The sequence below is a fragment of the Kitasatospora sp. NPDC058190 genome (genome assembly GCF_042883685.1).
In the GTDB taxonomy this organism is placed as follows: Bacteria; Actinomycetota; Actinomycetes; order Streptomycetales; family Streptomycetaceae; genus Kitasatospora.
Window position 1 is genome coordinate 1 of sequence record NZ_JBHVVI010000061.1, and the last position, 54,668, is coordinate 54,668.

Here is a 54,668-nt window from a genome sequence, read left to right on the forward strand (position 1 = left end):
GCCCCCGCCGGCGCCCGCGCCCGCCGCACCTGCGCCTGCCGCGCCCGCCCCCCAGGCGCCCCCGCCCGCCGTGGTGCCCAGCCCCGCGGCGCCGAGCCCGGCGCGCCCGAGTCCGCTGGGGCCGACCCCCTCGGCGCAGCCGGTGTTCCACGTCCGGCCGGCCCCGCCGCAGCCTGTCGCGCAGAACCACCACACCGCCCCGGCGACCACCACGATGTTGCTGGTCACCGTTCCCGCTGTGCTGGCGGCGGCGGCCCTGCGGCCGGGTCGTGGCAACCGGGGCGGCGGTCGCTCCGGGTCCTGACGGCGCCCGCCCGCAAGACCCCCGGGCGCGGGGCCCGCGACCCCGTGGTCGCCGCCGGGCCCGAGTCCCCGAGTATCCCGTTCACGTCACAAGCCAAGCCAGAGAAGGGAGTTCCCATGTCCGAGTGGGTGGCGCTGGTCATCGCCATGGCGGCGGCCTGTGCCGTCGTGGTGGCGGTGGTGCTGCTGAGGCACCGTCGGGTGGGCACCGAGAAGAAGGTCGACGAGACGCCCGACGTCATCGAGTACATCACGATGATGATCGGCGTGGTCTACGCGATCGTCCTCGGTCTCGCCATCGCGGGTGTCTGGGAGGCGCGCGGCGCCGCCCAGGACGACCTGTTCCGAGAGGCGCAGTCGCTGCGGGAGGTGAGCGACCGGGCGGTGGTCTACCCGGCCGAGTTCCGTGACCAGGTCCGGGCCGACGTGGACGGCTACGTCACGTACGTGGTCGACGTCGAGTGGGACTACATGGCCAAGCACGGTGAGATCACGGACAAGGGCACCGAGTTGCTGGAGAAGCTCCAGAACGACGTGGCCACCCGGTCGCCGGCCTCGGACCTGGAGTCCCAGGCCTACCAGCCGATCATGGACCGGATCAGCCAGGCCTCCGACGCCCGCAACCAGCGCGGCCAGAACGCCGGACCGGGCATGCCGGGCGTGGTCTGGTTCGGGCTGATCGGCGGCGCCGTGGTGACCATCGGCATGCTGTTCGCGCTGCAGATCCGGCGCACGCCGAGGGAGTTGATCCTCGCGGCCTGCTTCAGCGCGCTGATCGCCTTCCTGTTGTTCATGATCTGGGACTTCGACGATCCGTTCGCCAGAAGCGTCTCGGTCACCACGCAGCCGTTCGTGGACCTCTTCCCCTCGCTCAACCTCAAGAGCTGACCCAGGGTTCGGAAGCCCTCCGACCTCCGGAAATCCGGGCAGGTGATCATCGGATAACCTTGCCCGGATTGTCGGGGGTCGGCCCTCGGCCGAGGGATCGAGGGGAACCACAAGCAGTGTCCTATCCGCCGATGCCGGATCCCGGTGGCCAGTTCCCGTGGTCGCCGGACGCCGCTCCCGTCCCGCCGCCCCGCCCGGAGCGCGCCTGGTGGTGGCTGCCCGAGTCGGAGCGGCTGCGGCGGAAGAAGCAGCGCAAGGAGTGGGAGGCCTACCAGGCGTACCAGCGGCGCAATCGCAAGGACGAGGACGGCGGCAAGCGCACGCGCGACGACGACTGCCTGGACTGCTGCGGCGACGGCTGCTGCGACATCGCCGACCCCTGCCTGATCGCGCTCATCCCGGTGATGATGGCCTCCGGTGTCCGCTTCGCCCTCACCGGGGCGCGCGGGCGCCGTAAGGTCGACCCGTCCGCGCCGGCTCCGCGCGGATTCGCGGCCGGGGTGATGTACGGCGCGGTGCGCTACTACCGCACCGAGGTCAGCCCCCGGCGCCCGGCCTGCTGCCCGTACACGCCGTCCTGCTCGACCTACGCGGTGCAGGCGCTGCACCGGCACGGCGCGCTGCGCGGGGCCCGGCTGACGGTCGGGCGGCTGCTGCGCTGCCGCCCGGGCCGGGGCGGGGCGGACCCGGTGCCGCGCTGATCCTCCGGGCGCGGCGGGCAGCCCGCTGCTTCGAGTGGGGCGAGTGGCCCGCGTGGAATCCACGCGGGCCACTCGTGTTCTGACGGTATGTCAGCACGGGCCAGCGTCCATCGCGTTGGGTATGGTGCCGCGCCGGGGGTGGCCTGGCGATCGTGACGTCGGTCAGGTGGCGACCTCGTCAAGGGTGTCCACCCGCTGGACCGCCCCGGGCCGCGCGGGGCGGCGGACCGGTAGGTTGACCGGTACCGAGCAGGCCGCCGAACGGAGGAGCGCCATGGACAGCCAGGGCTGGGACGCCCGCTATGCCGCGAGCGAACTCGTGTGGGGCGCGGCGCCCAACCAGTGGGTGGTCCGCGAACTGACGGGGCACACCCCCGGTCACGCCCTGGACCTGGCCGCCGGCGAGGGCCGCAACGCCATCTGGCTGGCCGTCCAGGGCTGGGAGGTCACCGGCCTCGACTTCTCCGCCGTCGCCCTGGAGCGCGCCGAACGGCTCACCGCCGACCTGCCCGACGAGGTCGCCGACCGCCTCACCTGGCGCCACGGCGACGCCCGCACGTTTGACTCGCCCGCCGCCGGCTACGACCTCGTCCTGGTCGCCTATCTCCAGCTGCCCGCCGAGGACCGCCGGGCCGCGCTGCGCCGCGCCGCCGACGCGCTCGCCCCCGGCGGCACCCTGCTGGTCGTCGGACACGACCTGAGCAACCTCACCGAGGGCGTCGGGGGCCCGCAGGACCCGGCGGTGCTCTTCACCCCGGACGACGTCCTCGCCGACCTCGCCGAGTACGGCCTGCGCACCGTGCGCGCCGAGCGCGTCCACCGGACGGTCGGTACCGAGCCCGGCCACAAGGGCGGTGGTACGGGCGCCGGTTCGGGCGGCGGTTCGGGCGGCGGTACGGGCGTGGCGATCGACGCACTGGTGCGGCTGGAGCGGGGTGCCGAGTGACGATCACGACCTCCCGTCGCACGCTGCTCACCGGCCTGGCCGTGGCCGCCCCGCTGGTCCTGGCGGGCTGCTCCTCCGGCAAGAAGGACAAGGCCGACAGGACCGGCCCGGTGGCCAAGGCCAGTGACCCGGGCGGCGCGGCCTTCGTGATGATCATCCGGCACGGCGAGAAGCCGGACGGCAACCAGCCGGGCCTGGACGAGAACGGCAAGCACGACGGCAAGTCGCTCACCCAGCGCGGCTGGGACCGCGCCAAAGCGCTGCCCACCCTGTTCGCCCCGCCCGCGGCCGGCCTGCGCACCCCGGCCCGGATCTACGCCGCCACCGACCAGGGCCCGATGGCCGGGGCGCACCGGATGCGTCAGACCGTCACACCCCTGGCCGCCAAGCTCAGGCTGACCGTGGACACCACGTACGCCGAGTCCCAGGAGTCCGAGCTGGCCGGTGCCGCGCTCGCCGGGACCCAGCCGGTGCTGATCTGCTGGGAGCACTCCCGGATCCCCCGGATCGTCGAGGCGCTCGGCGCGTCCGGCAGCGGCGTGCCGGGCACCTGGCCGGACCGGTTCGACCTGGTCTGGGTGTTCTCCCGGCCGGCCGGTGGGGCCTGGACCTTCCAGGAGGTGCACCAGCACCTGCTGGACGGCGACGCCTGATCCAACGGGAACGGAGCGCGTCCGGAGGGGGCGGCCGTCCTTCCGGTTCGGGCCGCCTCGGAGCCGACCCTGGAGGGGTGCGCCGCCCGCCCGTCCGGTCCCTGTTCGCGGCTTTGCCGGACCTCCGGCGGCGGATCCCTCAGTGTGCGGAGCACCGCCGGAAGTGAGGCACGGGGGACTGCTGGGTAGGGGTCCTCGAAGTACGCCGTCCGATGATCATAGGTTTCCCTGCGGTGCGATAGATTCGCGGCACGGACGGCGGCAGGAACGAGGAGGGCACGATGACCGTTTCGCTGGCCAAGGGGCAGAAGATCAGCCTGGAGAAGCCGGGCGGTGGGCAGTTGAGCCTGGTCCGGATGGGCCTGGGCTGGAAGGCCGTGCAGCGCAAGGGCTTCCTGGCCAAGCTGCTCTCCGCCGGGCAGGAGATCGACCTGGACGCCTCGGCGGTGCTGTTCTCCCGGGGGCGGGCGCTGGACGTGGTCTTCTTCCAGCACCTCACCAGCAACGACGGCTCGGTCCGGCACAGCGGGGACAACCTGGTCGGCGGCGCCGGCGACGCGACCGACGACGAGTCGATCACGGTCGACCTCACCGGAATCGCGGCCGAGGTCGACCAGATCGTCTTCACCGTCAACTCCTTCACCGGGCAGACCTTCCAGGAGGTCGAGGCGGCCTTCTGCCGCCTGGTGGACGAGACGACCGGCGTCGAGCTGGCCCGCTACACGCTCACCGGCGGCGGCCCGTACACCGCGCAGATCATGGCCAAGGTGCAGCGCACGCCGGGCGGTTGGCAGATGATCGCGATCGGGCAGCCGGCCAACGGGCGGACCTTCCAGGACCTGATGCCGGAGCTGGCCAAGCACTTGTGAACCGGTCGGGTTCCAGCGCCCGGGCGCGTCCTGCGGGTCCGGTCGGCTCCGGCAAGGATCCGCAGGACACGCCCCGGGGGTGTCACTCGAGGTCCCGGCGCCGGAATCCGGCCAGGGCCAGGGCGATCAGCGCGGCCGCGACCAGGGTGAGCGCGGCGAGCGGCGTCCAGTCCATCGCGGCGGCCGGCAGCCGGGGCACCCGGCCGAACGGGGAGAGCCCGTCCAGGCCGGGGGGCAGCTTCAGCAGCGGGCCCAGGTAGCCGATCACGAACGCGTAGGCGGGGACGATCCAGGCCAGCGGCGTCGCCCGGGGCAGCCAGCCGTAGACGGCGGCGGCGAAACCCACCGTCACCCACAGGGCGGGCGCGAAGGCCAGCGCCGCGCCGGTCAGCCGCAGGAACACGCCCGCGTCGCCGGTGGACAGCGCACCGGCCAGGCCGAATCCGACGCCCGCGGCGAGCATCACGGCGGTGGAGCCCAGCAGGGCCGCCGCCAGGTGTCCGCCCAGCCAGCCAGAGCGCGACACCCCGGTGGCCAGCACCGGCACGGCCCGACCGGCGCTCTCCTCGGCGCGCGGGCGCAGCGTCGCGAGGACCGCGTAGACGCCGCCGACCACCGCGACGACCAGCATCGTCAGCGCGGCGAAGGAGTCGGCGAGCGTGTGGCCGCCGAGCCGGGCCAGCGCCTCCCGGATCTGGTCGACGTCCTTGAGCATCGAGTCGGCGTTGCCGAGCAGCGAGCCGTACATCGCGCCGAGCAGCAGCAGGGCGACCGCGAAGCCGCCGATCAGGCCGCGGTGCAGCCGCAGCGCCAGGCCGAGGGAGGTGCCGAGGAGCGGGCTGCCGGTGGCCGGGCCGGGGCGGGTGGCGCGCAGTCCGGCGCCGAAGTCGCGGCGGGTGCTCAGCAGGAACCCGGCCGCCGCGGTGGCGACGGTCAGCGCGAGCGCGGGCAACAGCGGCCACCAGCGGTCGTCGACGAAGGGATAGGTGCGCTGCAGCCAGCCGATCGGGGAGGCCCAGGAGAGCCCGTTCTCCGCGGCGTCCCCGGCAGCGCGCAGCGCGTAGGTGGCGCCGAGGACGGCGAGGGCCAGCCCGGAGGCGGTCCGGGGGTGCGCGGTGACCTGGACGGTGACGGCGGCCACCGCGGCGAACAGCAGCCCGCCGACGGCGGTCGCGGCGCCGTAGAGCAGAGCGCCGCCGGTGGTCAGACCGGGGATGCCGAGGCCGGGCAGGCCGACGGCGAGCAGCAGTGCGAGCGCGAGGTCGGCGACGGCGGCGGTGGCCAGCGCCGCCGCGAGCTGGGCGTGTCGGCCGACGGCGGCGGAGCGGACCAGTTCGGCGCGGCCGCTCTCCTCCTCGGCCCGGGTGTGCCGGGTGACGGTCAGGACGCTCATCAGGCCGGCGAGGACGGCCAGCAGACCGAGCAACCGGTGGCTGAGCATCGCGCCCCAGGTGTAGTCGGCCAGGTAGTGCGCCGGGCCGGACATGGCGAGCAGGGCCGGGTTGTCCGAGCCGTGCGCGATCGAGGCGCGGTCGGCGGCGGTCGGGTAGACGGTTTGGACGCTGTTGGCGGAGGCGATGACGAACAGCCCGAGGCCGAGCACCCAGGCGGGCAGTCGAGCCCGGTCGCGGCGCAGGGCGAAGCGCAGCAGGACGACGGTGCCGGTCAGGGTGGCGCCCTCCTCGGCGCGGCCCGGTTCGGTGCGGCGGGCGGTGGGCGCGGCGGTGGTGGTCACTGCACGGCCTCGCCGTCGGGGCGGTGCCCGTTGGCGGCCAGCTCGTCGCCGTAGTGGCGCAGCATCAACTCCTCCAGCGTGGGCGGGTGGCTGACCAGGCTGCGCAGCCCGGCCTCGCTCAGCTTCCGTACGGCGGCGTCGAGTCGGGCGCCGTCCACGGCGAAGTGGACGCGCAGTCCGTCGGTGCGCAGGGCGTGCACGCCGTCCAGGGCGTCCAGCCCGGTGACCGGGCGGCTGGTCTCGGCCTCGACGGTGGTGCGGGTGAGGTGGCGCAGTTCGTCGAGCGTGCCGGTCTGCACCACCCGGCCGTGCCGGATGATGCTGACCCGGTCGCCCAGCTTCTCCACCTCGTCCAGGATGTGGCTGGAGAGCAGGACGGTCCGGCCCTGCTCCTTGGCCTGGCGGACGACGTCCTGGAAGACCACCTCCATCAGAGGGTCCAGGCCCGAGGTCGGCTCGTCCAGCAGCAGGAGCTCGGCGTCGGAGGCCAGCGCGGCGACGATGGCGACCTTCTGCCGGTTGCCCTTGGAGTAGCTGCGGCCCTTCTTGGTCGGGTCGAGGGCGAAGCGCTCGATCAGCTCGTCCCGGCGGCGCCGGTCGAGCCGGCCGCGCAGCCGGGAGAGCAGGTCGATGGCCTGCCCGCCGGTGAGGTTGGGCCAGAGCTCGACGTCGCCGGGGACGTAGGCGAGGCGGCGGTGCAACTCGACGGCGTCGCTCCACGGATCCTTGCCGAGCAGCCGGGCGCTGCCGCTGTCCGCTCGCAGCAGGCCGAGCAGGACCCGGATGGTGGTGGACTTTCCGGCGCCGTTGGGTCCCAGGAAGCCGTGGACCTCGCCGGTCTCGACGGTCAGGTCGAGGCCGTCCAGCGCGGTGGTCCGGCCGAAGGCCTTGCGCAGGCCGGACAGGGTGATGGCCTTGGTCATGATGCTGAAGGTACCGTAGTTTCAGAAAAACGTGAATATTGGGAAGGCGTTAAAGTTCGACCAGGGGGACGGATGATCACTGGAAAGGGGGCGGCCGTGGAACGGCAGCCGGAGCAGGGGCGCGACGAGCGGGCCGTGCCGGACTTCGTCGAGCGCTTCGCGGCCGAGCTGGTGGTCGCGGGCATGGGCCGGATGCCCTCGCGGATCTTCTCCTGCCTGATGGCCGAGGAGAGCGGCGTGCTGACCTCCGCCGAGCTCTCCGAGCGGCTGCAGATCAGCCCGGCCGCAGTCTCAGGCGCGATGCGCTACCTCAGCCAGGTCGGCCTGGTCGCCAAGGAGCGCGAGCCGGGCTCGCGACGGGACCGTTACCGGGTGCTCAACGACGTCTGGTTCGAGTCGCTGACCCGGCGGGACGAGATCCTGCTGCGCTGGATCCGGGTGCTGAAGGAGGGTGAGGTGACCCTCGGCACGGGCACGGTGGCGGGGGAACGGCTGGCGGAGAGCGCGGCCTTCTTCGAGTTCATGATCGACGAGCTGCACGGCATGCTCGGCCGCTGGCGCGAGCACCGGGCGGGGCTGGCGGCGGAGGAGTAGGGGCGGCCTGGCGGGCCGGGAAACAGCTCAGCGGGAAGCGGCGCGGCGGGAAGCGGCTCGGCGGGAAACAGTGCGGCGAAACGGCGCGGCGGCAGGACGGCTGTTGGGCCGTCCTGCCGCCGGGGGTGCTCCGAGAGGCTGTGGCTCCTACTTGGTCGGGGTCGCCGAGGGCGAGAGCGAGGCACTCGGCGTGCTGCTCGGCCCGGCGGACGGGGTGGTGCTGGGGGTGCCGCTCGGCGTGGGCGCCGGGCAGCCGGGGGCGGTGGGGGAGCCGGACGGGGTGCCCGTCGGGGTGCCGGTCGGCGTACCCGTGGGGGTCGCCGTCGGGGAGGGGGTGCCGGTCGGCGTGGCGGTGCCGGTGGGCGTCGCGGTCGCCGTCGGGCTCGGGCAGGACGTGGGCGTGCCCGTCGGGGTGCCGGTCGGCGTACCCGTGGGGGTCGCCGTCGGGGACGGGGTGCCGGTCGGCGGCGTGGCCGAGGGGCTCGCGGAGGGCGACGGCGAGCCGGTGGGGGTCGGGGTGGTGGTCGGCTGCGGGGCCGTCGTCTGAGTGGGCGTCGGTGTCGGCGTCACCGCCGGCGTGGTCGGCTGCGGCCCGGGGGCGGGCGTGGTCGGCTGGGCGCTCGGAGTCGGGGTCGGGGTCGGGCTCGTGGTGCCGGAGCCGGTGGTCCCGGTGGTGCTGCCGCCCGTGCCGAACGGCGGGAGGTACGGCGTGGGCAGCGTGCCCGGCACGGTCGAGGTGCCGGGGAGGTCCGGGACGCTGGTCACCAGGCCGCTGCCGTAGTGGGCCATCCAGTTGCGGACCGTCCGCAGGTACTCCGTGGAGTTGTTGTAGCTGAGGATCGCCCGGTCGAGCTGGGCCGGGTCGGAGAGGTCGCGGCCGCCCGCGCACAGGTAGCGGGCTGCGGTCTCGGCGGCGTCGAAGATGTTGTTAGGGTCGGCCTTGCCCTTGCCGGTGGTGTCCACGCCCCAGGAGGCCCAGGTGGACGGGATGAACTGCATCGGGCCGACGGCGCGGTCCCAGCGCGGGTCGCCGTCGTAGCGGCCGCCGTCGGTGTCGGGTATCGCGGCGAAGCCGTTGCCGTCCAGCACCGGGCCGAGGATCGGGGTCAGGGTGGTGCCCGAGGCGTCCACCTGGCCGCCGTTGGCCTGGCCGGACTCGACCTGGCCGATCCCCGCCAGCAGCTGCCAGGGCAGGTGGCAGCCGGGCGTGCGCTGGGCGAGCGAGGCCTCCGCCTGCTTGTAGGCGGCGAAGACGGTGGCGGGCAGCGAGGCCCCGGCGGCCGCGAACGGACCGGCCGAGGGCAGGCCGGGCAGCGTGCCGGGGGGCTGGGGCAGTTGGACGGTGCCGCCGCCGTCGGCCGGGCGGCCGGCGCCGGGGGTGTCGACCGTGGGGCCGCCGAACGGCGAGGTCGGGGTGCCGGAAGCATCGGCGCCCTGCGCGGTGGTGCTGCCCTGCGCCGGGTTGGTGTCGGCGGCTGCGACCGGGGCGAGCCCGAGGCCCGACACCTGAGAGCCGGTCAGCGCGGCCAGTGCGGCGAGCGTCGCCGCCGTCCCCGTGACCCGCTTGCCGAGCCGTACCTTCTGCCCGCCCTGAGCGCTGCCGAACCTTGCCGCCATCAGTTGCCCCTCCCCATCGCCGTCCGGACCATCCCGGAACGGTTGAGCCCTCGTCATCGTGCCCGCCCGCCGCTCGGCGGCAGCCGCCGCCGCGACGATTAGTATCACGACGATCTGACAGGGACAGGATGGCCGGGAGGCGACCCGGCGCCCTCCGCGGGGCGAACGCGGCACTTCAGCGGGGGTCCGGCGAGTCCGAACCGCTGGTCCGGACGCCGCCGCACACCCGATCTGCCCTACTGCTAAGGGGAGTTGGCCGCGAGACCAACAGCTGGGGCCCGGCGCCCCGGCGCCCGGGGCGGCGGTTCGAAGTGCGGGGGTGGTGCGTGGGCGTCGCGTCGGGCTCCCCGGCGGCGCCCGTGGTCGACCGCTCTGACCTGCCAGGATGTCCGGCGCCGGCCCCGGGTGCCCCTAGCAGGGCGGGCCGGTCGACACCAGGGGGCCTCCCCAACTCGGCCCTGGAAGGATGACGTTCAGATGAAAGTGGGCATGCCAGGAAAACCCGTCCGGCATGCTGTGCCGCGTGACCATGTGGATGGAGGCCGAAACCGTGAGCGCGAACCTGCCGGAGACCGTCGCTGAAGGAACGGTTGTCCTGCCGGCACCCCCCAGGGTGGTGGACGACCTGGCCCGTGACCTGACCCAGGCCGCCGCCGCCGTCCGGGCGGTGTCACGGTCCGGCCGTTCCACCGGCGGGGACGTCGCGGTCGCCGCCTACACCGCGGTGGTGTGCACCGGCCGTTCGGCCGCCCGTGCGCTGGAGGAGGCGGCCGCCTGGTGCCGACAGGCCCCGGACGCCGAGGTCCACTCGCTGGCCTGGGCCCGGGTGCCGGGGCACCGGGAGGGCGTCCACGAGTACCGGGTCACCATGGCCGTCAGCTTCCCTGACGACGAGACCGGCGAGCACCCCGGCGACACCCATCACGCCTGCCGCTGAGTCCCGCGGCGTTCTGCGGGCGGCCGGAGGGCTGAGGCCCAGGTCTTGAGGTCGTATCATCGGCCCATGGGTGACGGGGGCATGAACGACATGGTCGACGGTGGCGCAGCGGCAGAATCGGCCTACGGCACCGCGGAGGGCGTCACTTCGACGGCCGAGACCGCCGCGGCCGACGGCGGTCCGCGCGAGCTGTCGCGGGCCGCCGCCGTCGGGGCCACCGTGCTGGCCGTCCTGTGTGGCTGCGCGGTGATGCTGGCCATGTTCCACTGGCTGGGCTGGAGCGTGCCCGGTGTGGGCTGGATCGTCGCCAAGGCCGGGATCAAGCTGGCCGTCGGCGGCTTCGCCGGGCTGGCGGTGGCCGCCGCCTGGATCCGGACCAAGCTGAGTTCACGTTCCGGCAGTTCCGGGACTTCCGGGAGTTGACCGATCGGCGGCTCAACCCGCCTGCGGCGACGGGCAGGTGAGATCGTGCTCGGGCGCCTTGCCGTCCAGCAGGTAGCGCTCGACCGTGTCGGTGACGCAGGGATCGGAACCCGGGTACTGGCCGTGGTTGCCGTTCCCCGTCACGGTGACCAGCTTCGATCCGCTCAGCGCGCGGTGGGCGCCGAGCGCCGCCTCGTAGTACGTCGCCGGGTCGTGCAGCGAGTTGAGCATCAGCACCGGGGGCAGATGGGCGCCGGTGACCTTGACCTTCGGTGCCGGGTCCGTCGGCCAGGCCGCGCAGACCGAGCTGAAGGCGAGCGTACGGGCGCCGAGCAGCGGGTAGCGGGCGGTGTTCTGCGCACCGCGCTCGATCCAGGTGTCCATGTCCTTGGTCCACGGGGTGTCGCCGCACGTCACCGAGAAGTACTCGGCGAGGAACTCCGGGCTGAGGTACTGGCCGAACAGCTGGCGGGCCGTCTGCTTGGCGGCCGGATCGGCGCCCGGCCAGTCGTCCAGGGCGGTCAGGGCCCGGGCGAGGGCCGGGAAGGCCTTGTCGCTGTAGATCGCGCTGATCGTGCCGTTGTCCAGCTGGTTGGGGCCGAGCGTCAACGACCCGTCGGTGATGGGCTGGTCGTGCAGGGCGGCGCGGCGCTGCTCCCAGTGCGCCTTGACCTCCTCCGGGGTCGAGCCCCAGTGGTACGTGGCGTCCCGGGCCGCCATCCAGGGCAGGAAGTCCTCCTCGAAGCGCCGTTGGAAGCTCATCGGCTGGCCCAGCTCGAACTGCTCCCAGGTGCCCTCGAAGCCGATGTTGCTGTCCAGCACCATCCGCTCGACCCGGTGGGGGAAGAGCGTGCCGTAGTAGGCGCCGATCATGGTGGCGTAGGAGGCGCCGTAGTAGCTGATCTGCGTCTCGCCGAGCAGGGAGCGGAACAGGTCCATGTCGTGGACGGTCTGCTCGGTGGTCAGGTAGGGCAGCAGATCGCCGCTGTGCTCCTCGCAACCGGCGACCAGCTTCCGCGAGTTGGCGATGACCCGGTCGATCGCCTCGGGGGACTGGTCCCGGTAGTCCCCGGCCAGGAACTCCTGGAACTCCTCCGGACTCTGACACTGGGCATGGGTGCTCCGGCCGACACCGCGCTGGTCGAAGCTGACGATGTCGTAGGCGGCGGCGACCGCGGGGGCGCCCTGGGCGAGGTCCATCGGCCGCAGCAGGCCCTGCCCGCCGGGGCCGCCCGCGGCCTCCATCAGCGTTCCCTTCCGCTTCGTCGGGTCGGCGACGCGGTGCCGGGAGACGGCGATGGTCAGGTCGGCCCCGACGCCGGGGTGGTGCCAGTCGCGCGGGACGGCCATGGTGGCGCAGTCGAGCGCCGGCTGCCCCTCGCAGGGCTGCCAGTTGAGGATCTGGTGGGCGTAGCGGGCGGGCGCGGGCTCGGCGTCGCCCGGGTTGCGGCCGGAGTCGGCGTCGGCGGTGGCGGGCAGGGCGAGCGAGGCCAGGACCGCGGTGGCGACGACGGCGGCCGCGCGACGGGTGCGGGATGCGGTGGTGTTCACGGGAACGATCCTGTCCCACACCGCTTCTGACGGGCGATGATGCTGGACACCATCTTTGGGGTGGTGCTGGGTACACCCGTCTTCCTGGAGGGACGTACCCAGCGGTCGACGCCTCGGCGGCCGGTTCCCGAACGGTCGGCGTCCGTGTCCGGCGTCCCGGTGTCCGGGGTCTCAGTAGCCGACGGTGAAGCGGGCGCGCCGGTGGGCCGGGTTCTCCGCCTCGTCGAGCAGCGCGATGGCGAGGTCCTCCATGGAGATGGCCGACTCGCCCTCGGCGTCGACCAGCAGCTCGTCCAGGCCGAGCCGGAAGCGGCCGGTGCGCACACCCGGTTCGAGCAGGGCGGCCGGGCTCAGGTACGTCCAGTCGACCTTTTCGTCCGCGCGGTAGAGGTCCAGCTGCTCGTTGCAGGCCAGGGCGATCGGCCGGATCTCGTCGGGGAAGCCGGGGGACTCCACCAGGAGGGTGCCGTCGCTGCCCGGGACGGTCAGGCTGCCCGCGCCGCCGACCGCGATCAGCCGCACGCCGGTACCGGCCAGGCCGTCCAGCAGGCCCCGGGTGGCGGCCATCAGCTCGTGCTCGCTGCCGGGCGCGGGGCGGGTGGCGGTGACCACCAGGTCCTGCCCGGCGGCGATCCGGGAGACGTCTCCCGGGTCGCGGGCGTCACCGACGGCGAGGGCGACGGTGGACGGCAGGCCGTGCGACTTGGCCGGGTCCCGTACGACGGCGGTGACCTCGTGGCCGCGGGCGAGTGCCTCGGCCACGACGCGGCTGCCGACGTTGCCGGTGGCGCCGAACACGGTGATACGCATGAAGGTTTCTCCTTGGATGGAACTACCGGGTTTTCGGGGGTGCGGGGTCAGGCCGTCTCGCGCACGGGCGGCGTGGTGGGCGCGGGCGTGGCCGTTCGGGGCCGCTGGGTCTGGGCGACGATCAGCGAGCCGAGCACGACCACCGCGCCGAGCGCCTGGAGCGGGCTCAGGTCCTGGTCGAGCGCCAGCCAGCCGGTCACGGTGGCGACCACCGGGCTGAGCAGGGAGAGGAAGGAGAGCGAGGTCGGTGGCAGGGCGCGCAGTCCGCGGAACCACATCGCGTAGGTGAGGGCCGCGCCGATCAGGCAGAGGTAGGCGTAGCCGAGCACGTTGTCGGTGGTGTAGTGGGTGGGCGGGGCGCCCTCGGTCAGCAGGGTCACCGGCACCAGCAGCAGGCCGCCGGCGGTGAGCTGCCAGCCGGTGGTGGCCAGCAGTGGGGCGGGGGAGACCCAGCGCTTGGAGAGGACGACGCCGAAGGCCATCACCACCGCGCCGCCGAGTGCGGCGAACACGCCGATCGCGTCCAGCCGGGCGTTGGCGCGCAGCACCAGCAGACTGACGCCCGCCACGCCGGCGATGCCGGACAGCACCGTACGCAGCGTGAGCCGGTCGCCGAGCAGCACGGCCGAGAGCGCGGCGGTGATCAGCGGTTGGACGGCGCCGACGGTGGCCGCGATGCCGCCGGGCAGGCGGTAGGCGGCGATGAACAGCAGGGCCTGGAAGCCGCCGATGTTGAGCGCGCCGAGGACCAGCGCGCGCCACCACCAGTCGCCCTTGGGCAGGGTGCGGGTGAGGGCGATCAACAGCAGTCCGGCGGGCAGGCAGCGGATGACGGCGGCCAGCAGCGGTCGGTGGGGCGGGAGCATTTCGGTGGTGACGAGGTAGGTCGTCCCCCAGATGGCGGGGGCCAGGGCCGTCACCAGCACGATGGCGAGGCGATTTCTTAGCACTAAGCCAATGTATCTCAGCGCTAAGGCATCTTCCATCGGAATCGACCGGTGACGTGGCTCACAGTTACCTCACCGCTAAGGAATTTCCTGGGCATCCCCTACCCTGAACCTGTGGCAGATCATGTGGACCGCGTAGTAGCGCAATGGGCCGCCGAGCGGCCTGAGCTGGACACCTCCCCGATGGAGGTGTTCGGCCGGCTCAAGCGCCTCTACCGCCTGGTGGATGCGGAGCTCAACCGCACCTTCGCCGAACACGGCCTGGACGCGGCCTCCTTCGACGTCCTCGCCACCCTCAAACGCAGCGGCCCGCCCTACCGCCTCACCCCCACCGGCCTGATGCAGTCCGCCATGGTCACCTCCGGCGCCATCACCCAGCGCCTGGACCGCCTGGAGGCCCGGGGTCTGGTCACCCGCACCCGCAGCGACCAGGACGGCCGTAGCCGCGACGTCGAACTCACCCCCGAGGGCCACGCCCTGATCGACCGCGCCCTGCCCGACCACGTCGCCAACGAGCACCGGATGCTGGCCGGCCTCGACGAGGCGCAGAAGGCCGCGCTCGTCGACGCGATGCGCGCCCTGCTCGCGGACCTCGGCGACAGCTCCGGCTGACCGCCGGATTAACCGCTTGCCGGCCCGGCCGCCCTCCCCTTGGATGGCGGCCATGGACGACCCGATCTGGCAGGCCCTGTCCACCGATTCCCGGCGCGCGGTGGACGAGCACCTCACCGCCTCGCGCCAGGTGTACGCGATCAAGGCGATCCGTGACGCGTCGCCGGATCCGGTGCCCGGCATCCCCGCCTGCATGGACGTGATCACGGTCCGGCGGGTGGAGCTCGGCCTGGACGGTCGCGGACCGACCCCGCGGGCAGACCCGGCGGACCCGGCCGGCCTGGCCGCCAAGGCCGAGGCGCTGCCGGAGCGCGTCGAGTCGATCCGCGCCGAGTGGGACGGCGACACCTTCGGCTGGTGCGTGGACCTGCGGGCGGTGACCGCCGGGCACCCGGGCGGCTACGTGCTCGCGACGATCCGTCACGGCGGCGACATCCGGATCTTCAACGGTGAGGTCCCGCCCTGGCCCGAGGAGGCCGAGGCGGAGTCCGTCGGCCGCGAGGTGGCCGCCCGGTTGGGCGTGCCGTTCCACTTCGCCCGGGAGGACGGGCCCGGGCTTCCGGCTACGGGTTGACCGCCACCGCCTTGAAGAAGGTGTAGTGCAACGTCCCGCCGGGCTCGGCCGCGCGGCGCAGGTCCGCGATGCCGTGGTCGAAGGCCTCCGGGGTGGTCAGCCCGGAGGCCAGCGCCTCCGCCCGGACGGCCTCGACCATCGCGACGAAGGTCCGCAGGGTGAAGCCCTCCACCAGCGCCGGGCGGCCGCCGTCCGCGTAGGCCGTACGGGGGCGGACCGTGACGTCCGCGAAGCCGGCGGCGGTGAGCAGCGGGTACAGCCGACGCCCGATCAGCGCGTCGCCGCCCGCCTCGGCCTGGAGCCGGACCAGGTGGTCGACGGTACGGCGGGCCGGCGCGCTCTCCGGGTGGAAGAGGGCCGAGCCGTGGTCGCCCTCGATCACGGTGATCGTCCCGCCCGGCCGGAGCACCCGGCGCAGCGCCGCCAGACCGGCGGCCGGGTCCGGCAGGTGCTCCAGCACGAAGCACAGGAAGACGTGGTCGAACGCGCCGTCGGCGAAGGGCAGTCGGTGCAGATCGCCGTGGTGCCAGGCGACCTGGGCGGTGGGCGCCTCGGCCGCCACCCGGGCCCGGGCCCGGGACAGCGAGTCCGCCGAGAGGTCCGCCGCCGTCAGCAGCACCCCGGGGCTCCCGGCCAGCAGGTGCACCGTCTGCGCCCCCACCCCGCAGCCCGCCTCCAGCACCCGGCTGCCCGCCGGGTAGGCCGTGCCCGCGTGGAGCAGCTCGGCGAGGGTGTCGGCCTGGTCGCCGAGGCGCTGCGCCTCGGTGTCGGAGTAGCCGTGGACGTAGGGGGTGTGGTGTGTGCTCGTTCGGGTGGTCATGGCTCCACCCTCACGCCAGTATGGACCGGTGAACAGGTCCAAAGATGAGGCGGTCGACAGGTCCAAAGAGCTCGGTGCCGACTTCCTCCAGCTCGACGCGGCCGACGCCCCGCCCGGCGGCCTCACCCAGTGGCTCGCACGTCGACTGCGCGAGGCTGTCGCCGACGGTCGCCTCCCGGCGGGCACCCGGCTCCCCGCCAGCCGAGTGCTGGCGGCCGAACTCGGCGTCTCCCGAGGGGTGGTGACCGACGCCTATCGTCGGCTCGCCGAGGCCGGGCAGGTCGCGGGGCGGGGGAGGGGCGGCACGGTGGTGGTCGCGGGCCCGGTCCCCGCCGCCGCACCGCCCCGACCCCGCCCCGCGCCCGTCATCTTCCGAGCGGACCCCGGCCCCGAGGTCTTCGACCACCTGCGCGGCGCCCCCGCCCGGATCGACCTGACCCCCGGCGTCCCGGACCTGGCCGCCTTCCCGCGCGGCGCCTGGCTGCGCGCCGAGCGGGCCGTCCTCGACGGTCTCGCCGCCCACCACCTCGGCTACGGCGACGTCCGGGGCGCGCCCGCCCTGCGCGAGGCCGTCGCCCACTGGCTCGCCCGCAACCGGGGCATCCGGGCCGACCCCGAGGAGGTGCTCGTCGTCGCCGGGACGGCCCAGGCCCTCGCCCTGCTCGGCCGCGCCCTCGGGCACCTGGGCATCACCGAGGCCGCGGTCGAGGACCCGGGATCGCTCGGCGCCCGCCAACAGCTCGCCCACTGGCTCGCCGCCACCCCGCCCGTGCCCGTCGACGCGCAGGGCATCCGGGTCGACGCGCTGCGCGCCACCGGCGCCCCGGCCGTCCTGCTCACCCCCGCCCACCAGTACCCGACCGGCGTCGTCCTCGGCGGCGACCGGCGCCGCGAACTCCTCGGCTGGGCGAGCGAGGGCGGGCTCGTCATCGAGGACGACTACGACGCCGAACACCGCTACGACCGCCCGCCCGTCCCCGCCCTCCGGGCCGCCCTGCCGGACCAGGTCTGCTACGCGGGCAGCATCTCCAAACTGCTCGCCCCCGCCCTGCGCACCGGCTGGCTGCTGGTGCCCCCGCGCCTGCGTGACGCCGTCCTGGACGCCAAACGCTTCGCCGACCTCGGAAGCCCGGTGCTGCCCCAGCTGGTGCTGGCGCGGCTGATGGAATCCGGTGAACTCGACCGCCACCTGCGGCTGTTGCGCCGCCGCCACCGCCGCCGCCGGGACGCCGTGATCGCCGCCATCCGCACCCACCTGCCCGGCGCCACGGTGCACGGTGCCGCCGCGGGCCTTCACCTGATGCTGACCCTGCCGGAGGAACTCGGCTGCAGTGACACCGAGTTGGCCGCGGCGGCGCTGGCGGCGGGTGTGAAGGTGCAGCCGCTGTCCTGGCATGCCCGGCTCCCCTACCCGCCGGGCCTGGTCCTCGGCTACGCGGCGGTTTCGCCGGGTGAGATCGACGAAGGGGTAGCGGTACTGGGGCAGTTGGTCCGGCGCGCGGGGTAGCCGGGCTTCCGTGGGGGTGGCGGCGGGTTCCGTGCCGTTGCCCCGAAGCCGTACCTGCCGTACCTGGGGCCGGGGACGGCCCGGCGTCAGTGCCTGGATTGTCCAGCCGATCGACCATGTGATCACCCTGTGTGCTGCCGGTGCGGGCAGTCACGGCGCTCCCCGGGCTGCCGGACAGTCGATCCCTGGGTACGCTGGCGAACCGTAGGCCGCTGCTCACCCTGGAGGCATGATGGCCCCGTTCCGGCGTGTTGCCCAGCTCGGGTCAGTGCTGCTGGTGCTGGGGGCCGCGCTCGGGCCGGTCCCGGCCGGGTCGACGACGCGTGGCGGCGGGCTCCCCACAGAGAGGGCCGCAACGGTGATCAGCCAGGACCAGGACTCCCGTCAGCTCGCCGGGCGCCGGATCGTACTCTCCTACCCGGGCTCGATGCCGCCACCCGGAGTGCTCCAGGCGATCCGGGAGGGTCGGGCCGCCGGGGTGATCCTGTTCCGCGACAATGTCACCTCGCAACTCGCTGAGGCGGTAGCCCAGTTGAAGCAGGCGGCGGCCGAGGCGCCACACCCGCGCCCGCTGCTGCTGATGACCGACCAGGAGGGCGGCAAGGTCCGCCGCCTGCCCGGCGCGCCCGAACTCTCGGCCCGTAGCGCCGGATCGGCCCCCGACCCGCTCGCCGCCGCCGTGGACTCGGGCACCGGCGCCGCCGCGACGCTCACCGGCGCCGGGCTGAACGTCAACCTCGCGCCGGTGCTCGACGTCTACGACACCCCGGACAACTTCATCGACCACTTCGAGCGCTCCTACAGCCAGGACCCGTACCGGGTGGGTGAGTTGGGCAGCGCCTTCCTCGCCGCCCAGCAGGGCCTCGGGGTCGCCGCGACCGCCAAGCACTTCCCCGGTCTCGGCTCCGCCGCCCAGGACGAGAACACCGACCTCCGCCCGGTCACCCTCCCCGTCCCGCTGTCCCAGCTCCGCACTCGCGGCGAGGCCCCGTACCAAGCCGCCATCGCGGCGGGCGTGCGTCTGGTGATGGCCTCCTGGGCGATCTACCCGGCCCTCGACCCCGACCGCCCGGCCGGCTTGTCACCCACCGTCATCCAGGGTGAACTTCGCGACCGCCTCGGCTTCGACGGTGTCACCATCACCGACGCCCTCGAAGCCGGCGCCCTCACCCCCTTCGGCGACACCGGCACCCGCGCCGTCACCGCCGCCTCGGCCGGCATGGACCTGCTGCTCTGCTCCGCCCGCGACCCGCAACAGGCCGAGGACGCCGCCGCCGCCCTCGCCGCCGCCCTCGATTCCGGTCGCCTCGACCGTGCGGCGTTCGCGGAGGCCGTCGCCCGCGTGGACGCCCTGAGGGACGCGCTGCGCTGATTCAGGGGTGACCCGTGCCCCGCCGCTCACCCGGGGTGGCGGCAGCGCCGCAGCAACGCCGGTCGACGGTGGCAGCGGGAGAGGCGAGGCCGCTACCGAACGGCGGAGCCGGACCATGGCCCGGTCCTGCTCCGCCGACAGTCGGGCATGCCCGGGCCGGTTACCGGTCGAGCAGGGTGCGCAGGTCGATGAGGCGGTAGCCGCGGGCCCGGGCGGCGTCGATGATGCGGGGGAGGGCCTCGGCGTCGAGGCAGGTGTCGGGGCCGCCTTCGTCGGTGGCGCCGACGTGGAGTTGGAGGACGGCGCCCGGGGTGAGGGCGGCGAGGGCTCGGTCGACGGCGCGGTCGGTGGTCATGCCGTGCCCGGGGCCGAGGTAGCCGTTGGTGTCGGCGGTGAATTCCAGGTCCGCGTAGCCGAGTCCGTTGACGGTCGCGACGGCCTGTGGGGTGGTCGCGCTGTACGGGAAGCGGAAGAACGGCAGCGGGTCGGCGTCGGCGTCGGCGGCGCGGCGGATGGCGGTGTCGGCGCGGCGCACCTCGGCACGGGCCTGGTCGGGGGTGAGGGTGGTGAAGTCGGGGTGGCTGTAGGAGTGGTTGCCGAGGCCGTGTCCTGCGGCGGCGATGGCGCGGACGGCGCCGGGGTGTCGGTCGGCGAAGTCGCCGGTGGGGAAGAAGACGGCCGGGGCGGCGCGGTCGCGCAGGACGGCGAGGACGGTGTCGAGCCCGGTTTCGTTCCAGGCGGCGTTGAAGGTGAGGGCGAGGACGCGCTCCTCGGTCGGGATCCGGCGGATCTCGGCGCCGAGCAGCGGCTCGGGGGCCGGGGCGAAGCCGAGGAGCGAGGCGAGGGCGGCCAGGGCCGCGACGGCGGTGCGGAGGCGGTTCACCCCGGGTTCAACGCGGCGACGTCCGGGATGGTGCGGATGTTCGTCCGTTCGGGCTGGAACGCGCCATCGAAGGTCTGATTTCGGCCTGGTCGATGGTTCGAAGGTGAAAGTGCACCTAGGTATTGGAATCTCATGGCAAAGTCTTGGTCATGGCACGGATGAAATATCACATGTGCCACATTGCATGTTCTCGATCCATTCCTCACACCCTCCGAAGGGGGAGTTCATGAACCGCATCAAGCGGATCGCGGCGGGCGCGGTCGGTGCCGCCGCGCTGCTCGCGACGCCCGTGCCGGCGCTCGCCGCCGTGCCGCAGGCCGCCGTGGCCACGGTCACGACCTGCGGCTGGTCCGGTCTGCAGGCCGGGTTGTCCACCAAGGTGTGCGCGGAGGTGGCCGGTGACAGCGTCGTGCTGTACGGGCAGATCGGGCTGGCCGGGCCGCCTTCGCCGGGGACGCCGTGGCCGCCGGCGCCGCAGGAGCTGGTCACCAGGCTGTCGGCCGAGGTCGTCGGCGGCGGCTCGCTCGGCGCGGTGTCCGGGCGCACCGTCTTCTCGACCAGCACGGTACGGGTGGACGGCATCAGTGCCACCGTGCCGTGCGGCTCGGTCGTGCACGCCTCCTTCGCCGTGGAGAAGAGCTTCCAGGGGCCGGCCCCGGTCGCCCTGGATCTGCCTGTAGTCTGCTGACGGCTCGTCACCCTGACAGCCGAGCCCGGGAGTTGGCAGCGTCCCGGGCTCGGCCCCGGCCTGCCGGGAATCCGGCGGCGGTGTGGGGGAGGTCACCTCCTGCTGTGATGACTTGAAGAAATCTTCATCTGTCGCGATGATGCCTACCGGCCGCGGCACGGACCCCGCCCGGTCGGACGACCACCGAGCCGGATCCGAGAGAGGGAGCGGACGATGCCGGTCCCGCTGTACCAGGCCAAGGCGGAGTTCTTCCGCACCCTCGGCCACCCGGTCCGGATCCGGGTGCTGGAGCTGCTCCAGGACGGCCCCCGGCCGGTGCGCGAGCTGTTGGCGGAGATCGAGGTCGAGCCGTCCAACCTCTCCCAGCAGCTCGCGGTGCTGCGCCGCACCCAGCTGGTCACGGCCACCCGCGAGGGCAACACGGTGGTGTACGCGCTCAGCACCCCGGACGTCGCCGACCTGCTGCGAGCGGCACGTCGGATCCTGACCGAGCTGATCACCGACCAGGGCGCGCTGCTGACCGAGCTGCGTGCGACCGGCGGCCGGTCACCTCGCTGAGTCCGCAGCCCGCGCCAGCGACCGCACCCGACCCGACCGGCCGACCCGAGGAGACCCGCGCCATGAGCGACAGTGCCAGTGACAGCACGAGTGAGGAGAAGCGCCGCCGCAAGGCGATGCTGATCCGCGCGGGCATCTACGTCTTCGCCACCCACCTGTTCGCGGGCTTCGTCCTGCTGCTGTTCGCGCTCGGCGACCGCAAGTAGGGGCGGTCGCGAGTAGCGGCCGTCACGAGGACCGCGGCGGGGCTCAGCGCGGCTGTGCGTCCGGCACCAGGTAGCGGACGCTGGTGCTGGTCCAGGCGTGCACGCCGGCGACCAGCTCCCGGGTGCCGTCCAGGTACCAGCGCCCCGCCGGGTGGCGGCGGCCCAGCTCGCGGCGCAGCTCCTCGTTCTCCTGCCGCAGCCGGGAGACCCGGGCGCGCACCGCGCGGACGGCGCGGCTGCGGGTGCAGCCGCGGACCCGTTGCAGCGTGAGGACGGTGTTGAAGGCGGCGGCGCTCTGGCGTTCCTCCCGCTCCAGTGAGTAGAGGTCGTTGATCAGCGTGGCCGCGTCGGCGGTGTTGGCGCGCAGGCGGTGCAGTGCGGGCTCCGCGTGCAGGGCGGCGGGGGCGTCGGCGCCGTGGACCCGTTCCAGTATGTTCATGAACGGGTAGGCACAGCTGCCGTGGCGGCGCAGCCGCATGGTGTCCGTGAGGCTCAGGCCGAGCGCGGGGACGGTGCCGCGGGAGCGGTGTTCGGCCTCGGCGGTGAAGGTGGCCAGGCAGGCCCGCCACTCGCGGGCGGCCCGGGCGCGCCAGGCGGGGGACATCGCCCTGGTCTGGCGATCCCAGAGTTCCCGCCAGGCGACGAGGAGGCGGTCGTCGGCGGTGTCGGCGGGGGCGCCGCCGTCGAGGGCGGTGATCAGCGGGTCGACCAGGGCGCGGGCCTGGGTGGGGCGGCGTCCGGGCGGGCCGTCGAAGCGGTCGTCCAGGATGGTGAACCAGCCGAGCATGTCGACCAGCAGGTCCAGCTCGCCGCCCCGGGCGGTCGGGAACGCGAGGCCGATCAGCTCGTGCAGCGCGTAGGTCCGGTAGCCGGGCAGTTCGGCCGGGGTGAGCAGGCCCTGGCGGACCGCCCAGTCGGCGTGCCGGTCGGCGGAGGCGCGCAGCTCGGCGGGCAGGCGGCGCCGGGCGGGAGCGGCCGGCGCGGCTGCGGCGGCCGTGAAGGGGCACCCGCCGGCCGCCGCCCGCTCGGCACCCGCCGCGTCGCCCGGCGAGGCCGCCGGAGCCGCCGGAGCACCTGCCGGAGCCGCCGGAGCACCCGCCGGACCCCCCGTAGCACCTGCCGGAACCGCCGAGCTCGGCGCCAGCCGCACCCGCAGCCCCTGCGCCTGGACCGTCGTCCACACCACCTCCCGGGCCCGCGCCCCCGGCACCGCGACCGGCCGCCAGCGGCGCAGGATCGCCGCAGCCGCGACGGTCAGCTCGGCCCAGGCGAAGGCCTCCCCGATGCACTTGTGCTTGCCCGCCCCGAACGGCAGGAAGGACGGCCGCCCGGCCCCGCCGCCGTCCTGCCAGCGCTCGGGCCGGAAGACGAGCGGCTCGGGGTGGCGGACCGGGTCGCGGTGCAGGGCGGTGAGGCTGTAGAGCAGTTCGGTGCCCGCCGGGATGCCGTACGGGCCGAGCTCGACCGGCACCTGGGCGGTGCGCATCAGGAAGGCGTTGGGCGCGTGCAGCCGCACCACCTCCTGGGTGACGCTGCGGGTGTAGCTGAGCCGGGCGAGCGCCTCCGGGGTGGGGGCGGTTCCGGCGGGCAGGTGCTCGTCGAGTTCGGCGAGGAGGCGGGCCTCGACTTCGGGGTGGCGCAGGAGTTCGTCCAGCAGCCAGGTCAGGGTGGTGGAGACGGTCTCCGTCCCGGCACCGAACATGGTGATCGCCTCGGAGCGGACGTCGGCCTCGGTGAGCGGACGGCCGGTGGCCGGGTCGGTGGCGGCCCGCAGCAGGGCGGGCAGGGTGCCCCGGTGCTCCACCCGAGCCTGCGAACCAGCAGGGCCCGAGCGGCCGTTGACGGCCTGGTCGACGACCCGGTTGAGCACCCGGACGGCGGCGTCGAAGCGCCGGTTGACGGGCAGCGGCAGCCGGGCGAGCGCCGGGTGCGGGTACAGGGACTGGACGATCTGGCCCTTCACCAGGTCCGGCAGCGCCCGGTGGAAGGCGAGGGTGGCGTCCTCGCCGAGCCGGGCGTCGAACAGTGTGCGGGTGACGATCTCCAGCGCCAGGTGGTTCATCTCCTTGGCCACGTCGAGGACTTGGCCGGGCCGCCAACGTCCGGCGCGCTCCTCGGCGACCTGGTGCATGACGGTCAGGTACTCGGCCATCCGGTCCGGACCGAAGGCGGGCTGGATGATCCGGCGGCGGTCGCGGTGGGCCTGGCCCTCGGACATCAGCAGGCCGTCGCCGAAGGCCGTCTTCAGGGTGTCCTGGACGGCGCCGCGCGGACAGTCGTAGGCGAGCGCGACCAGCAGGGTGTGGACCAGCCGGGCGTCGGTGACCACGCAGACGGTGCGCGGCCCGAGCCGGATGCGGACCACACCGCCGTAGCGGGACAGGGAGCCGAGGAAGCCGAGCGGGTCGCGCAGCAGGGCGGCGGCGTGGCCGAGGCCGGGGAGCGCGCCGGGGGCGAGCGGGGGGACGGCCGAGCGGGTCGTGGGGGTGGGGGGCGGCGCGGTTCTCGGCGGGGCGATCCGTTTCCGGGTCTCTGACAGCAGGGTGTCTGTCGGCAGGGCCATGACACTACCTCTCATCGGAGGGGACGGTGCGGCGGTACCGGGGGAAGGTACCGGCGGGCCGGCCGGGAACCGGGGGACCGGTGGACGCGAGCCCGCGTGCGCCACTGTGGGAGGGCGCACGTCATGGGAAACGCGCCGGTGCCATAGGCGTTGCGCCGAGCGCGGGTGGATCACTCCAACGGTCCATCGGTCGGAGGTCCGGATCTCGCTCCCGAGGATACGGCTGACCTGCGGGAACGACGACGGCCTCGCCGCCCGCCGAGGGGGGGTCTTTGGACCCTCGCCGCCCAGGCGTGCGAGGGCCACCATGGTATGCGGAGAAGGAGGGCCTGATGACCCGTCTGCGCCACCGGCCCGCCCCCGACTCCACTGACGCCACGACAGGGGACCGTGACCATGGACTGTGACGACGAGGTCATGCTGACCGTCCGGATCACCGCCGCCGAGCGGGCGCTGCTGCGGGACCTCGCGCGCGGCCACGGCGGCGACGTCTCCGAGGTGGCGGTCGACGGCCTGCTGGAGGTCGTCCCGGCGCTGCACGACGAGGCCTCCGTCCTGCCGCTGCTGCGGGTCCTCGCCCGGCCCGCGCCCTGCGCGCTGACCCTCTGGCTGCCCGCCCCGGTGGCGGAGCTGTTGCCGCTGCTGGGTGAGCGGCTCGCGCGCACCGGCGGGCCGGCGGCCGGACCGGCCAGCGCGGCGCTCTCCGCGGCCCTGCGGCTCTGGCTCGCCGGGGACCGCACCGTGCTCGCTGCCGGGTTGGCCCGGTTGCACGGCAGCCTCGGGGTCGCCGGGGTCACCGGGGCGCCGGCGGCGTCCCCGGCTCGGATCACGGTCGCGGCCTGACCGGTCCCCCCGCGTGACGGACCGTCGGACACCGGTCGGCACCGGCAGGTCCGGGGCGCGAACCTGCCCGGTCGGAGCTCTGGTCACCACTCGTCACCAGGTCCGGCATTCCGTCTCGGCCGCCCGGGTCGCCAGCTCCGGGACGCCGGCCGGGTGGCCGCCACCCCCGTGCCGGGGAGCGCGCATCCCCCGAACGCGCTCCCCGGCCTCTCCACGCCCTCGCCCGGTCGCCGCCTCAGGGTTTCGAACGCCGCGAAGGATTTCGCAAGAGGTTTCTGTTATTCCCGGCCGCCCCAGTCGCTCTCCGGAGTGTCGGAAGGTCCGGGCGTCCCTCACCACGGGGCGCGCGGGCCGTCGCACGAGGAAAGGAACGCGATGGGACACCGGAGCAGCGAACTCCGTCGGCGCAGGCGCCGCCGGCTCACCCGCAGGAGCACCCTGGTCGCCGTGGCGGTGGCGGCCGGACTGATCGCGGGCACACTGGGTCTGCGCAGCGCGCTGGAGCCGGCGGCCGTGCACAGCGCGGTCGCGGCGGCGGACGCCCCGGCGGACCGGGCCGACGCGGTCTCGGACGGTGGCGACGACGGTGCCCCCGGTCAGACCGGCACGGCCGAGGGCGCGACCAAGGCGCCCGCCCCGAAGCGGGACGAGAAGGCCGCCCCGCCCAAGGCGATACCCAAGGACCAGCCCGAACGCGGCCTGGTCTACGCGGGGTTGAGCCTGCCGACCAGTGACCGCTGCGGCAACATGCTGGAGGTCACCGGCAGCACCCAGTGCAGCCACGGCCCGGACGTGCCGCCCAAGGACGTGGACATCCACAAGGACGTCCAGCCGGTGGCCGCCCCGGTGGCCCAGGCGCCCGCGCTCACCCCGCCGACGAACGCCCAGCCGCCCGCCGCGGCCGACCTGTTGAAGGGCGGCGCGCCCGTCCTCGACGCGACCCAGAAGGCGCTGCTGAGCGACTCCGGCACCGCGGGCGCCCCGCAGGGCGCCCCCTCCCAGGCCCCGGCCGCCGGTTCGGGCCTGGTCTGCGAGGGTGACGGCAGCAGCGGCAACCGCGTCCAGGTGGTGTACGTGCACACCCCGGGCAACGACCGCTTCGCCCAGTACCTGTCCTCGTTCAAGAAGTGGGCCGCGGACGTCGACGTCATCTACAACGCCAGCGCCCAGGAGACCGGCGGCGTCCGGCACGTCCGCTTCGTCACCGAATCCGACTGCACCGCCTCGGTCTTGAACGTGCAGATCTCCGACTCCGAGATCCAGGACTTCAACGCGAGCAACAAGGCCCTCGCCGCGCAGGGGTTCAACCGCAAGGACCGCAAGTACATGATGTTCACCGATGCCAAGGTGTACTGCGGCATCGGCACCTTCGCCGGCGACGAGCGCCCCGGCCAGGACAACCTCAGCAACTTCGGCCCCTCGTACGGGCGGACCGACTCCGGCTGCTGGAGCGGCTCCACCGCCGCGCACGAACTCGGCCACAACCTGGGCGCGGTGAACAACAGCGCGCCCCACTCCAGCAAGGCCGGTCACTGTACGGACGAGTGGGACATCATGTGCTACTCGGACGCCCCCTACTACCCGAAGATGCAGATCGTCTGCCCGGACCGCGCCCATGACGACCGGCTCGACTGCGGCCACGACGACTACTACAACACCGACCCCGCGCCCGGCAGTTACCTGGCCACCCACTGGAACGTCGCCAACAACCGCTTCCTCATCGCGGGCAACGGCACCGGCCCGAACCCCACTCCCACGCCCACTCCCACGCCCACTCCGACGGCTACGGGATCGCCCACCCGCACGCCCTCGCCGTCCCCGACGCCCACCGGCAGCCCCACCGCCACACCGACCGGATCGCCGTCGCCGACCGCGACCCCGACCACCGGAGGTGGAAGCGCTCCTGAGGTGACGACCAGTCAGATCACCCAGAACTCGGTGATGCTGAGCTGGAACGCGGTCCCGGCCGCGGCCGGCTACGACGTCCAGCTGAACGGCCAGACCATCGGCACCGTCCGCTCGACCGTGGTCGGCGTGGTCCGACTGGCGCCCGGCACCTCCTACACCGTGGCCGTCGCCGTCCGGGACGCCGCCGGGGCGGTCTCCAAGCCCGGTCGCGCCGCCACCTTCCGCACCCTCGCCGACGCGGGCCACCCGCAGCCCGGCACCCACTACACCCTGGTCAACGGCCTCACCGGCCAGGCCGCCGACCTGTGGGGCAGCTCGATGAACGACGGCACCGTGGCCATCGCCTACCAGCGCACCGGCTACGCCAACCAGAAGTGGGCCTTCGAGGACGCCGGTGACGGCGCCGTGCGGATCAAGTCCGTCCGTTCCGACAAGTGCCTGCAGCTCGGCGGCACGGCCGTCGCCGGGCAGTACGTGGCGCAGCAGCCGTGCACCGACAACGCCGCGCAGAAGTGGCAACTGGGCGCCACCGACGGCGGTTTCACCGTCACCGCGGCCGGTTCCACCCTGGTGCTCGGGCTCAGCGACCGTTGGTACTACGGTGGTTGGCTGCTGGAGCTGCAGCAGCCGAACGGCCGGCCGTACCAGAGCTGGTCGCTGCTGAAGACCTCGTAAGCACGCTCGAACCCGCGCAACACGGGTGCGGCCGCCGTCACCACCCGACGGCGGCCGCATCCGGCATCCACGGCTCAAAGCACCACCGCTCAAAGAATCACCGCTCGAAGCGCCACTGCTCCAAGCGCCACTGCTCCAAGCGCCCTCACCCCATACCGCCCGAGGAATGCCCGCCATGCGAACCCGCCCGCTCCTCGCCGCCCTCGCCCTCTCCGTCGCGGCCGTCCTGCCCGCCGCCGCACCCGCCGCCGCCCACGGCGACTCCGTCCACCTGGACGTCACCGGCCAGCAGAACGGCCACGTCAGCACTGTCGCGACCTGGGAGAACGACCACGACCCGGTCACCGAGGAGTTCGCCGGCACGCTCTCGGCGACCGCCGACGACGGCCGCGCCGTAGGCCCCTGGCGCCTGGTCGCCGTCCAGGGCCGGCCGGGGACGTACACCACCCGCGAGCTGCTCCCGGCCGGGCACTGGCGGGTGACCGTCGACTGCGCGTTCCCCTCCCTCGGCCACAGTGAGCGCGAACTCGACGTCGAGGCGGCGGCGATCAGCGACCCGGCGCCGCTGGGCCTGAGGACCGAGGCCGCGCCGACCCCCGTGACGGCGGCGGCCGCCACCGGCACCCCCGCCCACGAGACCACCGACGACGCCACCACCTGGGCCGCCATCGGCACCGCCACCGCGGCCGTCCTGCTGGTCGCCGCCGGGTTCTGGCTCCGCCGCCGCGCGCGCGGCTGACCGCGGCGCGGCCTACTTCACGGCCTCGCCGGACTTCGTCCAGTTGTCGTGCAGGCGGTCCAGGTAGGACTGCGCCTGCGGGCCGATCTTGACGCCCCGGGCGAAGGCCAGCATGTTGCCCGCGCCGGCGTTGTAGCCGAGGGCGAGCAGCTCGTTCTTGTTCAACGGCGCGCTCGGCCGGGCGGGCAGCTGCCCGGAGAGGTCGTGCAGGTGCCAGGCGGCGGCCTGGATCGCCAGGTTGCGGTCGTCCGGCAGCTCCTCCCACTGGCGGGAGGCGAAGGGGCGGCCGGGCTTGGTGTCGTCGAAGGCGGCCCGGTGCATGTTGGCGATGCCGAAGGAGGCGTCGGGCTTGTTGCGCTGCCAGGCCCGTTCGAGGTCCGGGTCGTGCGGCTTGTACGACTCGTTGTAGAGGATCGCCATCAGCAGCTGCGGATCGACCCCGGCCTCCGCGGCGTACTGGCGCACCGGCGCCGCGTAGTCCGCCGGGTCGTAGCGGCCGGAGGGCTTGGACGGCGCGGCGGAGGGCGCCCCGGCGGACGGCGCACCGGACGGGATCGCGGCCGCCCCGCCCGCGGTGGCGGAGGCGGACGGCGAGGAGGACGCCGCGGTGTCGTGCCCGCCCCCGCGGACGATGCCCCACCCGGCCGCGACCAGGACGCCGATCACGAGCCAGCGCCCCCAGCGCGACCCCTTGTGCTCCTCACTCACCGCTTCCGGCCCCTCCCCGTCCGCCCGTATTCCCGTTCGATCGCTGTACAGTCGATCGTGCCCCGCGGCAGGCCTATTCGGCGGGCTTCTGGTCCCCGTCGAGGTTGCGCAGGAAGTCCTTCGCCTTCTCGACGCCGGTGTCGATCTGCCCGCTGTACTTGCCGTCCGTGTGGTCGTCGATCACGTCGCCGACCTTCTCCAGGCCCTGCCCGAGCACGTCGCTGTGCTCACGGGCGAGGTCGGTGGCCCTGCCCGCGAGGTTCTTCAGACTCTCAAACATGGTGACGCTCTGCTCCTCTGACGCGTTCCTGTTGGTGTGCCGACGTGGCGGGGATCATGGTCATCCTAACGACGGCCCACCGGGCGGTCCGCCGCTGCCGAGCGGCGGCGGGTGACTTTGCTGAAATGGGTTTGTATGCTCCAGCCCAACCTCTACAGATCTGTAGAAGTTGGGACCGCCGCAGGACGGAAGGCGTCCCGGCACGTGCGGTGGCGTGGTTGCGCCGCCGCAGCCGAAACGACCGAGGGAAGTGCGCATGGCCGGCCAGCGGGCGAGAACGCCGTACCAGGACGCGGGACCGCGCACCGAGGACCGTGCCGTGCCCGCCCAGCGCTCCCGTCCCGCCGGCGGCCGGGGGGTCGACCGGGCCCGGGACGTCCGCGCCCAGCGCGCCGGGGCCTCGCGCCGCAGGCAGCAGGCCCGTCGGCGCGGCGGACTGCTCGCGGCTCCGGCGGCGGTCGGGCTGCCGCTGCTCGGCGGGATCGCGGACGAGCTGGGCGGCCCCGGCGTCGGCATCCTCTTCACGGTCGGCGCGGTGCTCGGCACGGCCGCCGCGGCCGCGCTGTGCAGCCGGACCGGCCGGTGGTGGGTGGTCACCGCCACCCCGATCGTGGTGCTGCTCACGGCCGCGGGCGTCGAGTACCTGTCGAACCCCGACAAGTACCAGGGCAAGGGCCTCGGCACCGGCGCGGTGCGCTGGGTGGTCGGGGCGTTCCCGGTGATGGCGGAGGCGGTGGCCGCCGCGCTGCTGGTCATCGTGATCCGGACCGTGCTCGACCGCCGCCGACCCGGCGGGGCCGCAGCCCCGAGCGGAAGGAGCCGCCGTGGCTGAGCGCGGCAACCGACCCCGCCCCCGCGGCCGGACCCCGCGTCGCGGCGCCCCCTCGCTGGCCGTGGCCGGTCGCACCCTGGCCTGTACCGTGTCGGCCGCCGTGCTCGGCGCCAGCGGCTTCACCTGGTACGAGTACCGAAGCCTGGACGACGGCATGATCAAGTCCACCGCGCTGAGCGAGGCCAAGAAGAACGCGCCGCCGCACCTGGACAAGTCCGTCAACCTCCTGCTGATCGGCCTGGACAGCCGCAAGGACATGGACGGCAACGACCTTCCCAAGCAGTTCGTCGAGGACGAACTGCACGCGGGCTCCAGCGAGATCGGCGGCTACAACACCAACGCCCTGATCGTGCTGCACATCCCGGCCAACGGCGGCAAGGTCACCGCGCTGTCCGTCCCGCGCGACGACTACGTGCAGACCGCCGGCGCCGACGGCAAGATGCACAAGATCAAGGAGGCCTACGGCATCGCCAAGGAGGCCGCCGAGGCGAAACTCGCCGGCAAGGGCCTGTCCAAGGCGGAGCTGGAGCGGCAGAGCCGCGAGGCCGGGCGCTCGGCCACCATCCAGACCGTGCAGAGCTTCCTCGACGTCCCGATCGACCACTTCGCGGAAGTCAACCTGATCGGCTTCTACGACATCGCCAAGGCCGTCGAACCGATCCAGGTCTGCCTCAACCACCCGGTCGACGATCCGATCATCGCCCGCACCGCCACCCACGAGGGCGGCGGCACCGGCCTCAAGCTGCCCGCCGGGATCAGCTCGCTCAACGCCGCCCAGGCGCTGTCCTTCGTCCGTCAGCGTCACCACCTCACCAACGGCGACCTCGACCGCACCCACCGGCAGCAGGCGTTCATCTCCTCCGTCGAGTACCGGCTCAAGCAGCAGGGCGTGCTCAACGACTTCGGGCAGATGCAGAAGCTGTTCGGGGTGATCAAGAAGGACGTCGTCATCGACAACGAGTGGAACATCCTCGACTTCGCCCAGCAGGCGCCCAACCTCACCGGCGGCAACGTCGAGTTCAACACCCTGCCGATCGCCGGGTTCAAGACCATCGGCGGGCAGGAGGTCAACACCGTCAACCCGGACCTGATCAAGAAGATCGTCCGGCAGCTGTTCAACCGCGAACCGGCGCCCGCGGCTCTGGCCGCGGCCCCGAGCGAGGCCCCCGGCGAGACGGCCACCGCAACGCCCTCGCCCAGCGCCGCGCCCAAGTCCGTGGTCGACGTCAACGCGGCGGCCGGCGCGGGCGCGGCCTCCGCCGAGTCCAAGGCGCTGGTCGAACTCGGCTACCAGGCGGGCCGGATCGGGGACGCACCGGCGAGGACCCGGGCGACGACGGTGACGTACGGCAGCGGCGCCAAGGCCGACGCCCAGCAGATCGCGGCCCGCTACGGGGTCACCGCCGTCCCGTCCTCCGCCGTCGCGGTGGGGCACGTCGTGCTCACGCTCGCCGCCGGCCGGACGCCGACTCCCACCCCGGCGTCCCCCAGCGCGGGAGCCTCGGCCTCGGCGGAGGGCTCCACCGACCCGGCCGCGGGCCTGCCGATGCAGGGGCCGGCGGTGAAGGCGGGCGGGATTCCCTGCGTTGACTGAGTGTTGAGTCGCCGCTCAAGGGCGCGGGGCCTTCTCCCCGTGGACGGTGGTGTACTCGGCCGCCAGCCAGGGGCCGAGGTCGTCGATCAGCGTGCCGAGGGCGGCGCGGTCGGTCGTGGGGGTGCGGGCGATCACGGCGGCGAGGCGCAACTGGGCGGCGCGGTCGGGGTAGTAGCCGGCGAAGGCCTCGGCGGAGGCCGCCAGGTCGCTGGTCCATCCGCCCCAGCGGGGCATGACCAGGGTGAAGCCGGTACGGACGATCCGGCGGGAGACCGCGCGGCTGAGTGCCCTGAGCTCGGCGTCCGAGCCGGCGGCGGCCAGCCGTTCGCGCCAGCCGGGGAGGGCGAGCGCGAGGTCGCCGTTGGTCTCGCGGGCGAGCAGGGAGGTCGGACGGTAGCGGGGGAGCTGCCCGGCGAGGTCCGAGCCGAGCAGCGGGGTGCACAGGCAGGCGACGAACCAGCCCAGGTCGTGGCGCTCCAACTCGCTCAGCAGCGTGCCGGTGGAGAACAGGAGCACGCCGACGCCGTCGACCTGGGGGAAGGTGGCGTCCAGACCGGCTTCGAGCGCGTCGGCCTCGGCGCGGTCGGCGGGGGTGGGCGCGTGGTGCAGGGCGAGCAGCAGGTCGAGGTCGGAGACACCGGGGACCGCGGTGCCGCGCGGGATGCTGCCGTAGAGGTAGGCGCTGTGCAGCCGGGCCGGGTCGAAGGCGGCGGCGATCCGCTCCCGGGCGGTGTCGACCACCGCCGCGAACGCCGCGGGCACCCGCACCAGCGAGCCCTCCCGCGCGATGTACCCGTCCCCGTCCAGTCCCCTGCTGATCATGTCGGCACTCTGCCCGCCCGAAGTGCGGTTGGCCAGCGAATATCCCCGAAGTCGGGGCCAGGTCGAATTGTCAGTGGGGTGTGCAAGCATCCATCGCACACGAGCACGAGTGGGGACCGGTATGGGCACCTGGGACATCGGCTGCTTCGACAACGACACCGCGGCGGACTTCGCGGGCGGCCTCGACGATGCCGCGCCGCAGGAGCGGGCTGGACTCCTCCGGGTGGCGCTGGAGCGCGCCGCCCGGAATCCGGAGTACCTGGACGACGGCGAGGGCGTGGCGGCCGTGGCCGCCGCCGCGCTGGTCGCCGCCCAGTGCCCGGGCGGCGCAGCGGTGGACAGCGCCTACGGCCCGGACGAGCCGATACCCCCGCTGCCCGTCGAGCTGCGCCCGCTCGCGGTGGCGGCGCTCGACCGGGTGGTGGAGGAGGGGTCCGAGCTCGCGGAGCTGTGGGGCGAGGCGGGGAACGGCCCGGCGTGGCGGCGCGGGATACGCGCGCTGCGCGATGTCCTGGAGCCGGTTCCGGCGGTGCTGGACGTTCCGCTGTTCGAGCTCTGACGGGCACTCAGCGCCTGGCTGCCGCCCACCAGTAGCCGAGCGCGGCGAGGCTGGTCGCGGCGCCGAGCAGACAGACGGCCGGCCAGCCGCCGTGGTCGTAGCCGACGGTGGAGGCGATCGCGCCGGCCCCGCAGCCGGCGGAGTGGAGCAGCATGTAACCCGCGGTCAGGCGGCTCCGGGCCTCGGGGCGGACCTGGTAGAGGAGGTGTTGGTTGATCACGTGCACGGACTGCAGGCCGTAGTCGATCACGACCATCGCGGGCACCAGCCACCACACCGAGTACGGCAGCAGCGCGGCGGGGAGCCAGGCGACCAGCATGGCCGACAGGCCGAGGCCGGCTGTGCGTTCGGCGCGGCCGCGGTCGGCCTGGCGGCCCGCGTACCCGGCACCGAGGGCCCGTCGCGAACGGCGTCTTCGAACTCGCCCCGGCCGCCGACGGCAGCCCGTACCAGGAGTACGTGCTGACCGAGAAGGGCCGCGCGCTGTTCCCGGTGATCACCGCGCTGCGGCAGTGGGGCGACCAGTGGTTCTTCGCCGAGGGCGAGCCCCGGACCCGGCTGGTCGACCGCGCGTCGGGGGAGCCGGTCGCCCTGGTGGAGGTCCGGGCGGCGGACGGGCGGCTGCTCGGGCCTGAGGACGCGAAGGTGCTGCTGCCCTGAGACGTGCCGCTGCCACCGGCCGGGTTCGGACGGTGGCAGCGGGGTCAGGCGGGGTCAGGCGGGGTCAGGCGGGGTCAGGGAGTGGCGCCGGTCGTGGTGGGGGGCTTGGGCGCGGTGGCGGTCGACGTCGTGCCGGAACTCGTGGAGGTACCCGCCGAGGTCGTGCCGGAACCGGTCGTCGTGGTCCTGTTGCTGGGCGACTGCGGCGACTGGGTGAGCGCCGAAGGGGCGGTGGTCGCCGCCGTCGATGGGGCGGAGGTGTTCGTCGTCGCGGTCGTCTCCGACGGCTTGGCCGAACTGGTCGAAGCCGAAGCAGAGCCCGTCCCCGTCCCCGTCGACGCGCCGGAAGACGTGGCCCCGGAGGACGTGGCGCCCGAGGATGTCGCGCCCGACGACTTGGCGCCCGAGGATGTCGCTCCGGACGAGGTTGCTCCGGAGGACGTGGCGCCGGAGGACGTGGCGCCCGAAGACTTGGCGCCCGAGGATGTCGCTCCGGACGAGGTCGCTCCCGAGGGACTTCCCTTCGAGGTGGTCGCCGAGCCCGGTCCTGACGTGGCGCCGGAGGTCGAGGAGGTCGCCGTCGGTGTGCCCGGCTTCATCGTCCCTGGCGGCGGAACCCCCGGTGCCAGCGGCCCCTTCGGCGCCTCGACGTGCTTGTCCACCACCTCGATCCGCCCGGTCAGGCGGGCGAACCAGCCGCCCGTCTCGACGTTGACCAGGACGATCTCGGTCACCGCCTGCGGCGCCGGAACCACGACGATCAGGTTGGTCGGCTGGAAGCCCTGCCACGGGTGCCCGACGTACTTGGCGTCGGAGACCAGTACCGGCGGCTTCAACGGGTTGCCGCACGAGCAGCGCACCCTTGGCACGCCCTGGGCGTCCACCAGTACGGCGGTGCCGGCCTGGAGCGCCGACTGGTACTCGGTCACCGCGCCGCTCTTGTAGTTGTGGTTGGTCACCCGGGTGTCCACTCGCAGGTACGCCGAGGTCAGCGAGCGCAGGTAGGACGGGATCGCGGACTGGTCGATGCCCGCGGCGGAGGCCCAGGCCCGGCCGGTGTCGCCGGTGGAGACCATTCCGATCAGCCGCTCGGTGTCGCAGCTCGGCTTGGACATCGTCCCGGCGTAGAGCCCGTTCGAGGCCCCCTGGACGCTGTGCAGGGCGGCCGGGGACGTGCTGTGGCCGGCCTGCCCGGGCTGCTGCGCCTGCGAGGTCGCCGGGGCGGGTGCCGGTGGAGTCACCGGGGTGGTTTCCACCGATGGGGTGAACGGGTCAGGGCCCGGATCGGCCGGTGCCTGCAGTGCGACCTCGTTCGCGGTCGGCAGCGTCTCGGTCTTGCCGCCGCCGCCCTGGTTGTTGACGATCAGCACGGTGGCCACCACGGCCGCCGCCACCGTGGTGGCCGCCACCGCCAGGCCCCTGCCGGAGCGCCACCACGGCGTGTGCGGCCCGCGACCGCCACCGGCACCGCCGCTGCCGCCACCACCCGAAGGCGGCCCGGACGGCCCGGATGGCCCGGACGGTCCGGGCGGGCCCGAGGGCGGCGGGGGTACGGATGGCGGTCCGGCCAGTGGGCCGGACGGGGGACCGGACGGCGGGCCGAACGGGGGCTCGCTCGGCGGGCCGGAGGGAGGCGGTTGGGAACTCATCGAGGCTCCGTTTCGCAGGCGGCCGGCGAGAACGGCCGGCACGGGAAGCTCCTGCCAGTGGGTTCCCTTTCTCCCTCGGTACCCCGTTTGTCGCAACAGCAGGTTTGGCGGCCGTCGCCGAGCGTGCCCACCGGCGGTCGGTCAGGCTGGAACCCGACACCCCGGGGAGACCGGCACCCGTGGGAGTCGAGTCCCCGGGACCGGACCGGCCGGCTCAGCCAGAGGAGGCGGAATGCAGCAGCCCATCACCCGGGCCGCAGGCCCGCCCGGCGTCGTACGCGGATGGCTGGACGCGTTCGCCGTCGTGCTGGCTGGGCTGGTCGCGATGGCGGCGGTGGCCGCGCTCGGCCTCTGGCTGGCCGGTGCCGGGGACCTTCCCGAGGGCGGCTTCCCGCCCGTCCTCGCCGCGACGATGGCGCTCGCCGTCGGCGGATCCGTCCAACTCGACGGTGGCGCCGGCAGCTTCGCCGCCGTGGACGCCGGGGTCACCGCGATGCCGCTCACCGTCTCGCTGGTCGGCGCGGTCGCGATGGCCGAGGTGTTCCTGCGTCAACTGCGCTTCCGCGCGGTGGCCGGGGGCGGCGAACTGCTCGGCCGGATCGTCCGGACGGTGCTGCTCTGGGTGCTCGCCCTGGTGCTGATCACGGTCGTGGCCAAGCACACGTTCGTGGTCCCACTCGGCGGCAGTCTGGCGCAGACCATCGGCAGCGCGCTCGGACTCACCCCGGAGGTCGGCTTCCACGCGGACGGCCCGACCACCATCGGGATCGGGTCGGCCTGGCTGCTGCTGGTGCTCGCGGCCGCCTTCGCGGTGTCCCGGCGGGCGCCGCTGCCGGGTGCCCTGCTGCGCTACCAACTCGCCGTCCGCCCAACCGCGTTCGCACTCTGGATGGTGCTGCTGGCGTACGTGGTGATCGGCGCGGTGGCCGGGGTGATCACCGCGATCGCGCACGGCAACGCCCGGCAGACCCTGGCCGTGGTGCTGCTCGCCCTGCCCGACCTGGTCTGGCTGGCCTTCGGCCTCGGGCTGGGCGCCCAGTGGCACGGACGGCTGGAGGGCGCGGTCGGCCTGCCCATCCCCAAGGCGCTCAGCTCGGTGCTGCGCGCCCCGAACGGGCGAGAGGCGACCATCGACCTCGGCACCCTGGCCGACCACGACGCCCGCAGCTGGTGGCTGCTTCCGGTGGCCGCCCTCCTGCTGCTGGCCGCCGCCTTCCTCGCCGCCCAGCGCTCCCCGCGCACCGTCCGGCTCTGGCAGCACGCCGTCCGCTTCGCCCTGGCCACTGCCGTCACCGTACTGCTGGTCGGGCTGTGGACCAGGATCGACGCCGACTACGGGCTCTCCGTCCTGGGCGTCGGCCTCGGTCAGGGCGGCCTCGCCGATCTGCTCGGCACCGTGCTCGGCGGCAACAACCCGCTGACCGGATTCGGCAGCGGCAGCCTGAGGCTGCGCCCGGCGCTGTGGACGGCCGTCCCGCTGGCGGCGGGCTGGGGCCTGCTCACCGGCGCGCTCGGCGCGCTGCTCGCGGCCCGGGTCCGGCACCGCGGTGAACTGACGGAGGGCGGCGGCTGAGCCACTCCGCCGGGGGGTGCTGAGCCACCCGCGGAGAGATGCTGCGCCATGCGCCGCGAGGTGGTGACCCACCCGCCGACAGCTTCAGAGCGCCTGGGCGATCAGGATGACCGCGGCCGGGACGGCCTGGCCGAGGGCACCGCGCCACAGCTTCGGCTCCGAGACGAACAGGGTGATCCCGCCCGCCACCATGAACGCGCCGATGTAGAGGATCACCGGCCGCCCCGACCCCGCGTGGCCGGTGTGCAGCAGGACCAGGCCGGCGACCAGCCCGAGGGCCAGGAACAGGTTGTAGAAGCCGACGTTGAAGCGCCACAGCCGGACCTCCGGGGCGTCCGCGGTGCTGCCGGTGAGCAGGTAGCGCACCCGTGGGTGCCCGTACAGGTAGCTCTCCAGCGGCCACACCACCAGGTGGATCGCGGCGGCGAGCATGGCGAAGACCTGGCTCACGGCGTTCATGGTCGGCGGCTTCCTCTCGGTCGCGGTACGGCGTCAGGCTCGGTCCCAGGGCGGCGGGTGGACCACCGGCGCGGCCCAGGCGGGCGGTTCCGGCACCTGGACGATGCCCGGATCGACCGCCGGGACCACCTGGGTCGGCGGCCCGCCCGCGGCCCACGGGGCGGGGACGGTGGCCGCGCGCAGCTCGGCGACGAACTGCAGGCAGCTGGCGTACCGCTCGCCGGGCGCCTTGGCGAGCGCCCGGGCCACCGCGGCCTCGGCCGCCGCCGGCAGGTCCGGCCGGTGCTCGCGCAGCAGCGGCGGCGGGTCGTTGAGGTGGGCCCAGAGCAGCGCGAGGTCGCTCTCCCGGCGGAACGGCGGGGTGCCGACGAGCATCTCGAAGACCACGCAGGCGAGGGAGTACTGGTCGCAGCGCCCGTCCAGCGGCTTGCCGGAGATCTGCTCGGGCGCCGCGTAGTCCAGCGTCCCGACGATCTGGCCGATGCTGGTCAGCCCGCTGAGCGAGAGCGACTTCTTGGTGAGCCCGAAGTCCGCCAGGTACAGGTGCTCGGGGTGCTCGCTGTCCGTCCCGGCGGCGACCAGCACATTGCCCGGCTTGACGTCCCGGTGCACCAGGTCGTGGTCGTGGGCGGCGTCCAGCGCGGAGGCGATCTGCAGCGCCAGCCGGGCGGCGCGCTCGATCGGGAAGGGGCTGCCCCGGTCGATCAGGGCACGCAGGTCACCGCCGTTGACGTAGCGCATGGCGATGAAGAGGATGCCGTCGTGCTCTCCGGCCTCGAAGATCGGCACGATGTGGGGGTGGTCGATCGCCGCGGCCGCCTCCGACTCGTGCATGAACCGCTGCCGGAACACCTCGTTGCGGGCCAGCTCCGGGGCCAGCAGCTTGATCGCGACGGTCCGGCCCAGCCGCAGGTCCTTGGCCCGGTAGACCACGGCCATCCCGCCGCGCCCGATCTCGTCCTCCAGCTGGTAGCCCGCGACCTTCCGCCCGACCAGGCCCGCGGGCAGGCTGGGTGCGGAGGTCCGGTCGGCGGGGATCACGGCTCACCGGTCCGGGTGGGCGCGTACGGGCTGCGCACCGGCGCGATCGTCTGCCCGGGTGCGGGGCCGGGCGCGATCGTCTGCCCGGGCGCGGGGCCGGGCGCCGGCTGCGGCGCGGGCCGGTCGGTGGCCGCGTACGTCTGCAGCTGCAGCCCGTCGCAGTAGCACCAGCGGTCGTGCACCGGGTCGAACACCCAGATCGCCTCGCCGTCCGCCACCAGGCCGAGCCGCAGTCCGCGGGTCCGCTCCCGGAAGGACTCCAGGTCCTGGGTGCCCGCCGCGAGGTCCTCCAGCAGGGCCCGGTAGCGGGCCAGCGCCGTCTCGGCCTCGGCGAGCGCCGGGCGCGGGTCGGCGGTTCGCGCGGGCGGGCCCCCGACGGCGGGCGGCGGTTGCGGGAGGGTGACCAGCAGACGGGCGTCCACCCAGGTGGTCCAGCCGTTGGAGCAGAGCACCTGCGCCCAGTCGCCCTGGTTCGCGATCAGCCGCAACGGGAGCAGCGGGTCCAGCCGGGCGGAGGGCCGCGCCGGGTCCGGGGCTGCCCAGGTCGCCATCCCGTTCGGCGGGGCGACGTGGGTGGGGCTGAACGCGTACTCGTCCATGGGCGGCCGCATTTCCTCCGCCACGCGAGCCGGAGCCGGGGGCAGGGGCTGCGCGCGGCACTCGCACCACAGGTCGTTTCCACTCTACCGGCGGAGGCCGGGGCGGCTACTTGCGCATGATCGTCGGCTCGTGGCGCCGTAGCAGGGCGAGCACCACCAGCCCGTACACCGCCGCGAGGACGGGCAACGCGACCATGCTGACCACCCACCCGGCGCGCTCGTGGCGGAACATCGGGTCCGCGGTGATCGGGGTCGCGACGGTGAGCCGGCTCAGGTCGACCGTGCGGGCCATGGCCGACAGGCCCCACCGGGACGGCCACAGCAGGGCGAACTGCTCCAGGCCGGGCACGCCGTTCAGCCTGAGCATCAGGCCGCTGAAGACGATCTGGACGATGGCGAGGAGCACCAGCAGCGGCATCGTGGTCTCCTCCTTGCCGACGAGCGCGGAGACCACCAGACCGAGCGTCATCGCCGTGAACGCGAGCAGCGCGACCGCGATGATCAGCTCGGGCAGCTGGGGCATCAGAACACCGGTGGTCACCGGCGGCGGGGCGTTCGGCCGCGCCTGTGCGGAGAGCGTGACCCCGGCGAGGCCGACCACGGTCAGTACCGCGGCCTGAGCGACCGTGATCGCGCCGAGCACCACCACCTTCGAGGCCAGGTACGCCGACCTGGACAGCCCGACCACGCGTTCCCGCCGGTAGATCGCGCGTTCCTTGACCACCTCGCGCACCGAGTTGGCCGAGCCGGTGAGCACGCCGCCGAGGCAGAGCGTGAGCAGGCAGTTGATGGCGTTCTCATCGGTGAGTTGTGAACCGGCCATCACCCGGCACATCAGGCCGATGATGAACGGCAGCGCGATCATCACGGTGAGGAACAGCCGGTCGGCGGCGAGCACCGCGGCGTACCGGCGCACCAGGGTGCTCAGCTGGGAGAGCCAGCTCTGCGGTTTCTCGTGCCCGATGGCCGGAGCGGATGCCACGGTTGGGTGCGGCAGGTGCGCCGCTTCGGCCGTCACGTACCGCCGGTACTGCGGCGAGCCGCGGAAACGCTGCTGGCAGACACCCTCGGAGTCGCTCTCGAACGCCTCGAAGGCCTCCGGCCACTCCTCGTAGCCGAAGTACGCCAGCGCCTCGGTCGGCGGCCCGTAGTAGGCGGTCCGGCCGCCGGGGGCGAGCACCAGCAGGCGGTCGCACACGTTGAGGCTCAGCACGCTGTGCGTCACCACGACGACCGTACGGCCGTCATCGGCCAGTCCGCGCAGCATCTGCATCACCGAGCGCTCCATGCCCGGGTCCAGGCCGGAGGTCGGCTCGTCGAGGAAGAGCAGCGAGGGCTTGGTGAGCAGCTCCAGTGCGATGCTGACCCGCTTGCGCTGGCCGCCGGAGAGGCTGGCGATCACCTGCTCGTCCCGGTCGTCCAGGCCCAGTTCGTGGATCACCTCGGAAACCCGGGTCTCCCGCTCGTCCTTCGCGGTGTCGTCGGGGAAGCGCAGCTCGGCGGCGTAGGACAGGGCGCGGCGGACGGTCAGCTGGGTGTGCAGGATGTCGTCCTGCGGGACGAGACCGATCCTTCGGCGCAGCTCGGCGTAGTCGTGGTACAGGTCGCGCCCGTCGTACAGCACGGTGCCCTGGTCGGCGGGGCGCAGCCCGGTGAGCGCGTTGAGCAGGGTGGACTTGCCCGCGCCGCTCGGGCCGGCCACCGCGAGCAGCGCCTTCTCGGTGAGCGGGAAGCCGACGTCGTCCAGCAGCACCTTGTGGTCCGGGCCGACCCGTACGACCAGGTGCTGGACGTCGAGCGAGATGTCGCCGGTGTCGATGTACTCGACCAGTCGGCCGTCGATCAGGCAGAGCTCGCAGTGGCCGATGCCGACGATGTCGGCCGGGCCGACCGGGGCGTGGCTGACCGGATGGCCGTTGAGGTAGGTGCCGTTGTGGCTGTGCAGGTCGACGATCTCGTGGCCGCCGTCCGGCAGTTCGCGCAGCTCGGCGTGGTGCCGGGAGACCACCAGGTCGTCCAGCACCAGGCCGTTGTCGTCCGAGCGCCCGATCCGGACGGTGTGGCCGGGCAGTTGGAGGACGGCGCTCGGTCTGCGGAAGACGCCGGAGGACCGCGGGGTGAGCAGAACGGTGCGATCGGCCTGGGCGGGGCCGGGCAGCCCGGCGAAGGTCGCGGACGGGCCGGTGGCCGGATCGCCGAAGCGCAGCCGGGTGCCGGGGCCGACGTCCTCGCGGCTGATCCGCTGGCCCTGGTCGTAGGTGCCGTTGGTGCTGCCGATGTCCTCCAGCAGCCAGTGGTCCTCGGCGGTGCGCAGCACCGCGTGGTGCCAGGAGACCCGGGGGTCGTCCAGCACGATCTCGCTGGTCGGATCGCGGCCGAGGTGGTAGGCCCGGGTCGGGTCGATCAGCTGGGAGCCGCGGTCGGTGACCAGGACGAGGGGCGGCGCGGTGGGCGCGCCGGAGCGCTCTCCCATGGTGTGCATTCTATCGTCGGTGCCCGTGAGCGGCCTTTCCGGATGGCGGGATTGGACTGGACCACTGTCGTGGCGCAGCACTGTCGCGGCGTAGCGCCACCGTTCGGCGTGCCCGCACATCGGGCCCGGGGAACCCGTGGGCATCTGGCCGCGGTCGCGCCGGTCCCGGACCGTCCGAGCGGACCGCGCCGACGGCCGGGCGCCGCGCCTGGTCCTGGCCGGGCCCCGGAGACCGTCGCCCGGTCGGCCGTGCTCACCTGAACGAGGGAGCGCGGGTGGCCGGGAGTGGACTCACCCCAACGGGCCGTCGGCCGTCTCGTCGAGCCCCCACGGCAGGTCCCACGAACACGCCGAGGTCGCCCCCGAGGTGAGGCCCCACGGGTTCGGCACCTCCTCCTCGCCCTCGCCCTCCCCGCCCTGCAGCGGCAGCCGGTCGATCACCGTGACCAGCGCGGGCGGCAGCTGCGGCGCCAGCCCCCGGTGCACCCGGGAGAGGATGTCGCGCCGCACGTCCTCCGGCAGCAGCGGCCTGCTCATCCGCAACGGCCTTGGCGCGGGCTGGCGTTCGACCGCCGACAGCTGGTCCGACCAGGCCCGCCAGTAGTCCGCGTCGTCGGTCTCGCCGAGCTTGAGGTGGTGCAGATGCAGGCAGTACGCGGCCGTTCCGCTGCCCGAGCCGGCCGCGAACCGCCACCAGAACTCGGCGCCCTCCTCCTTGCCGGTGGCGTACAGCAGCGCGCCGAACACCTCCGCTCCCTCCGGCTGGATGCGGCGCGCGTTGACCAGCAGGTCCAGCCCCTGGGAGGCGCACGGCGCTCCCAGCACCAGGGCGACCACCAGGCCGAGTTCGAAAGCGGCTTGCTCGTGCTCCGAGGGCAGGTGGGCGGGGGCTGCCGTCAGCCGGGCCTGCCGGAGGGCGGCGATCCGCTCGGCGTTGGCACGTTCGACTCGGGGCACGCGGAAGACCGCGCGCCCCCCGCCGGCGGTGCACGCCCCACTCGGCGTCCGTTCCTCGCGGTCGGTGGTCACAGTTCGCCTCCCCGGTCCGGCAGTTCACGCACCCCGAGCCGGCGCGCCAGCCGCTCCCGGGCGTGCCGGAGGTTGGAGTGCACCGTCGCCACCGGCCGTCCCAGGTATGCGGCGATCACCTTGGCGTGCAGACCCAGCAGATAGCGCAGGATCACCACGTCCCGTTGCCGGTCGGGCAGTTCGAGGATCGCCGCGTACAGTCGGACCTCGTCCGCCTCGCTGTGCAGCAGCCCGTCGGCGACTCGCTTGAACGCCCCGATCACGGCCGCGAAGGTGACCGCCTCCACCTCCACCGGCTCCTCGGCGGCCACCCAGTCCGCGACGTGCCGGGTGGCCAACCGCCAGGCGTACGCCGCCGGTTCCTCGAACCGCAGCACCTGCGGCCAGCAGTGGGCCAGGTCGGCCTTGACCGCCTCGACCACCAGTACGGCGTCGGCCGGGCTGCCTATCCGGGTCAACGCGAGGGCGTGCCAAGCGGGTTGGTGCGTCTCGCAGAAGGCGGCATAGGTGAGGTCCAGGCGCAGGCCGAGTTCCGCCTCGGTCCCCCACTGGGCCCCGGTCCCGTCGGTGTGGTCCACCGCCGTCCCGCCCCGGTGTCCGTGTGCGGGGGCACCCCTGTCGATCGTCATCGAGCCTGCTTTCCGTGGCCGTCGGCTGCTCGCCGCGCCATCCGAGGGTCGGGCTGTCTGCGCCCATCCTCATTCCATCAGGCCTGTCACTCCAGGCTGCAAACCAAATACAGATTGTCATCTCATGGGATCTGTCGAGGGGTTGAGCCATGGCGGGCGACGATTGGCCCCCGGATACGGTGGGCAGCAATTCGGACGTTGTCCGCGATGCCGAGGGGGAGCGCGATGAGTCTCTACGACGGGGTCGACCTGCGGTTGAACGTGCCGCACTCGGCCCGGATGTACGACTACTACCTCGGTGGCTTCACCAACTTCGCCGCCGACCGGGAGGCCGCCGGCCACGTCCTGGCGATCGCGCCCTGGGTGCGCGACGCCGCCCGGGCCAACCGCTCCTTCGTCCACCGCTCGACCCGCGCCCTTGCCCTGGCCGGCATCGACCAGTTCCTCGACATCGGCACCGGCATCCCCACCTCACCCAACCTGCACGAGGTCGCCCAGAGCGTCGAACCGCGCGCCCGGGTCGTCTACGCCGACAACGACCCGATCGTGCTCACCCACGCCCAGGCCCTGCTGGCCGGCACCCCCGAGGGCCGCACCGCCTACATCGAGGCGGACGTCACCGACCCGGCCGGCCTGCTCGCCGCCCCGGGCCTGCGCGACACCATCGACTTCAGCCGCCCGGTCGCGCTCTCCCTCAACGCCCTGCTCCACTTCGTCCCCGACGCCCACGGCGCGTACGAGCTGGTCGAACACCTCAAGTCCGTCCTCGCCCCGGGCAGCGCCCTGGTGATGACCCACCTGACCGTGGAGTTCGCCCCCGAGGAGATGGGGCGGGTCGTCGGCATCTACCAGGCCGCCGGCACCGCCCTCCAGGCCCGCACCCGCGTCGAGTTCGCCCGCTTCTTCGACGGCTGGACCCTCCTGCCCCCGGGCATCGTCCCCGCTCCGCACTGGCGGCCCACGGCCGACGACCCGGCCGTCTCGGGCTCCGACGCGTCCGGGTACGCGGGGGTGGCGCTGCGGCCGACATCGGCATCGCCCGGACCCCGGCCGGCCGGCCGGTCCTGCTCGCCGTCCTGACCGCCAGGCCCTCCGACCAGGCCGCTCGAACGGACGAACCGCTGATCGCCGGGACGGCCGCACTGCTCGCCGCCGCGCTCGGCCGATCCCGCGGCGGCGCACGCTCGCCTGTCCGAGGGGCGGGCGGGTCGGCCCCGACACGGACAGGCTGCGCGGGGAAGCCATGGCTGGAGAAGGCGCCGGTGCCTGCCGTGCGCCCCTGACCTGAAGAAGGAGAACAGTCATGCGTCGTCGTATCGCCGCGGTCGGCCTGCTGGCCGCCGCCAGTGTGTTCGCGCTCGCCGTCCCCGCCCAGGCGGCGACGGGCGTCCTGGTGGTGAACGGTGTGCCGCGCGAGAACCCGCAGCGGGGCTGCTACGCGACCTCGTCGCCGGTGTCCATCCAGAACTTCACCACGTCCATGGTCCTGGTGCACGCCGCGGCGAACTGTCAGGGGCCGGTCACCGCCGAGGTGGACCCCGGTCGGTCCGCCTCGGCCTTCGGCGCGAGCTACTTCGTCTTCTGAGTCCCGTGAGCGTGAGTCCCGTGAGGGTGAGTCCCGCGATCGTGAGTACCGCGATCGTGAGTACCGCGATCGTGAGTACCGCGAGCGTCAGTCCTGTGAGCGCCGGGCCGTCGGCCGCTCCTTGAGGCTCCGTCCGGCCCCGCCGCGCGGGCGCGACCACCACCCCCACCCGCCTCACCCGTGCACCCCCGCCGCCCCGGCCCCAGACTGGTGGTGAACCGATGCTGCCCGCGAGGCTGGGAGAGGCATGCTGCTGGGACTCACCACCGCGTTGGTCGCCACCGTCTGCTTCGGCTTCGGGGCGGTGTTCCAGGCGCGCGGGGCGCGCTCGGCGCCGCGGGCGGACCGGGTGCGGGCGGGGCTGCTGGCCGCGCTGCTGCGGTCCTGGGAGTTCGTCGTCGGCACCCTGGTCGACATCCTCGGCTTCGCGCTGAGCATCGTCGCCCTGCGCAGCCTCCCGCTCTTCCTCGTCCAGGCGGTCACCAACGCCAGCCTGGCCGTCACCGCCCTGGCCGCCGTCTGGCTGCTGGGCGCCCGACTTCGCCCCGGCGATGTCGCGGGCATCCTCGCGGTGGTCATCGGCCTCACCCTGCTGGCCGTCGGTTCCGGCAGGGAGGGCCGCGAGTACGCCCCGGCGGCCTTCCACTGGGCGCTGCTGGCCACCACCGCCGCCATGCTGCCGGCCACCCTGGTTCTGGTCCGCCGGGCGGGCACCGCAGCGGCGGCCGGGCTCGGCCTGCTGGCGGGCGTGGGCTTCGGGATCACCAGCCTGGCCGTGCGCGTCCTGGACACCTCCGGCCCGGTCGGCCTGCTGACCGACCCGGCCGCCTACGCCCTGGTCGTCGGCGGCCTCGGCGGTTACCTCGCGTACGCCCTGGCCCTGCAGCGCGGCACCGTGACGGCCGCGACCGCCGCCGGGACGGTGGCCGAGACCTTCGGCCCGGCCCTGGTCGGGGTGCTCTCGCTGGGGGACGCCGCGCGTCCGGGCTTCGCCTGGTGCGCGCTGACGGGCTTCGCGGTGGCGGTCGGCGGAACGTTCCTGCTCTCCCGGTTCGGCGAACTGGAGGGCGAGTCGGCCGAATTGTCCATCCGGAGGACGGATGCCGAGGCGGAGCCCGCCGTCCCGCCCCGGTAGCCCGGACGGTTCTGCCGTGCGAAGGTGACTTACCGGACAAATCGGACGGCGAAAACGCCCACGGAGCGGCAGGTGCACGATGGCGGAGGAAGTCCAGTCCCGAGCCCGACGGTCGACCCCGACCGAGCGGCCCGTCGCGCTGATCACCGGGGCCTCCTCCGGCATCGGACTCGCCACCGCCACCCGTCTGGCCGACGCCGGATGGCAGACCCTGCTCTCCGGCACCGACCGCGCCCGCCTCGACGCGCTCGCCGAGCGCACCGGCGGGCGCGCCCTGCCCGAGGACCTCAGCAAGCCGGACGGCCCGGCCCGCCTCGCCGAGGCCGCGCTCGCCGAGACCGGCCGGGTGGACGCGCTGATCGCCAGCGCCGGCCTCGGCTGGCGCGGGCCCTTCGCCGAGACCCCCTCCGACACCCTGGACCGGATGATCGAGGTCAACCTCGCCGCCCCGCTGCGCCTGGTCCGGCTGCTGCTGCCCGGCATGCTGGAGCGCCGCCGCGGCCGGATCGTGCTGGTGGGCTCGATGGCCGGCCAGGTCGGCGTGCGCGAGGAATCGGGCTACGCCGCGACCAAGGGCGGGCTGGCGATGTTCGCCGAGAGCCTCTGGTACGAGCTGCGCGGCACCGGGGTCGGAGTGCGCCTGGTGCTGCCGGGCGCGGTGGACACCCCGTTCTTCGACCGGCGCGGCACTCCGTACCAGCGCGAGCGGCCGCGCCCCGTCTCGGCGGAGCGGGTCGCGGACACCGTGGTCGCCACCATCACCACCGGGCGCGACCGCCTCTACGTCCCGCACTGGCTCGGCTTCCCGGCCCGGATCCACGGCGTCGCGCCCGGCGTGTTCCGGCGGATGGCCTCCCGTTTCGGATGAGCTCCCGGGTGGCCGCGGCCCTCGCCACCGCGGCGGGCCTGGAGTTCCTGCACCTCGCCCCGGCGGCGGTCCGCCTCCCGGCGGTGCGCCGCACCCTGGCCCGGCGCACCGCCGGATACGGCACCGCCCCGGGCCATCTGGCCCTGACCTTCGACGACGGACCCGACCCGCGCAGCACCCCGTACGTCCTCGACGCGCTGGACGAACTCGGCGCCCGCGCCACCTTCTTCCTGCTCGGCGCGATGCTGGACCGCGCCCCCGCGCTCGGCCGCGAGCTGGTGCTGCGCGGCCACGAGGTCGCCGTGCACGGCTGGCACCACCGGTCACAGTGGTACCCGGCCCCGGCCCGCGACCTGCGCGAACTGCGCCGCGCCGCCGAAGCGGTGACCGACCTGTGCGGTGCCCGCCCGATCTGGTACCGCCCGCCGTACGGCGTGCTGACCGCCGGCCCGGCCCTGGCCGCCCGCCGCCTCGGCCTGCGCAGCGTGCTGTGGACGGCCTGGGGTCGCGACTGGACTGCCGAGGCCACCGGCGCCTCCGTGTACGCCACCGCCCGCCCCGGTCTCAGCGGCGGAGCGACCCTCCTGCTGCACGACTCCGACTGCACCTCCGCTCACGACTCCTGGCGTGCCACCCTCGCCGCCCTCCCGCTGATCGCCGCCCACTGTCGTGACCGAGCCCTCACCCTCGGCCCGCTGCGCGACCACGCCGTCCCGCCCCCCGCCTCCCTCCAGGGCTAGTCGGGACGATCGGCGAGCCGCGCACCACCGATTCGACCGCCCTGACCCGGCGCGATCGTCCCCGTCTCCGGCTACCCCAGTCCCACCCGCTCCAGCGCCGCCCCGAACCCCTTGCGCCACCCGTCCGCCGAGGCCCCGGCCGACGGCTGCGGCTGCGGCCTGCCCAGCGCCGCGAGCGCGTTGCGGACCACCTCGGCCGGACGGGCGGTGGCGACATCGGCGTGGCCGAGCTCCAGTTCGTGCTGGAGGTTGTCCCGCCCGTGTCCCTGCACCACGTCGAGCAGCAGCAGCCGCCGCCCGAGCGCCCGGGCCTCGCTGCAGGTGTCGCCGGAGCTGGTGACCACCAGGTCCGAGGCCGCCATCAGCGCGGGGACCCGGTCGGTGTAGCCGAAGGGGTGCAGCCGGGGCCGACTGCGGGCGGCGGCCCGCAGCCGCCGCTCCAGCTCCTGGTTGCGCCCGGCCACCGCGAGCACGTACGGCCCGGCGGCGGCGAGCGAGGCGGCGGTGCGGGCGATCGGCCCGAGCCCCCAGGAACCGGACATCAGCAGCACGCACTGGGCCTGCGGCGGCACGCCCAGTTCGGCCCGCGCCCCGGCCCGGTCAGGCGGCCGGTAGAACGACTGCCGCAGCGGCGCGGGCAGCACGGCGATGTCGGCGTCCGGCCGGTAGCGGCGCACCGCGCAGGCGGCGACCTCGGAGGTGACCAGGAAGAGGTCGGTGTCCTCCTGCACCCAGAGCCGGTGCGGCGTGACGTCCGTGCAGAACACGAAGTGCCGGAAGTCCCGGTGCGGCAGCCGGTTGACGGCCGAGGTGGCGGTGGCGAACACCGAGACCACCAGCTGCGGCCGTTGCGCCGCGATCAGCTCCCGCAGCGCCGGGACCAACCGGGCGCGGGCCGCCGCGTCGGCCAGCAGGGCGAGCCGCGCGCCCGGGCGCAGCGCCGAGAAGTGGAAGGCGTCGTAGACCCCGGGCAGGTCGAGCAGACGCCGGAAGACGGCTTCTCCGGCCGCGCCGGAGCGTTGCCCGAGCAGGGCCATCGCGTCCACCGTGCGGGTGGTCCAGCCGCGTTCCCGCAGGGTGTCCGCGCAGGCCTGGGCCATCACGTCGTGGCCCTGGCCGAGCGAGCCGGAGACCAGCAGGGCGTGCGGCATCGGGCGGCCCCGGTCAGCCGGCGGCGGACGCGGCGGCGGAGGTGCGGTACCAGTCGGCGTACCGGCGCACGCCGTCGGCGAAGTTGGTCCGCGGCGACCAGCCGAGCAGCCGCTTGGCCTGCGCGGAGGAGATCCGCCGCCCGGTGTAGTCGGCCTTGCGGCCGTCGATGTGCTCGATGGTGACCGGTCCCAGCAACCGGTCGACGGTGTCGGCGATGTCGCGCACCGAGACGGCGGTCGAGCCCTCCAGGGCGAAGGTCTGGTCCTCGGCGGCGGGGGAGAGGGCCCGGACGTGGGCGTCGGCGAGGTCCTCGACGTAGACGAAGTTGCGGCTCTGCCGGCCGTCCCCGGCGATGGTGATCGGCCGCCCGGACAGCGCAGCCTGGACGAACCGGGCGACGACCAGTTCGTCACGCATCCTCGGGCCGTACGGGATGCCGAAGCGCAGGATGGTGAAGTGCTGCTCGTACAGCTCGCGGTAACTGTGCACCAGCATCTCGGCAGCGAGCTTGGTGGCCACGTACAGGTGCCCGCTGTGCTCCAGCTCGATCGGCACGTGCTCGTCCAACTCCTGTTCCTCGCCGTCGAGTTGCCCGTCGGTGGGGGCGGCGCCGTAGACCCACACGGTGCTCGCCAGGACGGTGCGGCTCAGGCCGCTGCGCCGGGCGGCCTCCAGGACGGCCTCGGTGCCGTCGATGTTGACGCGCACGGCCCGGACCGGGTCGGCGTAGACCTGCTCGACGTCGGCCATCGCGGCGAGGTGGTAGACGACCTGGCTGCCGGCCAGCGCGGAGGTCAGGGCCGGCAGGTCGAGGACGTCGATCCGGGCGTGCTCGGCGTCGGGGTTGAGGTACTTGTCGGTGGTGTCCACGGCGAGGACCTCGTGGCCGGCCGCGATGAGATGGTCCACGACGTGTGAGCCGATGAACCCGCAGCCACCGGTGACGGCTATCCGCACGGTCTTGCTCCCTTCACTCCGGCTACCCGGCCATCCGCCGGTGCACCGCCGAGACGGCCTCGATCACCAGCTCCGCCTCGTCCCCGCTCATGTCGGAGTGCACCGGCAGGCAGACCTGCCGCGCGCAGACGTCCTCGGCCACCGGCAGCGGCCCGCCCCGGTAGGGGGCGAGCACCGGCTGCAGGTGCAGCGGAAGGTCGTACACCTCGCCGGACAGCCGCACGCCGTACTCCTCGGCCACCGCCCGCTTGAACGCGGCGCGGTCGACGCCGGGCGCCAGCAGCGCCACGTACTTGTAGTAGTTGCCGCGGCAGCCGGGCGGTTCGAGCACCGGCTCCAGCCCGTCCACGCCGGTCAGCGCCGCGTCGTAGCGGCGGGCGACGGCGCGGCGGGTCTCGATGAACTCCTTGAGCCGGCGCAGGTGCACCGCGCCGACGGCGGCGTGCAGCTCGCTCATCCGCCAGGAGTAGCCGAGCAGCACGTGGTGGTTGGTGGTGAAGGAGCCCTTGCCCTGGTCGCGGTAGATCCTGGCCTCGTCGCGCAGCTCCGGCGACTCGGTGAGGATCATGCCGCCCTCGCCGCTGGTGGTGACCTTGGTCGGGTAGAAGGAGAAGGCCCCGGCCAGGCCGAAGGTCCCGGCGGCGCGGCCGCCCAGGCTGCTGCCGTGGGCGTGTGCGGCGTCCTCGATCAGCGGGATCCCGTGCTGGTCGCACAACGCCCGCAGGGCGTCCACCTGCGGGGTGACCAGCCCGCCGATGTGGACGAGGACGACGGCCGCGGTATCCGGGGTGAGGGCGGCGGCCAGGGTCTCGGGGGAGAGCGCGAGGGTGGCCGGGTCGACGTCCGCGAAGACCGGGCGACCGCCCGCGTGGACCACCGCGCCGGCCGTGGCGTAGAAGGTGACGGCGGGGACGACCACGTCGCGGCCCCGGACGTCGACCGTGCGCAGGATCACCTCCAGCGCCGCGGTTCCGCTGCTCACCGCGACGGCGTGCGAGGCGCCGTGCTCGGCGGCGAAGGCCTGCTCGAAGCGCTCGGTCCACGGGCCGAGGGTGAGCGCACCGGTGGTGAGCATCTCGGTCACGGCGTCGGCGACGGCCGCGCGGTCGTTCTCGTCGAACACGATGCGGGCGGCTGGAACGCCCATGGGGCACCTCCGGCGGCGGGCTGGGGTCAGCACCGATCGGGATGGAACGGCCCGAACCGTACGGAAACGGTCGGGCCAGGCACATCACGCTACTTCGCCCGGGCGGCCCCGGCCCGTCGTCGCCGCCCGCCCGGGTGACCCCCGCCTGCTCCGGCCGCGGGCCACCGCCCTGCTCCCCGGCCGCCTCCGGGCGGGCCTGCGGATACTCCCGGCGCGAGGCGTGCGCTCCTCCGTACGGGGGAGGGCCGTACTGCGTCCGCAGTACGGAAACGGCCTGCGCAGGGACGACGACGGAGCAGGGGGCCGCGATCAAGGATTGGTCATGCTGCGGGCGGACCAGGTCCGCCCTCGTGAACCCGTCCCCCGGAACCCGAACCCGAATCCGAATCCGAAGGAGTCCGCTCTCCCGTGGCCACGTTCCTCTACCGCCTGGGCCGATGGGCCTTCGTCCGCCGCCGGCTGGTGGCCCTCCTGTGGGTTGCCGTGCTGGCGGTCTGCGGAGTCCTGGCGGCCAAGGCGCCCGCCGCACCCGACGACGGCTTCGCGATGCCCGGCACGGAAGCGCAGAAGGCCTTCGACCTGATGAACGAGCGCTTCCCCGGCGGCCACGCCGACGGAGCCTCGGCCCGCCTGGTGTTCGTCGCGCCCTCGGGCCAGAAGATCACCGCGCAGCCCAACCAGCAGGCCGTGGAGAAGACGGTCGCCGAGCTCGCCCACGCCGAGCAGGTCACCGGCGCGGTCGACCCGTTCAAGATGCAGGGCGCCGTCTCCAAGGACGGCACCACGGCGTACGCGACGGTCAGCTACTCCGCCAAGGCGGGCGAGCTGTCCAAGGGCGCCACCGACGCCCTCCAGCAGGCCGCCCAGCACGGCCGGGACGCCGGGCTCAAGGTCGAGATCGGCGGCAACGCGCTGATGGCCAAGCCCGAGGCGGGCGGCAGCAGTGAGGCGATCGGCATGGCGCTGTCCGCCGTCGTCCTGATGATCACCTTCGGCTCGCTGGTCGCCGCCGGCCTGCCGCTGCTCACCGCCGTGGTCGGCGTCGGCCTCGGGATGTCCCTGATCACCGCGCTCGGCAGCACGCTGGGCCTCTCCTCGACCACCGGCACGCTGGCGATGATGCTCGGCCTCGCGGTCGGCATCGACTACGCGGTCTTCATCGTCTCCCGCTACCGGGCCGAGCTCTCCGAGGGCCGTACGCCGCAGGAGGCGGCCGGCCGGGCCGTCGGCACCGCCGGCTCCGCGGTGGTCTTCGCCGGTCTCACCGTGGTGATCGCCCTCGCCGGGCTCTCCGTGGTCGGCATCCCGCTCCTCGCCAAGATGGGCATGGCCGCCGCCGGCACCGTCGTCGTCGCCGTGCTGGTCGCGCTCACCCTGGTGCCCGCGCTGCTCGGCTTCCTCGGCCGCAAGGTGCTGCCCCGCAAGGTCCGCAAGGCCGAGAAGGCCGGGGGCGGTGTCCAGCCGGCCGGGGCGAAGGAGAACGGTGGCGCCCGCTGGGCCCGCTTCGTGCTGCGTCGCCCGCTCGCGGTGCTGGTGCTCGGCGTGATCGGCCTCGGCGCGCTCGCCGCCCCCGCGCTCGACCTGCGGCTCGGCCTGCCCGGCGACGAGGCCAAGCCCACCTCCACCACCCAGCGCCGTGCCTACGACCTGCTGTCCGAGGGCTTCGGTCCCGGCTTCAACGGCCCGCTGACGGTCCTGGTGGACGTCAAGGGCACCGCGGACCCGAAGGCCGCCGCGGGTGAGGTCGCCAAGACCGTCTCCGGCCTGCCCGGCGTGGTCACGGTGACGCCGCCGATGTTCAACAAGGCGGGGGACACCGCCCTGCTGAACGCCATCCCGGCCACCGGCCCGGCCGAGGCCGCCACCAAGGACCTGGTCCACACCATCCGGGGCCACGCGGCCGGCCTGAAGGCCTCCACCGGGGCGACGGTCCTGGTCAGCGGTACGACGGCGATGAACATCGACGTCTCGCAGAAGCTCACCGACGCGCTGCTGCCCTACCTCGCCGTGGTCGTCGGCCTGGCCGTCCTGCTGCTGCTGGTGGTCTTCCGCTCCGTCCTCGTCCCGCTCAAGGCCGCGCTCGGCTTCCTGCTCTCGGTGGCCGCCGCGCTCGGCGCCGTGGTCGCGGTCTTCCAGTGGGGCTGGCTGGCCGACCTGATCGGCGTGGAGCAGACCGGCCCGGTGATGAGCATGATGCCGATCTTCATGATCGGTGTGGTCTTCGGCCTGGCCATGGACTACGAGGTGTTCCTGGTCACCCGGATCCGCGAGGCCTTCGTGCACGGGGAGCAGCCCGGTGAGGCCATCGTCACCGGTTTCCGGCACAACGCCCGGGTGGTCACCGCCGCCGCCTTCATCATGATCTCCGTCTTCGCGGGCTTCATCGGGATGAGCGAGCCGATGATCAAGATGATGGGCCTGGGGCTCGCCGCGGCCGTCGCCTTCGACGCCTTCGTGGTCCGGATGACCATCGTCCCGGCCGTCCTCGCCCTGCTCGGCCGCCATGCCTGGTGGCTGCCGCGCTGGCTCGACCGCCTGGTACCGGACGTCGACGTCGAGGGCAGCAAGCTGCACACCGTCGCCCCCGAACCGGCCCCGGTCCGCGAGTCGGTCACCGTCTAGGCCCGGCGGAACCGGGCATCGCCCGGCACGGTCCGGACCAGGCCCCGCCCCGCGGTGGGGCCCGGTCCGGTGGCGGTCGGCCCGGGCACCGGTTCGAGCCCCAACCGTTACCGTTGTTCTCTGAGGCCGCTGCCGGCGCGGCGGCCCCCACCGGCGCGCCGCGCCCCACCCGGGGTGCGGCGCGGCACGACCTGGCGGAACCCGGCGAGGGTGCGGCCAGGGCACCCCGACCCGGAGAGCCCGACCATGAGCGACACCTGGCAGCGCCTGCGCCGCGACCACCCCCGGCTGCTCGACGCCGTCGGCGGCACGGCCATGATCGCCATCACCGCCCTCGGTGCCACGGTCGACCAGACCACCGGGCACTTCGCCCCGGCGGACCCGGCCACCGGCGTCCTGGCGCTGATCGCCGCCACCGCCGTGTTCTTCCACCGCCGCCACCCGCGCGCGGTGGTCGTCGTCACGCTGCTGTGCACCATGCTGCTGACTCCGACCAGCCCCCGGCTCACCCCGATGCTGGCCACCCCCCTCCTGCTCGCGCTCTACTTCCTCGCCGTCCACACCGACCGCGCCACCGCCCTGCGCGCCTCGATCGTCACCGCCGTCCTGCTCACCGGGATGTCCCTGCTGGCCGGCCCCGGCGGCCCGATCGGCGAACGGATCGGCGTCCTCGCCTGGGCCCTGCTGCCCGGCGCCCTCGGCGACTCCATCCGCAACCGCCGCGCCCAGCTCGCCGAGATCGAGCAGCGCGCCGAACGCGCCGAGCGCACCCGCGAGGAGGAGGCCCGCCGTCGGGTCGCCGACGAGCGGATCCGGATCGCCCGCGACCTGCACGACGTCGTTGCCCACCACATCGCCCTCGCCAACGCCCAGGCCGGCATCGCCGTCCACCTCATGGACACCCACCCCGTCCAGGCCCGCGAGGTGCTCAGCCACATCACCGACGCCACCGGCTCCGCCCTCCAGGAGCTGCGCGCCACTGTCGGCCTGCTGCGCCGCGCCGAGGAGCCGGCCCCGCTGGAACCCACCCCCGGGCTGGACCGGCTGCCCGAGCTGATCAGCACCTTCGAGCGGGCCGGCCTGCCGGTCCGGCTCGCCGTCGAGGGTGAAGCCCGGCCGCTGTCGCCCGGCGTCGACCTCACCGCCTTCCGGATCGTCCAGGAGTCGCTGACCAACGTCGCCAAGCACGCCCACGGCGCCGACGCCGAGGTCACCCTCTCCTACAGCGGCAGCCGGGTCGCCGTCAGCGTCGCCAACGGCCGCCCGCCGGCCACCGGCGGTCCCCGCACCGTCCTCCTGCCCCAGCCCGCGCCGGGCGAGAGCGGCTTCGGCCTGATCGGCATGCGCGAACGGGCCGGCGCGGTCGGCGGCCGGCTCACCGCCGACCGGCGGCCCGACGGCGGCTTCCTCGTCCTCGCCGAGCTGCCGCTGCGCACCGGCGCCCGCGACGACGGCGCCGTACGGGCGGAGGACGCCGTACGGGCGGAGGACGCCGTCCGGCCCGGCGACGGCGCCCGGCCCGACGGCCCGGCCCGCCCCGGCGACGGCGCCCGGCCCGGCGACCGGGCCCGACCCGCCCCCGCCGCCCGCTGGGACTGCTCCGTACGAGCCGACCGCGCCACCCGACCCGACGGCCCCGCCCGACCCGACCGCGCCCCACGACAGGATCGCGCCACCCGAAAGGACAAAGACCGCGCATGACCATCCGCG

At 74.0% G+C, this 54,668-nt stretch carries 55 protein-coding genes (1 of these 55 running past the window's edge); 31 read left to right on the top strand and 24 right to left on the bottom strand.

The window, feature by feature from the left end:
- The coding region (locus tag ACFVWU_RS25800; protein WP_387625235.1) for a hypothetical protein at positions 1-228 on the bottom strand (228 nt) is incomplete at its 3' end.
- A gap of 192 nt (positions 229-420) precedes the next feature.
- Here ACFVWU_RS25800 and ACFVWU_RS25805 point away from each other — a divergent pair.
- The 5 genes from ACFVWU_RS25805 to ACFVWU_RS25825 all read left to right on the top strand — a co-directional run bounded on the left by ACFVWU_RS25805 (position 421) and on the right by ACFVWU_RS25825 (position 4,360).
- Positions 421-1,191, top strand: coding sequence for a hypothetical protein (locus tag ACFVWU_RS25805; RefSeq protein ID WP_387625237.1), 771 nt, complete (start codon positions 421-423; stop codon positions 1,189-1,191).
- Positions 1,192-1,322: 131 nt separating this feature from the next.
- Positions 1,323-1,892, top strand: coding sequence for a membrane protein insertion efficiency factor YidD (gene yidD / locus ACFVWU_RS25810; protein WP_387625239.1), 570 nt, complete (start codon positions 1,323-1,325; stop codon positions 1,890-1,892).
- Between the two features lie 274 nt (positions 1,893-2,166).
- Positions 2,167-2,838, top strand: coding sequence for a class I SAM-dependent methyltransferase (locus ACFVWU_RS25815; protein WP_387625241.1), 672 nt, complete (start codon positions 2,167-2,169; stop codon positions 2,836-2,838).
- Positions 2,835-3,491, top strand: coding sequence for a hypothetical protein (locus ACFVWU_RS25820; protein WP_387625243.1), 657 nt, complete (start codon positions 2,835-2,837; stop codon positions 3,489-3,491). Before ACFVWU_RS25815 ends, ACFVWU_RS25820 begins: the two co-directional genes overlap by 4 nt.
- A gap of 281 nt (positions 3,492-3,772) precedes the next feature.
- Positions 3,773-4,360: a TerD family protein gene (locus tag ACFVWU_RS25825; protein ID WP_387625245.1), complete on the top strand. Its 588-nt coding sequence runs from the start codon at positions 3,773-3,775 to the stop codon at positions 4,358-4,360.
- 82 nt (positions 4,361-4,442) lie between these two features.
- Here the strand turns inward: ACFVWU_RS25825 and ACFVWU_RS25830 are convergent, their stop codons facing one another.
- Positions 4,443-6,095, bottom strand: coding sequence for an ABC transporter permease (locus ACFVWU_RS25830; protein WP_387625247.1), 1,653 nt, complete (start codon positions 6,093-6,095; stop codon positions 4,443-4,445).
- Positions 6,092-7,018 carry an ABC transporter ATP-binding protein gene (locus tag ACFVWU_RS25835; protein WP_387625249.1) on the bottom strand — a complete coding sequence of 309 codons (927 nt, stop codon included), beginning with the start codon at positions 7,016-7,018 and terminating at the stop codon, positions 6,092-6,094. The genes ACFVWU_RS25830 and ACFVWU_RS25835 overlap by 4 nt, the downstream gene beginning before the upstream one ends.
- Before the next feature lie 72 nt (positions 7,019-7,090).
- Between ACFVWU_RS25835 and ACFVWU_RS25840 the strand changes: the two genes are divergently transcribed.
- Positions 7,091-7,612: a GbsR/MarR family transcriptional regulator gene (locus ACFVWU_RS25840; protein WP_387625251.1), complete on the top strand. Its 522-nt coding sequence runs from the start codon at positions 7,091-7,093 to the stop codon at positions 7,610-7,612.
- Positions 7,613-7,759: 147 nt separating this feature from the next.
- Here the strand turns inward: ACFVWU_RS25840 and ACFVWU_RS25845 are convergent, their stop codons facing one another.
- Positions 7,760-9,229 (bottom strand): lytic transglycosylase domain-containing protein, encoded by a 1,470-nt coding sequence (locus tag ACFVWU_RS25845; RefSeq protein ID WP_387625253.1) that lies wholly within the window; start codon positions 9,227-9,229, stop codon positions 7,760-7,762.
- A 550-nt stretch (positions 9,230-9,779) separates the two neighbouring features.
- Here ACFVWU_RS25845 and ACFVWU_RS25850 point away from each other — a divergent pair.
- Positions 9,780-10,166, top strand: coding sequence for a hypothetical protein (locus ACFVWU_RS25850; RefSeq protein ID WP_387625255.1), 387 nt, complete (start codon positions 9,780-9,782; stop codon positions 10,164-10,166).
- A gap of 66 nt (positions 10,167-10,232) precedes the next feature.
- A complete protein-coding gene (locus ACFVWU_RS25855; protein WP_387625257.1) occupies positions 10,233-10,589 on the top strand; it encodes a hypothetical protein in 357 nt (118 codons plus the stop codon).
- A gap of 12 nt (positions 10,590-10,601) precedes the next feature.
- Here the strand turns inward: ACFVWU_RS25855 and ACFVWU_RS25860 are convergent, their stop codons facing one another.
- The 3 genes from ACFVWU_RS25860 to ACFVWU_RS25870 form a co-directional block, all read right to left on the bottom strand.
- Positions 10,602-12,140, bottom strand: coding sequence for an alpha/beta hydrolase (locus tag ACFVWU_RS25860; RefSeq protein WP_387625259.1), 1,539 nt, complete (start codon positions 12,138-12,140; stop codon positions 10,602-10,604).
- A gap of 171 nt (positions 12,141-12,311) precedes the next feature.
- Positions 12,312-12,950 carry an NAD(P)-dependent oxidoreductase gene (locus ACFVWU_RS25865; protein ID WP_387625261.1) on the bottom strand — a complete coding sequence of 213 codons (639 nt, stop codon included), beginning with the start codon at positions 12,948-12,950 and terminating at the stop codon, positions 12,312-12,314.
- Positions 12,951-12,997: 47 nt separating this feature from the next.
- Positions 12,998-13,900: an EamA family transporter gene (locus ACFVWU_RS25870; protein ID WP_387625263.1), complete on the bottom strand. Its 903-nt coding sequence runs from the start codon at positions 13,898-13,900 to the stop codon at positions 12,998-13,000.
- Positions 13,901-14,011: 111 nt separating this feature from the next.
- Here ACFVWU_RS25870 and ACFVWU_RS25875 point away from each other — a divergent pair, with 111 nt between their 5' ends.
- Complete coding sequence (locus ACFVWU_RS25875) at positions 14,012-14,509, top strand: MarR family winged helix-turn-helix transcriptional regulator (RefSeq protein WP_387625265.1); 498 nt, start codon at positions 14,012-14,014, stop codon at positions 14,507-14,509.
- A gap of 52 nt (positions 14,510-14,561) precedes the next feature.
- Positions 14,562-15,083 (top strand): hypothetical protein, encoded by a 522-nt coding sequence (locus tag ACFVWU_RS25880; RefSeq protein WP_387625267.1) that lies wholly within the window; start codon positions 14,562-14,564, stop codon positions 15,081-15,083.
- Here ACFVWU_RS25880 and ACFVWU_RS25885 read toward each other — a convergent pair.
- Positions 15,073-15,903 (bottom strand): methyltransferase domain-containing protein, encoded by an 831-nt coding sequence (locus tag ACFVWU_RS25885; RefSeq protein ID WP_387625269.1) that lies wholly within the window; start codon positions 15,901-15,903, stop codon positions 15,073-15,075. The two genes, ACFVWU_RS25880 and ACFVWU_RS25885, sit on opposite strands and share 11 nt — an antisense overlap.
- 28 nt (positions 15,904-15,931) lie before the next feature.
- Here ACFVWU_RS25885 and ACFVWU_RS25890 point away from each other — a divergent pair, with 28 nt between their 5' ends.
- Positions 15,932-17,410 (top strand): PLP-dependent aminotransferase family protein, encoded by a 1,479-nt coding sequence (locus ACFVWU_RS25890; protein WP_387625271.1) that lies wholly within the window; start codon positions 15,932-15,934, stop codon positions 17,408-17,410.
- A gap of 229 nt (positions 17,411-17,639) precedes the next feature.
- Positions 17,640-18,782, top strand: a complete 1,143-nt coding sequence (locus ACFVWU_RS25895; RefSeq protein ID WP_387625273.1) for a glycoside hydrolase family 3 N-terminal domain-containing protein — start codon at positions 17,640-17,642, stop codon at positions 18,780-18,782.
- Positions 18,783-18,942: 160 nt separating this feature from the next.
- Here ACFVWU_RS25895 and ACFVWU_RS25900 read toward each other — a convergent pair whose 3' ends face one another.
- Entirely contained in the window at positions 18,943-19,665 is a 723-nt protein-coding gene (locus tag ACFVWU_RS25900) for a polysaccharide deacetylase family protein (RefSeq protein WP_387625275.1), read from the bottom strand.
- Between the two features lie 226 nt (positions 19,666-19,891).
- On the opposite strand from ACFVWU_RS25900, the gene ACFVWU_RS25905 reads away from it, so the two are divergent.
- From ACFVWU_RS25905 to ACFVWU_RS25915, 3 genes are all read left to right on the top strand, one after another.
- Positions 19,892-20,353, top strand: coding sequence for a hypothetical protein (locus ACFVWU_RS25905; protein WP_387625277.1), 462 nt, complete (start codon positions 19,892-19,894; stop codon positions 20,351-20,353).
- A gap of 213 nt (positions 20,354-20,566) precedes the next feature.
- Positions 20,567-20,911 carry an ArsR/SmtB family transcription factor gene (locus ACFVWU_RS25910; RefSeq protein ID WP_387625279.1) on the top strand — a complete coding sequence of 115 codons (345 nt, stop codon included), beginning with the start codon at positions 20,567-20,569 and terminating at the stop codon, positions 20,909-20,911.
- Between the two features lie 62 nt (positions 20,912-20,973).
- Positions 20,974-21,117: a DUF6126 family protein gene (locus ACFVWU_RS25915; protein ID WP_387625281.1), complete on the top strand. Its 144-nt coding sequence runs from the start codon at positions 20,974-20,976 to the stop codon at positions 21,115-21,117.
- 43 nt (positions 21,118-21,160) lie between these two features.
- Here ACFVWU_RS25915 and ACFVWU_RS25920 read toward each other — a convergent pair whose 3' ends face one another.
- Positions 21,161-23,680 carry a cytochrome P450 gene (locus ACFVWU_RS25920; protein WP_387625283.1) on the bottom strand — a complete coding sequence of 840 codons (2,520 nt, stop codon included), beginning with the start codon at positions 23,678-23,680 and terminating at the stop codon, positions 21,161-21,163.
- A gap of 396 nt (positions 23,681-24,076) precedes the next feature.
- Between ACFVWU_RS25920 and ACFVWU_RS25925 the strand changes: the two genes are divergently transcribed.
- The 3 genes from ACFVWU_RS25925 (at position 24,077) to ACFVWU_RS25935 (ending at position 27,845) form a co-directional block, all read left to right on the top strand.
- Positions 24,077-24,523, top strand: a complete 447-nt coding sequence (locus ACFVWU_RS25925; RefSeq protein ID WP_387625285.1) for a hypothetical protein — start codon at positions 24,077-24,079, stop codon at positions 24,521-24,523.
- A 375-nt stretch (positions 24,524-24,898) separates the two neighbouring features.
- On the top strand, positions 24,899-27,106 hold the full coding sequence (locus ACFVWU_RS25930) for an RICIN domain-containing protein (protein WP_387625286.1): 2,208 nt from the start codon (positions 24,899-24,901) through the stop codon (positions 27,104-27,106).
- A 175-nt stretch (positions 27,107-27,281) separates the two neighbouring features.
- The gene (locus ACFVWU_RS25935) at positions 27,282-27,845 is read left to right on the top strand and encodes a hypothetical protein (protein ID WP_387625288.1); all 564 of its coding nucleotides are present in this window, start codon (positions 27,282-27,284) and stop codon (positions 27,843-27,845) included.
- 12 nt (positions 27,846-27,857) lie between these two features.
- Here the strand turns inward: ACFVWU_RS25935 and ACFVWU_RS25940 are convergent, their stop codons facing one another.
- Both ACFVWU_RS25940 and ACFVWU_RS25945 read right to left on the bottom strand, forming a co-directional pair.
- Entirely contained in the window at positions 27,858-28,553 is a 696-nt protein-coding gene (locus ACFVWU_RS25940) for a transglycosylase SLT domain-containing protein (protein WP_387625290.1), read from the bottom strand.
- Positions 28,554-28,626: 73 nt separating this feature from the next.
- Positions 28,627-28,833, bottom strand: coding sequence for an antitoxin (locus ACFVWU_RS25945; RefSeq protein WP_387625292.1), 207 nt, complete (start codon positions 28,831-28,833; stop codon positions 28,627-28,629).
- Between the two features lie 256 nt (positions 28,834-29,089).
- On the opposite strand from ACFVWU_RS25945, the gene ACFVWU_RS25950 reads away from it, so the two are divergent.
- Together ACFVWU_RS25950 and ACFVWU_RS25955 are read left to right on the top strand one after the other, a co-directional pair.
- Positions 29,090-29,665: a DUF6542 domain-containing protein gene (locus ACFVWU_RS25950; RefSeq protein ID WP_387625294.1), complete on the top strand. Its 576-nt coding sequence runs from the start codon at positions 29,090-29,092 to the stop codon at positions 29,663-29,665.
- A complete protein-coding gene (locus ACFVWU_RS25955) occupies positions 29,658-31,259 on the top strand; it encodes an LCP family protein (protein ID WP_387625296.1) in 1,602 nt (533 codons plus the stop codon). Before ACFVWU_RS25950 ends, ACFVWU_RS25955 begins: the two co-directional genes overlap by 8 nt.
- Positions 31,260-31,274: 15 nt before the next feature.
- Here ACFVWU_RS25955 and ACFVWU_RS25960 read toward each other — a convergent pair whose 3' ends face one another.
- The gene (locus tag ACFVWU_RS25960; RefSeq protein ID WP_387625298.1) at positions 31,275-32,081 is read right to left on the bottom strand and encodes a nucleotidyltransferase; all 807 of its coding nucleotides are present in this window, start codon (positions 32,079-32,081) and stop codon (positions 31,275-31,277) included.
- Between the two features lie 121 nt (positions 32,082-32,202).
- Between ACFVWU_RS25960 and ACFVWU_RS25965 the strand changes: the two genes are divergently transcribed.
- Positions 32,203-32,640, top strand: a complete 438-nt coding sequence (locus ACFVWU_RS25965; RefSeq protein ID WP_387625300.1) for a DUF4259 domain-containing protein — start codon at positions 32,203-32,205, stop codon at positions 32,638-32,640.
- A 7-nt stretch (positions 32,641-32,647) separates the two neighbouring features.
- Here the strand turns inward: ACFVWU_RS25965 and ACFVWU_RS25970 are convergent, their stop codons facing one another.
- A complete protein-coding gene (locus tag ACFVWU_RS25970; RefSeq protein WP_387625302.1) occupies positions 32,648-32,959 on the bottom strand; it encodes a hypothetical protein in 312 nt (103 codons plus the stop codon).
- A gap of 20 nt (positions 32,960-32,979) precedes the next feature.
- Between ACFVWU_RS25970 and ACFVWU_RS25975 the strand changes: the two genes are divergently transcribed.
- Positions 32,980-33,300 (top strand): winged helix-turn-helix transcriptional regulator, encoded by a 321-nt coding sequence (locus tag ACFVWU_RS25975; protein ID WP_387625344.1) that lies wholly within the window; start codon positions 32,980-32,982, stop codon positions 33,298-33,300.
- Between the two features lie 74 nt (positions 33,301-33,374).
- Here ACFVWU_RS25975 and ACFVWU_RS25980 read toward each other — a convergent pair whose 3' ends face one another.
- The gene (locus ACFVWU_RS25980; protein ID WP_387625304.1) at positions 33,375-34,709 is read right to left on the bottom strand and encodes a DUF6777 domain-containing protein; all 1,335 of its coding nucleotides are present in this window, start codon (positions 34,707-34,709) and stop codon (positions 33,375-33,377) included.
- A gap of 472 nt (positions 34,710-35,181) precedes the next feature.
- Here ACFVWU_RS25980 and ACFVWU_RS25985 point away from each other — a divergent pair, with 472 nt between their 5' ends.
- Positions 35,182-36,522, top strand: coding sequence for a streptophobe family protein (locus tag ACFVWU_RS25985; protein WP_387625306.1), 1,341 nt, complete (start codon positions 35,182-35,184; stop codon positions 36,520-36,522).
- A gap of 84 nt (positions 36,523-36,606) precedes the next feature.
- On the opposite strand, the gene ACFVWU_RS25990 is transcribed toward ACFVWU_RS25985, so the two are convergent.
- The 6 genes from ACFVWU_RS25990 to ACFVWU_RS26015 form a co-directional block, all read right to left on the bottom strand.
- Complete coding sequence (locus ACFVWU_RS25990; protein WP_387625308.1) at positions 36,607-36,981, bottom strand: DUF1304 domain-containing protein; 375 nt, start codon at positions 36,979-36,981, stop codon at positions 36,607-36,609.
- A gap of 33 nt (positions 36,982-37,014) precedes the next feature.
- Positions 37,015-38,022, bottom strand: coding sequence for a serine/threonine-protein kinase (locus tag ACFVWU_RS25995; protein ID WP_387625310.1), 1,008 nt, complete (start codon positions 38,020-38,022; stop codon positions 37,015-37,017).
- Entirely contained in the window at positions 38,019-38,621 is a 603-nt protein-coding gene (locus ACFVWU_RS26000; RefSeq protein WP_387625312.1) for a hypothetical protein, read from the bottom strand. The genes ACFVWU_RS25995 and ACFVWU_RS26000 overlap by 4 nt, the downstream gene beginning before the upstream one ends.
- 106 nt (positions 38,622-38,727) lie before the next feature.
- On the bottom strand, positions 38,728-41,094 hold the full coding sequence (locus tag ACFVWU_RS26005; protein WP_387625314.1) for an ATP-binding cassette domain-containing protein: 2,367 nt from the start codon (positions 41,092-41,094) through the stop codon (positions 38,728-38,730).
- A 291-nt stretch (positions 41,095-41,385) separates the two neighbouring features.
- Positions 41,386-42,123, bottom strand: coding sequence for a hypothetical protein (locus tag ACFVWU_RS26010; RefSeq protein WP_387625316.1), 738 nt, complete (start codon positions 42,121-42,123; stop codon positions 41,386-41,388).
- Positions 42,120-42,752, bottom strand: coding sequence for an RNA polymerase sigma factor (locus tag ACFVWU_RS26015; protein ID WP_387625318.1), 633 nt, complete (start codon positions 42,750-42,752; stop codon positions 42,120-42,122). Before ACFVWU_RS26015 ends, ACFVWU_RS26010 begins: the two co-directional genes overlap by 4 nt.
- Positions 42,753-42,977: 225 nt before the next feature.
- Here ACFVWU_RS26015 and ACFVWU_RS26020 point away from each other — a divergent pair, with 225 nt between their 5' ends.
- The 5 genes from ACFVWU_RS26020 to ACFVWU_RS26040 all read left to right on the top strand — a co-directional run bounded on the left by ACFVWU_RS26020 (position 42,978) and on the right by ACFVWU_RS26040 (position 47,080).
- Positions 42,978-43,832 (top strand): SAM-dependent methyltransferase, encoded by an 855-nt coding sequence (locus ACFVWU_RS26020; protein ID WP_387625320.1) that lies wholly within the window; start codon positions 42,978-42,980, stop codon positions 43,830-43,832.
- Positions 43,833-44,055: 223 nt separating this feature from the next.
- Positions 44,056-44,337, top strand: a complete 282-nt coding sequence (locus ACFVWU_RS26025) for a hypothetical protein (RefSeq protein WP_387625322.1) — start codon at positions 44,056-44,058, stop codon at positions 44,335-44,337.
- Positions 44,338-44,584: 247 nt separating this feature from the next.
- The gene (locus ACFVWU_RS26030; protein ID WP_387625324.1) at positions 44,585-45,472 is read left to right on the top strand and encodes a hypothetical protein; all 888 of its coding nucleotides are present in this window, start codon (positions 44,585-44,587) and stop codon (positions 45,470-45,472) included.
- A 79-nt stretch (positions 45,473-45,551) separates the two neighbouring features.
- The gene (locus ACFVWU_RS26035) at positions 45,552-46,340 is read left to right on the top strand and encodes an SDR family NAD(P)-dependent oxidoreductase (protein ID WP_387625326.1); all 789 of its coding nucleotides are present in this window, start codon (positions 45,552-45,554) and stop codon (positions 46,338-46,340) included.
- 8 nt (positions 46,341-46,348) lie between these two features.
- On the top strand, positions 46,349-47,080 hold the full coding sequence (locus ACFVWU_RS26040) for a polysaccharide deacetylase family protein (protein ID WP_387625328.1): 732 nt from the start codon (positions 46,349-46,351) through the stop codon (positions 47,078-47,080).
- A 71-nt stretch (positions 47,081-47,151) separates the two neighbouring features.
- On the opposite strand, the gene ACFVWU_RS26045 is transcribed toward ACFVWU_RS26040, so the two are convergent.
- From ACFVWU_RS26045 to ACFVWU_RS26055, 3 genes are read right to left on the bottom strand one after another with little or no spacing between them, the layout of a single operon-like run.
- Positions 47,152-48,231, bottom strand: coding sequence for a hypothetical protein (locus tag ACFVWU_RS26045; RefSeq protein WP_387625330.1), 1,080 nt, complete (start codon positions 48,229-48,231; stop codon positions 47,152-47,154).
- Between the two features lie 13 nt (positions 48,232-48,244).
- Positions 48,245-49,189, bottom strand: a complete 945-nt coding sequence (locus ACFVWU_RS26050; protein ID WP_387625332.1) for an NAD-dependent epimerase/dehydratase family protein — start codon at positions 49,187-49,189, stop codon at positions 48,245-48,247.
- 22 nt (positions 49,190-49,211) lie between these two features.
- On the bottom strand, positions 49,212-50,336 hold the full coding sequence (locus ACFVWU_RS26055) for a DegT/DnrJ/EryC1/StrS family aminotransferase (RefSeq protein ID WP_387625334.1): 1,125 nt from the start codon (positions 50,334-50,336) through the stop codon (positions 49,212-49,214).
- Positions 50,337-50,744: 408 nt separating this feature from the next.
- Between ACFVWU_RS26055 and ACFVWU_RS26060 the strand changes: the two genes are divergently transcribed.
- From ACFVWU_RS26060 to ACFVWU_RS26070, 3 genes are all read left to right on the top strand, one after another.
- A complete protein-coding gene (locus ACFVWU_RS26060) occupies positions 50,745-52,958 on the top strand; it encodes an MMPL family transporter (protein WP_387625336.1) in 2,214 nt (737 codons plus the stop codon).
- A 246-nt stretch (positions 52,959-53,204) separates the two neighbouring features.
- Entirely contained in the window at positions 53,205-54,659 is a 1,455-nt protein-coding gene (locus ACFVWU_RS26065) for a histidine kinase (RefSeq protein WP_387625338.1), read from the top strand.
- A protein-coding gene (locus ACFVWU_RS26070; RefSeq protein ID WP_380609884.1) for a response regulator crosses the window boundary here: on the top strand, positions 54,656-54,668 show its start. The gene runs 662 nt beyond the window's last position; only the first 13 of its 675 coding nucleotides appear in the window; the start codon lies at positions 54,656-54,658; the stop codon falls past the right edge of the window. Before ACFVWU_RS26065 ends, ACFVWU_RS26070 begins: the two co-directional genes overlap by 4 nt.

Bases quoted from the DNA above. Each gene is read 5' to 3' on its own strand.
- ACFVWU_RS25915 (WP_387625281.1), top strand. From the start codon at position 20,974: ATGAGCGACAGTGCCAGTGACAGCACGAGTGAGGAGAAGCGCCGCCGC.
- ACFVWU_RS25865 (WP_387625261.1), bottom strand. From the start codon at position 12,950: ATGCGTATCACCGTGTTCGGCGCCACCGGCAACGTCGGCAGCCGCGTC.
- ACFVWU_RS26015 (WP_387625318.1), bottom strand. From the start codon at position 42,752: ATGACGATCGACAGGGGTGCCCCCGCACACGGACACCGGGGCGGGACG.
- ACFVWU_RS25910 (WP_387625279.1), top strand. From the start codon at position 20,567: ATGCCGGTCCCGCTGTACCAGGCCAAGGCGGAGTTCTTCCGCACCCTC.
- ACFVWU_RS25970 (WP_387625302.1), bottom strand. From the start codon at position 32,959: ATGCTGGTCGCCTGGCTCCCCGCCGCGCTGCTGCCGTACTCGGTGTGG.
- ACFVWU_RS26030 (WP_387625324.1), top strand. From the start codon at position 44,585: ATGCTGCTGGGACTCACCACCGCGTTGGTCGCCACCGTCTGCTTCGGC.
- ACFVWU_RS25825 (WP_387625245.1), top strand. From the start codon at position 3,773: ATGACCGTTTCGCTGGCCAAGGGGCAGAAGATCAGCCTGGAGAAGCCG.
- ACFVWU_RS25840 (WP_387625251.1), top strand. From the start codon at position 7,091: ATGATCACTGGAAAGGGGGCGGCCGTGGAACGGCAGCCGGAGCAGGGG.
- ACFVWU_RS25960 (WP_387625298.1), bottom strand. From the start codon at position 32,081: ATGATCAGCAGGGGACTGGACGGGGACGGGTACATCGCGCGGGAGGGC.
- ACFVWU_RS26005 (WP_387625314.1), bottom strand. From the start codon at position 41,094: ATGGGAGAGCGCTCCGGCGCGCCCACCGCGCCGCCCCTCGTCCTGGTC.
- ACFVWU_RS26055 (WP_387625334.1), bottom strand. From the start codon at position 50,336: ATGGGCGTTCCAGCCGCCCGCATCGTGTTCGACGAGAACGACCGCGCG.
- ACFVWU_RS25805 (WP_387625237.1), top strand. From the start codon at position 421: ATGTCCGAGTGGGTGGCGCTGGTCATCGCCATGGCGGCGGCCTGTGCC.
- ACFVWU_RS25965 (WP_387625300.1), top strand. From the start codon at position 32,203: ATGGGCACCTGGGACATCGGCTGCTTCGACAACGACACCGCGGCGGAC.
- ACFVWU_RS25885 (WP_387625269.1), bottom strand. From the start codon at position 15,903: ATGACCACCCGAACGAGCACACACCACACCCCCTACGTCCACGGCTAC.
- ACFVWU_RS25880 (WP_387625267.1), top strand. From the start codon at position 14,562: ATGGACGACCCGATCTGGCAGGCCCTGTCCACCGATTCCCGGCGCGCG.
- ACFVWU_RS25985 (WP_387625306.1), top strand. From the start codon at position 35,182: ATGCAGCAGCCCATCACCCGGGCCGCAGGCCCGCCCGGCGTCGTACGC.
- ACFVWU_RS26020 (WP_387625320.1), top strand. From the start codon at position 42,978: ATGAGTCTCTACGACGGGGTCGACCTGCGGTTGAACGTGCCGCACTCG.
- ACFVWU_RS25920 (WP_387625283.1), bottom strand. From the start codon at position 23,680: ATGGCCCTGCCGACAGACACCCTGCTGTCAGAGACCCGGAAACGGATC.
- ACFVWU_RS26025 (WP_387625322.1), top strand. From the start codon at position 44,056: ATGCGTCGTCGTATCGCCGCGGTCGGCCTGCTGGCCGCCGCCAGTGTG.
- ACFVWU_RS25990 (WP_387625308.1), bottom strand. From the start codon at position 36,981: ATGAACGCCGTGAGCCAGGTCTTCGCCATGCTCGCCGCCGCGATCCAC.
- ACFVWU_RS25925 (WP_387625285.1), top strand. From the start codon at position 24,077: ATGGACTGTGACGACGAGGTCATGCTGACCGTCCGGATCACCGCCGCC.
- ACFVWU_RS25895 (WP_387625273.1), top strand. From the start codon at position 17,640: ATGATGGCCCCGTTCCGGCGTGTTGCCCAGCTCGGGTCAGTGCTGCTG.
- ACFVWU_RS26000 (WP_387625312.1), bottom strand. From the start codon at position 38,621: ATGGACGAGTACGCGTTCAGCCCCACCCACGTCGCCCCGCCGAACGGG.
- ACFVWU_RS25835 (WP_387625249.1), bottom strand. From the start codon at position 7,018: ATGACCAAGGCCATCACCCTGTCCGGCCTGCGCAAGGCCTTCGGCCGG.
- ACFVWU_RS26045 (WP_387625330.1), bottom strand. From the start codon at position 48,231: ATGCCGCACGCCCTGCTGGTCTCCGGCTCGCTCGGCCAGGGCCACGAC.
- ACFVWU_RS25815 (WP_387625241.1), top strand. From the start codon at position 2,167: ATGGACAGCCAGGGCTGGGACGCCCGCTATGCCGCGAGCGAACTCGTG.
- ACFVWU_RS25855 (WP_387625257.1), top strand. From the start codon at position 10,233: ATGGGTGACGGGGGCATGAACGACATGGTCGACGGTGGCGCAGCGGCA.
- ACFVWU_RS26065 (WP_387625338.1), top strand. From the start codon at position 53,205: ATGAGCGACACCTGGCAGCGCCTGCGCCGCGACCACCCCCGGCTGCTC.
- ACFVWU_RS25905 (WP_387625277.1), top strand. From the start codon at position 19,892: ATGAACCGCATCAAGCGGATCGCGGCGGGCGCGGTCGGTGCCGCCGCG.
- ACFVWU_RS25930 (WP_387625286.1), top strand. From the start codon at position 24,899: ATGGGACACCGGAGCAGCGAACTCCGTCGGCGCAGGCGCCGCCGGCTC.
- ACFVWU_RS26035 (WP_387625326.1), top strand. From the start codon at position 45,552: ATGGCGGAGGAAGTCCAGTCCCGAGCCCGACGGTCGACCCCGACCGAG.
- ACFVWU_RS25935 (WP_387625288.1), top strand. From the start codon at position 27,282: ATGCGAACCCGCCCGCTCCTCGCCGCCCTCGCCCTCTCCGTCGCGGCC.
- ACFVWU_RS25945 (WP_387625292.1), bottom strand. From the start codon at position 28,833: ATGTTTGAGAGTCTGAAGAACCTCGCGGGCAGGGCCACCGACCTCGCC.
- ACFVWU_RS25950 (WP_387625294.1), top strand. From the start codon at position 29,090: ATGGCCGGCCAGCGGGCGAGAACGCCGTACCAGGACGCGGGACCGCGC.
- yidD (WP_387625239.1), top strand. From the start codon at position 1,323: ATGCCGGATCCCGGTGGCCAGTTCCCGTGGTCGCCGGACGCCGCTCCC.
- ACFVWU_RS25845 (WP_387625253.1), bottom strand. From the start codon at position 9,229: ATGGCGGCAAGGTTCGGCAGCGCTCAGGGCGGGCAGAAGGTACGGCTC.